The following is a 57671-nucleotide window of genomic DNA, read 5'->3' as shown; positions in this document are numbered from 1 at the left end:
CACAGAACCAAGATTTAACCTGCAGGGTCCAACGAAAGAACTTAAGCCAAGTTGGATTGCCCAACGTCCGGCTTTTCCCTGTCCGCTGTACGGTCAGGGAAAGCACGGTGTAGGATGCGCGCCCCTTGGCAGTCGCCGACCGTAACTTCGTTCCACAGCCTTTGGAACCCGAAATAGCTATGTCATCGCGTAAATTTGGACTCAACCTGGTCGTGGTGCTCGCCATCGCAGCCTTGTTTACCGGCTTCTGGGCGCTGATCAACCGCCCGGTCACCGCCCCCAACTGGCCCGAACAAATCTCCGGGTTCTCCTACTCGCCGTTCCAGCAAGGCCAGTACCCGCAGAAAGAGCAGTATCCGACCGATGATCAAATGCGTCGGGACCTGGAGATCATGAGCAAGCTGACGGACAACATCCGTACTTACTCGGTCGATGGCACCCTGGGCGACATTCCCAAGCTGGCTGAAGAATTCGGCCTGCGGGTCACTCTCGGCATCTGGATCAGCCCGGACCTGGAACGCAACGAGCGCGAGATCACCCGAGCCATCGAAATCGCCAACTCCTCACGCAGCGTGGTTCGCGTGGTGGTAGGCAACGAGGCGATCTTCCGTAAGGAAATTACCGCTGCGGAACTGAGCGTGATCCTTGATCGCGTCCGTGCCGCCGTGAAGGTCCCGGTCACCACGTCCGAGCAATGGCACGTCTGGGAAGAACACCCGGAACTGGCCAAGCACGTCGACCTGATTGCCGCGCACGTTCTGCCTTACTGGGAATACGTGCCGGTGGACAAGGCCGGCCAATTCGTCCTCGACCGCGCCCGCGACCTGAAAAAGATGTTCCCGAAAAAACCGCTGTTGCTTTCGGAGGTTGGCTGGCCGAGCAACGGTCGCATGCGTGGCGGCACCGATGCGAGCCCGGCGGATCAGGCGATCTACCTGCGCACGCTGGTGAACAAGCTCAACCGCCAAGGCTTCAACTACTTCGTGATCGAAGCGTTTGACCAGCCGTGGAAAGCCAGTGACGAAGGTTCGGTGGGCGCGTACTGGGGCGTGTTCAACGCCGCGCGTCAGCAGAAATTCAACTTCGAAGGCCCGGTGGTCGCGATTCCGCAATGGCGCGTGCTGGCCATCGGCTCGGCGGTACTGGCCTTGCTGTCCCTGACCTTGCTGATGATCGACGGCTCGGCCCTGCGTCAACGTGGCCGTACCTTCCTGACCTTTATCGCGTTCCTGTGCGGTTCGGTATTGGTGTGGATCGGTTATGACTACAGCCAGCAATACAGCACCTGGTTCAGCCTGACGGTCGGATTCCTGCTCGCACTCGGCGCGCTCGGGGTCTTTATCGTATTGCTGACCGAGGCCCACGAACTGGCCGAAGCGGTCTGGACCCACAAGCGGCGGCGTGAATTCCTGCCCGTTGTAGGCGATTCGGACTACAGGCCGAAAGTGTCGATTCACGTCCCTTGCTACAACGAGCCGCCGGAGATGGTCAAACAGACCCTCAATGCCCTGGCCAACCTTGATTATCCGGACTTCGAAGTCCTGATCATCGACAACAACACCAAGGACCCGGCGGTCTGGGAACCGGTGCGCGATTACTGCGCAACCCTCGGCCCGCGCTTCAAGTTCTTCCACGTCGCACCGCTGGCCGGTTTCAAGGGCGGCGCGCTGAACTACCTGATTCCGCACACCGCCAAGGATGCGGAAGTGATTGCGGTGATCGACTCCGATTACTGCGTCGACCCGAACTGGCTCAAGCACATGGTGCCGCACTTCGCCGATCCGAAAATCGCTGTGGTGCAGTCGCCGCAGGATTACCGCGACCAGAACGAAAGCACCTTCAAGAAGCTCTGCTATGCGGAATACAAAGGCTTCTTCCACATCGGCATGGTCACCCGTAACGACCGCGACGCGATCATCCAGCACGGCACCATGACCATGACCCGTCGCTCGGTGCTCGAGGAGCTCGGCTGGGCCGACTGGTGCATCTGTGAAGATGCCGAACTGGGTCTGCGCGTGTTCGAGAAAGGTTTGTCGGCGGCGTATTACCACACCAGCTACGGCAAAGGGCTGATGCCCGATACCTTTATCGACTTCAAGAAACAGCGTTTCCGCTGGGCCTACGGTGCGATTCAGATCATCAAACGTCACACCGCGAGTTTGCTGCGCGGCAAGGGCACCGAACTGACCCGTGGCCAGCGTTACCACTTCCTCGCGGGCTGGTTGCCGTGGGTGGCCGATGGCATGAACATCTTCTTCACCGTCGGCGCACTGTTGTGGTCGGCGGCGATGATCATCGTTCCGCAGCGCGTCGATCCACCATTGCTGATTTTCGCGATCCCGCCATTGGCGCTGTTCGTGTTCAAGGTCGGCAAGATCATCTTCCTTTACCGTCGCGCCGTTGGCGTGAACCTGAAGGATGCGTTCTGCGCGGCACTGGCAGGCCTGGCGTTGTCGCACACCATCGCCAAAGCGGTGCTGTACGGCTTCTTCACCAGCAGCATTCCGTTCTTCCGTACGCCGAAAAACGCCGACAACCACGGCTTCTGGGTGGCGATTTCGGAGGCCCGTGAAGAGGTGTTCATCATGTTGCTGTTGTGGGGCGCGGCGCTGGGGATCTTCCTCGTGAACGGGCTGCCGAGCAACGACATGCGCTTCTGGGTGATCATGTTGCTGGTGCAGTCGCTGCCGTACCTGGCGGCGCTGATCATGGCGTTCCTGTCCTCGCTGCCGAAACCGGCGGTCGAGGCCGAAACGGCACCGGCAGTCTAAATCTTTGCAGATGCACTAAACGGCGGCCAATGGCCGCCGTTTTGCTTTAAGATAACCGCCATTTTGCAGGGCTTGGCGTGATATCCATCCCTGTGGGAGCGAGCCCGCTCGCGATGGCAATGTAACAATCACCGTTTATGTTGACTGCCACACCGCCATCGCCAGCAGGCTCGCTCCCACATTCAGTCCGCGCCCACATTCATGATCTCCGGAGTTTTCCATGACGGCCCACGCCGACCTTTCGCCGACCCTTCAACTCGCCATCGACCTGATCCGCCGTCCGTCCGTGACGCCGCTCGACGCCGATTGCCAGAAGCAGATGATGCAGCGCCTGGGCGATGCCGGTTTCACCCTGGAACCGATGCGCATCGAAGATGTGGATAACTTCTGGGCCACCCACGGCAAACACGACGGCCCGGTGCTGTGTTTCGCCGGTCACACCGACGTGGTCCCGACCGGCCCGGTAACGGCCTGGCAGATCGACCCGTTCAACGCGCTGATCGACGAACACGGCATGCTCTGCGGCCGTGGCGCGGCGGACATGAAAGGCAGCCTCGCGTCCATGACCGTGGCCGCCGAGCGCTTCGTCGCCGACTACCCGGATCACAAGGGCAAGGTCGCGTTCCTGATCACCAGCGACGAAGAAGGCCCGGCGCATCACGGCACCAAGGCGGTCGTCGAGCGCCTCGCCGCTCGCAAGGAGCGTCTGGACTGGTGCATCGTCGGTGAACCGTCGAGCACCACGCTGGTGGGTGACGTGGTCAAGAACGGCCGTCGCGGTTCCCTTGGCGCCAAACTGACCGTGCGCGGTGTGCAGGGTCACGTCGCTTATCCACACCTGGCCAAGAACCCGATCCACCTCGCCGCCCCGGCGCTGGCCGAACTGGCCGCGGAACACTGGGACCACGGCAACGATTTCTTCCCGCCGACCAGTTTCCAGATTTCCAACGTGAATTCCGGCACGGGCGCGACCAACGTGATCCCGGGTGATCTGGTGGCGGTGTTCAACTTCCGCTTCTCCACCGAATCCACCGTCGAAGGTCTGCAAAAGCGCGTCGCCGACATCCTCGACAAGCATGGCCTGGACTGGCACATCGACTGGGCGCTGTCCGGCCTGCCGTTCCTCACCGAACCAGGCGCGTTGCTGGATGCCGTGGCATCAAGCATCAAGGACGTCACCGGTCGCGACACCAAGGCGTCCACCAGCGGTGGCACCTCCGACGGCCGCTTCATCGCGACCATGGGTACACAAGTGGTTGAACTGGGCCCGGTCAACGCGACAATCCACCAGGTCAACGAGCGTGTGCTGGCCGCTGATCTCGACGTGCTGACCGAAATCTACTACCAGACCCTGATCAAGTTGCTCGCCTGATGCTCGCCTGCCCGATCTGCAACGAACCGTTGAACGCGGTGGACAATGGTGTGGCCTGCCCCGCCGGGCATCGTTTCGACCGTGCGCGCCAGGGTTATCTGAACCTGTTGCCGGTGCAGCACAAAAACAGCCGCGACCCTGGGGATAACCTGGCGATGGTTGAAGCCCGACGCGACTTCCTGAACGCCGGCCACTACGCGCCGGTGGCCAAGCGCCTCGCTGAACTGGCGGCTGAATACGCGCCGCAGCGCTGGCTCGACATCGGTTGTGGGGAGGGTTACTACACCGCACAAATCGCCGAGGCCTTGCCCAACGCTGACGGTTACGCGCTGGACATTTCCCGGGAAGCGGTCAAACGCGCCTGCAAACGCAACCCGCAGCTGACCTGGTTGATCGCCAGCATGGCGCGGGTGCCGCTGGCCTCTGGCAGCTGTCAGTTTCTCGCCAGCGTCTTCAGCCCGCTGGACTGGGAAGAAGCCAAGCGCTTGCTCAGTCCCGGCGGCGGCTTGATGAAAGTCGGGCCGACCAGCGGCCATCTGATGGAATTGCGCGAACGGCTGTACGATGAAGTGCGTGAGTACACCGACGACAAGCACCTGGCGCTGGTCCCGCAAGGCATGGCTTTGCAGCACAGCGAAACCCTGGAATTCAAACTGACGCTTTCAAGTGGTCAGGATCGCGCCAACCTGTTGGCCATGACACCCCACGGCTGGCGCGCCAGCGCCGAACGCCGGGCGGCGGTCATCGAACAGGCCGAGCCGTTCGAGGTCACCGTGTCGATGCGTTACGATTACTTCGTACTTCAATAATTTTTTGGTCTTGAGCAACGGCTTGAGGCCGGCTAAATCCGCGAATGGATTTTTCAGACCCGCAGTGAGGACATCCATGCGCCAACCCGATATCGAGATTTACCTGAAAGACGCCGACGTCGACTACAAGGCCGTTGCCACCTGGCTCGGTGAAGCGTTGGGCCCGTGTACCGACTGGGTTCAGAAAGGCCAGACCTACAAGTGCAAGGCCGGCAACGTGCCGGTGACCTGGTTGCCGAAAGCCGTAGGAAAATGGAACAGCCTTTACCTGGAAAGCGACCAGACGCCGTGGGAAGACGACATCGCCTGTGCCCGCGCCGCGTTTGCTGCGCTGAACGTAGAAGTACGTTGTGCGCCGGGCAGCTGGGTCGAGGAAGAAGGTGAAGAGACAGCGGATCGCTGGATGCGCATCAGCGCCGACGGTGAAGAAGAGATCACCTGGAAAACGGCTTAAAAAGCAAAAAGATCGCAGCCTTCGGCAGCTCCTACAGGGTGTTCATCCTTCAATGCAGGAGCTGCCGAAGGTTGCGATCTTTTGATCTTAAGGCTTAAAGCCCCACCACATCCTCAGCCTGCAACCCCTTCTCGCCGGTCACTACCGCGTACTCGACCTGCTGACCTTCCGTCAGCGAGCGGTGGCCTTCACCGCGAATCGCACGGTAGTGCACGAACACATCCACCCCGTCCGCGCGCTGAATAAAACCGTAGCCCTTGGCGTCGTTGAACCACTTCACATTGCCGGTTTCACGTGTTGCCATTTGTTCATACCCCTTTTTTATTATTGATCGGGCTTTTCGCAGGAAAGCCTCGGGAACAGTGCTTGCGCGGACCAGGTGCCACTATCTAGCCAGTGCGGGCTCGCCGAGTATATGACAGCTGCCAAAACTCTCAACTCAACTTTACTTAGGCGCTTTTTTGCCGATTTTCGGTGAATCCGGCACACTATCGGCCGCCCGAGCAAACGCTCGGTTTTATTCACTCATGCAGATGCCGTATGACCCGTTCCCCGTTCCGCCGTCTTGTGTTTGGCACCCTGCGCCGATTGCTCTATCTCTGGGTTCGCTCCGAGACGATCAACCAGTCGTCGTTCACCCTCAACCTCGACCGCAGTCGTCCGGTGTTCTACGTCCTGCAAAACCCTTCGCTGACCGACCTCGCCGTGGTCGACACCGAATGCAGCAAGGCCGGCCTGCCTCGCCCGGTGTTACCGGTGTCTGTCGGCAATCTGCTGGAACCCGCCGCGTTCTTTTACCTGACACCGGACCCCGACTGGCTCGGTCGCCAGGACAAGCGCGGTGCGCCGCCGACCCTGACCCGCCTGGTCAGCGCCCTGAGCCAGAATGCCGCCGAAGACGCGCAGATCATCCCGGTCAGCGTGTTCTGGGGGCAATCGCCGGACAGCGAATCGAGTCCGTGGAAACTGTTGTTCGCCGACAGTTGGGCCGTTACCGGACGTCTGCGCCGCTTGCTGAGCATCATCGTGCTCGGACGCAAGACCCGCGTGCAGTTCTCCGCGCCGATCCACCTGCGCGAACTGATCGATCACAACAAAGGTCACGAGCGTACCGTACGCATGGCCCAGCGGATTCTGCGGGTGCACTTCCGCAACCTCAAAGCCGCCGTCATCGGCCCGGACATTTCCCACCGGCGCAATCTGGTCAAGGGCCTGCTGAATCAGCCGCTGGTCAAGCAAGCGATTCTCGACGAAGCCGAGCGGGAAAACATCTCCCCGGAGAAAGCCAAGGCCCAGGCCCTGCGCTACGGCAACGAGATCGCCTCGGACTACACCTACACCGCGATCCGATTTCTGGAAGTGGTGCTGAGCTGGTTCTGGAACAAGATCTACGACGGGATCAAGGTCAACCACATCGAAGGCGTGCAGAAGGTCGCCCAAGGTCACGAAGTGATCTACGTGCCGTGCCACCGCAGCCATATCGACTACTTGCTGCTGTCCTACTTGCTGTTCCGCAACGGCCTGACCCCGCCGCACATCGCCGCCGGGATCAACCTCAACATGCCGGTGATCGGCAGCCTGTTGCGTCGTGGCGGTGCGTTCTTCATGCGTCGCACGTTCAAGGGCAACCCGCTGTACACCTCGGTGTTCAACGAATACCTGCACACCCTGTTCACCAAAGGCTTTCCGGTCGAGTACTTCGTCGAGGGCGGCCGTTCGCGCACCGGGCGCATGCTGCAACCGAAAACCGGGATGCTCGCGATCACCCTGCGCAGCTTCCTGCGCTCGTCGCGCATGCCGATCGTCTTCATCCCCGTGTACATCGGCTACGAACGCGTGCTGGAAGGCCGGACCTACCTCGGCGAACTGCGCGGTGCGAGTAAAAAGAAAGAATCGATCTTCGACATCTTCAAAGTCATTGGCGCGCTCAAACAGCGCTTCGGCCAGGTGGCGGTGAACTTCGGCGAGCCGATCAAACTGGCAGAATTCCTCGACAGCGAGCAGCCAGACTGGCGCCAACAGGAACTCGGCCCGCAGTTCAAACCGGCGTGGCTCAACGAAACCACCAACCGCCTCGGCGAAAAAGTCGCGCAGCACCTGAACGAAGCGGCAGCGATCAACCCGGTCAATCTCGTGGCGTTGGCATTGCTGTCCACCAGCCGTCTGGCACTGGATGATCGGGCCATGGCACGGGTGCTGGATCTGTATCTGGCGCTGTTGCGCAAGGTGCCGTACTCGCCGCACACCACGCTGCCGGAGGGTGACGGGCGCGCACTGATCGAGCATGTGAAAGACATGGATCTGCTGTCCGAACAAAGTGATGCACTGGGCAGGATTCTGTACCTGGACGAGCAGAATGCCGTCCTGATGACCTATTACCGCAACAACGTGCTGCACATTTTCGCGTTGCCGGCGCTGCTGGCGAGCTTCTTCCAGAGCGCTTCGCGCATGAGCCGTGAGCAGATCCTGCGCTACACCCGCGCACTGTATCCGTACCTGCAATCGGAGCTGTTCATTCGCTGGTCGCTGGACGAACTGGATGCCGTGATCGATCAATGGCTGGAAGCGTTCGTCGAGCAGGGCCTGCTGCGTTTTGAAAATGACGTTTACCTGCGCCCGGCGCCGAGTTCGCGGCATTTCGTGTTGCTGACCTTGCTGTCGAAGAGCATCGCCCAGACGCTGCAACGCTTCTACATGACCGTTTCCCTGCTGCTCAACAGTGGCCAGAACAGCATCAGCGCCGAAGAACTGGAGGACCTGTGCACGGTGATGGCCCAGCGCCTGTCAATCCTGCACGGGCTGAATGCCCCGGAGTTCTTCGACAAGAGCCTGTTCCGCCACTTCATCCAGACCCTGCTTGACCTGGACGTGCTCAAGCGTGACGAAGCCGGCAAGTTGAGCTACCACGAACTGCTCGGCGAACTGGCCGAAGGCGCGGCCAAACGGGTGTTGCCGGCAGAAATTCGTTTGTCGATTCGTCAGGTGGCATTGCATCGTAGTGAAGATGCCGCGGATCTGGTCACCACCCAGCCCGAGACTTGACGAAAAAATCTGTGGGAGCGGGCTTGCTCCCACATCAGATTGGAAATATCAGATGAAAAAACTCTCTCTATTGGCCATCGCCGCTTTGCTCGGAGCCTGTCATTCGATGCAGCCCGCCGCCAAAACCAGCCTCGATGGCGAAGTCTTCTACCTGCAACGCATCGCCCTGCCGCCGACCGCCATCCTGAGCGTCAGCTTGCAGGACGTGTCTCTGGCCGACGCCCCCGCCGTGGTGCTCGACGAACAGATAGGCCCCGTCAAAGGTCAGGTGCCACTGCCATTCCATCTGAGTTACGATCCGGCTCAGGTCAAACCCGGCCATCGATATTCCGTCAGCGCGCGCATCGAAGTGGATGGCAAACTGGTGTTCATCACCACCGAACACCATGCCGTGCAACTGGATGGCAGCGATCCGCAGCCACTGAAAATCCGCGTCGACGCTGTCCGCTAAATGTCTTTTTGCTCAATTTTTCCGAACAAGGAAGCCGCCATGTTCCGCCCTACCCTTCGCTTCGCCGGCCTCTGCGCAGGCTTGATGATTTCCGCCAGCGCCATGGCGCTATCGCTCAGTGACCTGTCGCAAAAAGACGCCACCGGCGGCCTCAAGGACGCCCTGACCCAAGGCGCGCAACTGGCCGTCAAACAACTCGGTACACCGGGCGGGTTCAGCAACAACCCCGACGTGAAAATCGAACTGCCAGGCAAACTGGGCAAGGTCGCCAGCAAGATGAAGCAGTTCGGCATGGGCGACCAGGTTGATCAACTGGAAACCAGCATGAACAAAGCGGCAGAAACCGCCGTGACCCAGGCCCAGCCGATCCTCGTGGACGCCGTGAAGAAAATGTCCGTTGAAGACGCCAAGGGCATCCTCAGCGGCGGCAACGATTCGGCCACCCAATACCTGAACAAAACCAGCCGCGAACAAATCCGCGCCAAGTTCCTGCCGATCGTCAAGCAAGCCACCGACCAGGTCGGCCTGGCCAAGCAGTACAACTCGTTCGCCGGCCAAGCCGCGACCATGGGCGTGATCGATACAAAAAATGCCAACATTGAAAGCTACGTCACCGAACAGGCACTGAACGGCTTGTTCGAAATGATCGGCAAACAGGAAGAAACCATTCGCCAGAATCCTGCAGCGGCAGCAACCAGTCTGGCGAAGAAGGTGTTTGGCACCCTCTAAGCCTCAACCCCGATCCTGTGGGACCTAGCCTGCTCGCGAAAGCGGTGTGTCAGTCGAATTTGATATCTACGACACACCGCCATCGCGACCAAGCCCGACGCCTACACAAGCAGATACCCCCCACCCCCCACCAAACCACGAGGTCGAGCGTTAGCTCGCCTTGCGCTCTTGATCTTGATCTACCCGCCCCTTCGGGAGGCTGAGTGGAGGTGTTCATCCGGGGAGTGGCGCGCAGCGCCGTTCGACGCAGTCGAACTCATCGCATGTAGGTGCCAGCGAAGCCAACCGGAGGGCGATGCCCCCGGATGAATGCCGGAGCGAAGGAACGCCGAGCCTTAGCGAGGGGCCGGACGCTCGGGGCGAGACCTTTTGGTTCCTTTTGGGGCGTTTGCCAAAAGGGACTCGCCGTAAGGGCGAAACCGCCAGCAGCCGTTACCGCAAAAAAGGATATGTACCCAGCCAACAAAAGCCTGGTCGGCCCAAAGGCCGCCAAGACCTCAAACCGGTTCTTTCTTGATGCGGAACCAAGCCGCATACAGCGCCGGCAAAAACAGCAGCGTCAACGCCGTCGCCACAATCAGCCCCCCCATGATCGCCACCGCCATCGGCCCGAAGAACACGCTGCGTGACAGCGGGATCATTGCCAGCACCGCAGCGAGCGCGGTCAGGACGATCGGCCGGAAACGACGCACCGTGGCCTCGATGATCGCCTGCCAGGGTTTGAGCCCGGCGGCGATGTCCTGCTCGATCTGGTCCACCAGAATCACCGAGTTGCGCATGATCATCCCGGACAGCGCAATGGTGCCGAGCATGGCCACAAAACCAAACGGCTGGCGGAACACCATCAGGAACAGGGTCACGCCGATCAATCCCAATGGCGCTGTCAGAAACACCATCACCGTGCGTGAGAAACTGCGAAGTTGCAGCATCAGCAACGTCAGCACCACCACAATGAACAGCGGTACACCGGCCTTCACCGAGTTCTGCCCGCGGGCCGAGTCCTCCACAGTCCCGCCGACTTCCAGCAAATACCCATCAGGCAGCTCAGCACGGATCGGATCGAGCGTCGGCATGATCTGCTGCACCAGCGTCGCCGGTTGTTCCTTGCCGTAGATGTCGGCGCGAATCGTCACGTTCGGCAAGCGATTGCGGTGCCAGATGATGCCTTCTTCAAAGCCGTATTCCAGCGTCGCGATTTGCGACAGCGCCACGCTGCGACCGTTGTCGGTCGGCACCGCCAGGCTTGGCAGCAACGACAGTTCAGTGCGTTCATGCAACGTGCCGCGCAAAAGGATCTCGATCAACTCGTTGTCTTCGCGGTACTGGCTGACGCTGGAACCGGTCAGTGAACTTTGCAGGAACTTCGACAGGTTCGCCGTGCTAACGCCCAGCGCTCGGGCGCGGTCCTGATCGACGTTCAGATAAACCACTTTGCTCGGTTCTTCCCAATCCAGATGGACGTTGGCCACGTGGGGATTTTCGCGAACCTTGGCCGCCACTTTGCGGGCCAGGGCGCGGACGTCTTCGATGTGTTCACCGGTAACGCGGAACTGCACCGGATAGCCAACCGGCGGGCCGTTTTCCAGACGCGTCACCCGCGAGCGCAGGGCCGGGAATTGCTCGTTGAGGGTTTCGATCAGCCAGGTGCGCAGGGTTTCGCGATCCTCGATGGTCTTGGCCAGGACGACAAACTGGGCGAAGCTCGCCGCAGGAAGTTGCTGATCCAGCGGCAGGTAGAAGCGCGGCGAACCGGTGCCGACGTAGGCCACGTAGTTATCGATGCCGGCGTGATCCTTCAGTAAACCTTCAAGACGTTTAACCTGGTCGGCGGTGTTGCTCAACGAAGCACCTTCGGCGAGTTTCAGATCGACCATCAATTCCAGTCGCCCGGAGGCCGGGAAGAATTGCTGCGGCACAAAACGGAACAACACAATGGAGGCAATGAACAACAGCACCGTCAGCGCGATTACCGTCTTGCGCCAGCGCACGCACCACTCCACCAGACGTCGGACACGTTCATAAAAAGGCGTGGCGTAAGGATCCGGTTGCCCCGAGCCGTGTTTGGCGGCGTGAATCTTCGCCAGATCCGGCAGGAGCTTTTCCCCCAGATAGGGCACGAAAACCACGGCGGCAATCCATGACGCCAGAAGTGCGATGGTCACGACCTGGAAGATCGAGCGGGTGTACTCGCCAGTGCCCGATTGCGCAGTGGCAATCGGCAGAAAGCCTGCAGCGGTGATCAGCGTGCCGGTAAGCATCGGGAACGCGGTGCTGGTCCAGGCGTAACTCGCGGCTTTGATCCGGTCGAAGCCCTGCTCCATTTTGATCGCCATCATTTCGACGGCGATGATCGCATCGTCCACCAGCAAACCCAGCGCCAGCACCAGCGCACCGAGGGAAATCTTGTGCAGGCCGATGCCGAGGTAATACATGCAGGCGAAGGTCATCGCCAACACCAGCGGAATCGCCAGCGCCACCACCATGCCGGTGCGCACGCCGAGGGAGAAAAAGCTCACCAACAGAACGATGGCCAAGGCTTCCACCAGCACCTGTACAAATTCACCGACCCCGGTTTTCACCGCAGCGGGCTGATCGGAAACCTTGCGCAGTTGCATGCCGGCCGGAAGGTTTTTCTGGATTCGGGCGAACTCGATCTCCAGTGCCTTGCCCAGCACCAGAATGTCGCCACCGTCCTTCATCGCCACGGCCAGACCGATGGCGTCTTCGGCCATGAAGCGCATGCGTGGCGCCGGTGGATCGTTGAAACCACGGTGCACGTCCGCGACATCGGAGATACGGAACGTGCGATCACCGACGCGAATCGGGAAGTTCTTGATCTCTTCGACCGTCTGAAAATTCCCCGAAACCCGTAGCTGCAATCGCTCGCTGGTGGTTTCAAAGAAGCCAGCCGTGGACATCGCGTTCTGCTCTTCAAGCGCCTGCTGCACCGCTGCCAACGGCAAGCCGAGGGTGGCGAGTTTGACGTTGGAAAGCTCGATCCAGATCTTCTCGTCCTGCAACCCGAGCAGGTCGACCTTGCCCACGTCCTTGACCCGTTGCAGCTGAATCTGGATGCGGTCGGCGTAGTCCTTGAGCACCGCGTAATCAAAACCGTCGCCGGTCAGCGCATAGATATTGCCGAACGTAGTACCGAATTCATCGTTGAAAAAAGGCCCCTGAATACCCGGCGGCAGGGTATGACGAATGTCACTGATCTTCTTGCGCACCTGATACCAGAGGTCCGGGATTTGCACCGAGTGCATGGAGTCGCGAGCGACAAACGTCACCTGGGATTCGCCGGGGCGAGAGAACGACACGATGCGCTCGTACTCGCCGGTTTCCATCAGCTTCTTTTCAATGCGTTCGCTGACCTGGCGGGACACTTCCTCGGCGGTGGCCCCCGGCCAGTTGGTGCGGATCACCATCGCCTTGAAGGTGAACGGAGGGTCTTCGCTCTGGCCGAGCTTGGTGTAGGAAAGTGCGCCGACGACCGCCAGCAACAGCATCAGGAACAGTACGATCTGGCGATTACGCAGCGCCCATTCGGAAAGATTGAAACCCATCGGGGATTACTCCTTGTCCGCCAGATTGACCACGCGGTTGGAGCGATCCACCGGGCGCACTTGCTGCCCGTCATGAAGCACATGGACACCGGCGGCCACCACCCAGTCGCTGGCGTTCAGGCCTTCGAGCACCGGCACGGTTTTCTCGCCGAATGCACCGACCCGGACCGGGGCTTTTTTCAGGGTGTTGTTGGCGCCAAGGACCCACACGTAGGTGGCGCCGTTTTCCGCGGTGAGGGCCGACAGTGGCACCGACAGCGACACCACATCGGCGGTCTGGATGAACACCCGGGCGCTCTGGCCGAGTTCGGCCGGGACTTTGCCGGCAGTGAATGCAATGCGGGCGGCGAAGGTGCGGGACTTTGGATCAGCGGCGGGCGACAGCTCACGGATACGTCCGGCGAATCGTTGATCGGGTTGGGTCCAGAGTTCCACCGACACCGGCTGCCCGACCTTGAAACGACCGAAGCTCTGCTCCGGCAGGCTGATCAACACTTCGCGCTCGCCATCGGTGGCGAGGGTGAACACGGTTTGACCGGCGGCGACGACTTGCCCGACTTCCACCGCGCGCTTGGCCACGACGCCATCCTGAGGCGCGCGCAGCACCGCATAGCTGGCCTGATTGGTAGACACGTTGAATTCGGCCTTGATCTGCTTCAGGCGCGCTTCACCGGATCTGTAGAGATTTTCAGAATTGTCGTACTGGGAACGGCTGACCATCTGACGGTCCATCAGGGTCTTGTAGCGATCACGCTCGGCGCGTACGAGATTGAGATTGGCTTCGGCAGCCGCGACCTGAGCGCGGGTCGCTTCCAGTTGCAGACGCACATCCTGGGGGTCGAGCTCCGCCAAGGGCTGGTCAGCCTTGACCCGCTGCCCTTCTTCGACCAGTCGTCGGCTGACTTTGCCGCCGATGCGAAAGGCCAGGTCCGGCTCGTAGCGGGCACGGACTTCACCGGGATAGCTTTCCATCGCCTGGGCCGAGGGCTCTGGCTGCACGACCATGGCCGGCCGAACAGTGACTTGCGGCGCCTCTTCGTGACCACACGCAGACAATAAAAACGCCAGACTGATTGGCAACGCGAGGGGCAAGGCATAGCGGAACATGGCGAAGGACCTTTCGCTAATGGTGCTTGGAATAATTATACTTGCCAGTATGTTATTAATAGCAAACTCACCAGTCCAGTATTAAAAACGAATATGCCGAACAATCTTTCAACACCCAATGGCCCGGGCCGCCCCAAGGATCTGGCCAAGCGCCAGGCGATCCTCGATGCGGCGAAAATCCTGTTTCTGAGCAATGGTTATGCGAGCACCAGCATGGACGCCGTCGCGGCCGAGGCTGGCGTGTCGAAACTGACCGTCTACAGCCATTTCAACGACAAGGAGACGCTGTTCTCCGCCGCCGTGGTCGCCAAGTGCGAAGAGCAACTGCCTACGCTGTTTTTCGAATTGCCCGACGGCGTCTCAGTGGAAACGGTGCTGTTGAACATCGCGCGCGGTTTTCATCACCTGATCAATAGCGATGAATCGGTGAACCTGCACCGGTTGATGATGACGCTGGGCAGCCAGGACCCGAAGCTCTCGCAAATTTTCTTCGAGGCCGGACCGGAGCGCATGCTGCATGGCATGGAGCGCTTGCTGAGCAAGGTGGATCAGAGCGGTGCGTTGAGCATCGACAAGCCTCGCAATGCGGCGGAGCATTTCTTTTGCCTGCTCAAGGGCGCGGGGAATTTTCGCTTGTTGTATGGCTGTGGTGAGCCGCTGACCGGTGATGCGGCCGAGGACCATGTGCGGGAAGTGGTGGGGTTGTTTATGCGGGCTTATCGGCCAGAGGCAGTCTGATAGATCTTGTGTCTGAACCGACGCTATCGCGGGCTTGCCCGCGATTGGAACGCTTCGGACTTAAGGCTTGAGCGCCTTCTTCGGATAAATGTCATACCGACTGGATTTCCCGTCCAGCGCATGACTCGGCTTCGGCCCCGCAATGCACGGCGCCTTGCGCGGGCGCTTCACCACCACCCGATGGCTGGCCAATGCCAACGCCGCCTCCAATAACGCGGGCGCGTCCGGGTCATCCCCCACCAACGGCCGGAACAGGCGCATTTCCTTCTTCACCAGCGCCGTTTTCTCACGATGGGGAAACATCGGGTCGAGGTAGATCACCTGCGGTGGTTCGCCTTCCCAGTTGCGCATGACCTCGATCGAGTTGCCCTTGAGCAAACGCATGCGCGCCACAATCGACGCCACGTCGAAATCTTCCGCGCCCCGCGCCAAACCATCCTCAAGCAACGCACCGATCAACGGCTGGCGTTCGATCAGGCTCATCTCGCAGCCCAGGCTCGCCAGCACGAACGCATCCTTGCCCAGCCCCGCCGTGGCGTCCAGCACCCGCGGGCGCACGCCCTGCGCGATGCCAACAGCCTTGGCGATCATCTGACCGGTGCCACCGCCGAACAACCGGCGATGAGCCGCGCCACCCTCAACGAAGTCCACCCGCACCGGCCCCGGCGCGTCCGGCCCCAGTTGCTGCAACTGCAAACCCTGCTCGCCCACCTGCAAGGCAAACTCGCCATCAGTCACTTGCAAAGGCAGGCCCAGGCGTTCGGCCCATTGCTCGGCCTGTGGCTGAAAAGCCGTGCCCAGGGCCTCGACATGGATGCGGCAAGCCGCCGGTTGCTCAATCATGGGAAAACACGCTCAAAAAATTAATGATCGGCAAAAACGGCCGATAACAAAACTAACGAGCATTTTGCCAGAGCTGAGCGTCGACCGAGAGAAATGTCAGACATTCAACGCACATCGATAGGTTACATCTCGCCCCACGGCGATTTTGGCCTGCGAAATTCCCAGGCACTGAGCGGCGTCAGTCACCTGTGGCAAGATTTTTTTGCCCAGGCCCTGGCCGATCAGTCGGGCGATGTCGTGCCGGCTTCTCTCGATTTTCCAGCGGTCGATCTCGAGAGCCCGGTCGAACCTACGATCGGCAGCGAGCTGCTGGCACACATCGTTTCCCAGCGTGAATGCGATGTGAAGGAAACCCAGGTCAAGCCACCCGAGCCGCTGTTCCTGCCGATTGCCGAGTTCGAAATGGAGCTGGCCGACAAACCGTTCCCGCCGTTCCCGCCGGAAGAAATCTTCGCTCAGCAGAATCAGCAGGACTTCGAAAGCGGCTGGGTTCGCCCGATCGTGCTGACCCACGGCCAACCGCTGCCGGTCCCAGGCGCTGCACCACAACCGCGTCCACTGCACCTGCCGATCGCCGAGTTCGAAATGGACCTGCTGGACAAACCCTTCCCGCCGTTCCCGCCCGAAGAGCTCGCGGAACAACAGAAAAACTTCGATTTCGACATCGGCTGGGCGCGCCCGATCGTTCTGCAGAACCTGCGCATCGCTGCCTGACCGTCAATAACAAGCCCTCAGCGACATACCCACCACGGCCCGACATCCACGTGAAAATGATTGCGATGGGCGGCGTTATAGTCCGGGCTCAACACCACACTGAACACGTCGCAGGCACCGTCGCGGACCTGACGTAAAAACCGTGCGTCCTGATTATCCTTCGGCCAATCCTTGAGCACGCTGATGGAACGCCCGTTGGCCAGGCGAAAACCGGCGATATCCAGCGCATTCGCCGTGGCATGCTGGCTGAGTCTGCCATTCTCACGGCCGTAGACGTTACGGCAGGCAAAGCTCCCAAGATGGTCGACGCGGGTGACTGCTTGCCCATAGACCGCCTGCGCCGCAGGTTGCAGCGCGTGATGCTCGAACAGGGCAAACGACACTGCAAGGCGGCAACTGGCGAGGAAGCTGCTGCTCAATGCGACGTCGCCGCCCTGCACGCGCAAGGCGTCGTTCAACGGACACTTTGCGTCAGGACTGTCGGCTTGAGGGGCGACGCGCAATCCGGAACTGCTCAGGGCTTGCTCGCACAATTGCGGATCATCGCGCAGCCGCATCAGTTTGTAGCGGGTCAACAGGTTAGGTTCGGCCTTCACGTCCAGCGGCGCCCAAGGGTTCCACTGCGGCGGCAGCGAGATCCAGCCGCGCCAGACGCTCACGCCCGCCAAACCGAGCATCAGCACCAACACCAGCAGCACCCGCAAAAACCGCATTGTCAGCCTTTGAACAATTGATTGGCCTGCGCGTACGGCATCGACCGCGACGTAAAGCTGAACGTTCCCGAAGTCTTGATCTCTTGGGCAGCCCGGTAGAACTCGCCAAGCGCTGCCAACGCCAGTGCCGAACCGACACTGATGCGTTTGACGCCCATCTCGCTCAACTGCTCGACAGTCAATTTCAGCCCGCCAGACATCAACACATTCACCGGTTTGGGCGCCACGGCGCGGACCACCGCCAATACGTCTTCAGCGCTGCGCAGACCCGGCGCATACAGCACGTCGGCGCCTGCTTCGGCGAAGGCCTGCAAGCGGCGAATGGTGTCGTCCAGATCGGGATTGCCATGCAGGAAGTTCTCGGCCCGTGCCGTCAACGTGAACGGGAACGGCAAACTGCGAGCGGCGGCGACAGCGGCTTCGATCCGTGCCACAGCATGCTCGAAGCAGTAGATCGGCGCCGCTTCCCGACCCGTGGCATCTTCGATCGAACCACCCACGGCGCCCGCTGCGGCGGCTCGCAAAATACTTTGCGCACACTCGTCCGGATCGTCGGCAAAACCGTTTTCCAGATCGACCGCCACCGGCAGATCGGTCGCCGCGACAATCGCCCGAACATTCGCCAGGGTATCGTCCAGCGTTAGTCCGCCATCGGGACGGCCTTGGGAAAAGGCATAACCGGCACTGGTGGTCGCCAGCGCCTCGAAGCCCAGGCTGGCGAGCATTTTCGCCGAGCCGGCGTCCCACGGGTTGGGAATGACAAAAGCCCCGTCGCGTTCATGCAGCGCTTTGAACGCCTGGGCTCGAAGGGTTTGCGCATCCATTGGCAGGCTCCTGAAAAGGGCGGGGAAAACGCCTCAGAGCAGGCCAAGTTGCTCGGCGGCGGGCTCTCTGTATAGCTCAGGCAGCGGCGGCAATCCAGGCAAACGCAGCATCAGTTGTGCGTGAAAACGTTGCGCCAGCTTCGCGGCCAGCAGGTTGTCGGCGGTGTGCAGGAAAATATAAGGCGTGCGGCCCTCTTCGATCCACAGGGCGATTTTCTCGACCCAGGGCACCAGGAACGGATCGTTGGCTTCCAGTTGCGGATGGCCGATGAACCGCACTTGCGGGAACCGGGTGAACGCCGCCGGACGGGGCGGAACCCTGGGTTTCTTCGATTGAGCGTGAAGGACGGAAGGATCGGTCGAGATACAGCTGAACAGCGCACGCGGATCGAGGCAGATACGTTCGACGCCACGATCGAGCAGCAGACGATTGAGCGAGCGCTCGGCATCACCCTTGGCGAAGAAATCGTCGTGACGCACTTCGATGGCCAGAGGCCGGTCCACGGCGTCGATAAAACCCGCCAGCTCGTGCAGTCGTTGGGGTGTGAAGCTTTTCGACAGCTGCAACCACAATGGCGAGACTCGTTCGCCCAAGGGGCTGAGCAGTTGCAGGAAAGTTTCCGTGGCGGTCAGCTGTTCGCGCAGGTCACCGCCGTGGCTGATGTCGCCGGGAAATTTGGCGGTGAAGCGAAAGTGTTCGGGCATGGTCTCGGCCCAGCGCTGCACGGTGCTGGCAGCCGGGCTCGCGTAGAAGGTCGTGTTGCCTTCCACGGCATTGAATACTTGAGAATACAGATGAAGAAAATCGGAGGGTTTCGCGTCTTGCGGATAGAGGTAATCGCGCCAGGCGTTTTCACTCCAGGACGGGCAGCCGAGGTAGTAAGGCAGTCGCATCAGATGTACAGGTCGAGACCCATCACATCCGAATCCCAATCGACAAAACCGGCGGTGCTGAGGTAGCTGGCCAGCGCCATCGCGACGGTTTTGCTCATGGCGCGGTGGTAAATCATGTCTTGTTGACGCGCGGGAAGATTGCTCAGGCGCTGCGCGGAGGCTTTGGCGGCGCGGGCGGCCAGTTGCTCTTCGGAAGGGAGTTCCAGCTCGCCCTCGATATCGACGGATTCGTCCTCAACCACATGCCCTTTGCGAGGCTTGCGCTTGATGGGGTAGGACTGAGAGGAAAGGCCGTCTATACGCATAAAGTCATGCTCGGTATCGATGATGGCAGTCTAGTGGCACATGACCCACTTCGCAAACCGCCGAGTGATAACTAGAACACAGAAAAGCGAAAAGGTTTAAAAGGCGGGGTTAGAAAACGACGATTGGCAGGCATTGGGATATTCATTGTGGCGAGGGAGCTTGCTCCCGCTGGGTTGCGAAGCGACCCCAAATACGCAGGTACACCGCGTTCCGGTTTACGACTGCTTCGCAGCCGAACGGGAGCAAGCTCCCTCGCCACAGGAACACCGGGAATCAACGGGCTTTCGGCGTCGCAACCTTGTCACGCAGGTAAACCGGCTGCGCCTCATCTGCCACGATCGCTTCACCCCGTGCCCAGGCAAATCGCGCCAGGGTCAGCAGGTCTTCGGCGTGAGGCAACATGCCTGCGTCCTGCCCCTTCAGGCTGACGGCAATGCGCTCGGCATACCCCCAACCGGTGCCCGCGCCAAACCACTCACCGCTGGCATCGGCCGGCAATGCCGCCACTTCCGGCGGCAACACGGCTTCGTTGCCGACCAGTCGCATTTCCCCCGCCGTTTCGCGGTAGCAACCCCAATACACTTCATCCATCCGCGCATCGATGGCCGCCGCGACCTGGCTCACACCGTGTTCGCGATACGCCCGTTGCGCCAGCACTGCCAGGTTCGACACCGGCAACACCGGACGATCCAGCGCGAACGCCAGGCCTTGCACCACGCCAATGGCAATCCGCACGCCGGTGAACGCGCCCGGCCCACGGCCGAAGGCAATCGCATCAACCGCTTGCAGGGTGGTCCCGGCATCGGCGAGCAATTGCTGGATCATCGGTAGAAGCTTCTGCGCATGCAGGCGCGGGATCACCTCGTAATGGCTCGTCACTTTGCCGTCATGCAGCAAGGCAACGGAGCAAGCTTCAGTCGCGGTGTCCAGGGCCAGCAAGGTGCTCATCGATGTTTCCGTAAGAGAGGTCAGAAAAAAGTGCGCCAGTATAAACAACTACGGCCCGCAAGCGGGCCGTAGAAGATAAAGCGTTTTTTCAGCGCAGTGCTTCAAGCACCTTGCCGGTGATCGCTTCAACCGAGCCGACACCTTCGATGTGACTGTACTTCGGTTTGCCCTGAGCAGCAGACAACTGCTGGTAGAACTTCACCAGTGGCTCGGTTTGAGCGTGGTAAACCGAGAGACGGTGACGCACGGTTTCTTCGGTATCGTCCTTGCGTTGCACAAGCTCTTCACCGGTGATGTCGTCTTTACCGGCGGTTTTCGGCGGGTTGTAGACGATGTGGTACACGCGACCGCTGGCCTCGTGAACGCGACGACCGGCGATACGCTGGACGATGTCTTCGTCCTTGACGTCGATTTCCACAACGTGGTCCAGCTCGACGCCGGCCTTCACCAGGGCTTCAGCCTGAGGAATGGTGCGCGGGAAACCGTCGAACAGGAAACCGTTGGCGCAATCCGCCTGGCTGATGCGTTCCTTGACCAGATTGATGATCAGGTCATCGGAAACCAGGCCACCGCTGTCCATCACGCTCTTGGCGATCAGGCCCAGCTCGGTGCCGGCCTTGACCGCGGCACGCAGCATGTCGCCGGTGGAGATTTGCGGGATGCCGAACTTTTCGGTGATGAACTTAGCCTGAGTACCTTTACCGGCCCCGGGAGCTCCCAGCAGAATGACGCGCATCGATGTGCTCCTCAATTTTTTATATAGATAACAACGGATTCGCCTCGTGGGGCCAATCTCAAAAACAGGGTCGTGACCGCCCAAACGGCCAAAGGCTGATCAAGATACACAGCAGGCCCGGACCACACAAGCCGCCGAAAGTCGGAGAAACCCGCGCCTCGCGTGCCCCTGCGACGGAGTACTCCAAGTCGCAACCCCATCATTAACTGTCGCCTGGCAGCACTTTCCAGCCCTGCACAAACCGGCACTCAACGCCCGCGCCGAGTGCCCGAACCCACGACAAAAACCTTAGCCGGTATTTCGCAAACCGGCGGCAATCCCCGCCACAGACACCAGCAACGCCTGTTCTACCGGGCTGCCCTGTGCCACTTCCTGCTGTCGCGAACGCGCCAGCAACTCGGCCTGCAATAGATGAAGGGGGTCGAGGTAGGTGTTGCGCAGGCGGATGAATTCGAGGGTGTCTGGGCTATGTGCCAGTAGCTGCGACTGACCGGTCAACCCCAGGACAACCGCACAGGCCTGCGACAATAGGTCGCGTAAATGCGCACCCAAAGGCAGCAGATCCGGCTCGACCAACCGCTCATCGTAGGAGCGGGCGATGTCGGCGTCGGCCTTGGCGAGGACCATTTCCAGCATGTCGATACGCGTACGGAAGAACGGCCATTGCTCTCGCATCTGCCCCAGCAACGCCCCTTCGCCACGCTCCAGCGCCTTGCTCAGCGCCGCTTCCCAGCCAAGCCAGGCCGGCAGCATCAGACGTGTCTGGGTCCAACCGAAGATCCACGGAATCGCCCGCAGGCTTTCGATCCCGCCGGCGCGACGCTTGGCCGGGCGGCTGCCCAGCGGCAGGCGTCCCAATTCCTGCTCGGGGGTGGACTGGCGGAAATACTCGACGAATTGCGGATTTTCCCGCACCACGGCGCGGTAAGCGCTGACACCGTCTGCCGCCAATTCATCCATCAAGTGGCGCCAGGCAGGCTCCGGTGGCGGCGGCGGAAGCAAAGTCGCCTCCAGCACGGCCGCGAGGTACAGATTGAGGTTTTGCTCGGCGATGTCCGGCAGGCCGAATTTGAAACGAATCATTTCCCCTTGCTCGGTGGTGCGGAAACGCCCCGCCACCGACCCCGGCGGTTGCGACAGAATCGCCGCGTGTGCCGGGCCGCCGCCACGGCCTACGGTGCCACCGCGACCGTGGAACAACAGCAACTCGACTTGCTGCTCGCGGCAAATATCGACCAGTCGTTCCTGCGCCCGGTACTGCGCCCAGGCCGCCGCCGTGGTGCCGGCGTCCTTGGCCGAGTCGGAGTAGCCGATCATCACTTCCTGAGGCCCTTGCAGGCGCGTGCGATAACCCGGCAGCAGCAACAGTTTTTCGATCACCGGACCGGCGTTGTCCAGGTCGGCGAGGGTTTCGAACAGAGGCACCACGCGCATCGGTCGCAATACGCCAGACTCTTTGAGCAGCAACTGCACGGCGAGCACATCGGAAGCGGCGCCGGCCATGGAGATCACGTACGAACCGAGCGAAGCCTCCGGCGCGGCAGCGATTTCCCGGCATGTCGCCAGCACTTCAGCGGTGTCGGCGGAGGGTTTGAAGTACGCCGGCAACAGCGGCCGACGGTTGTTCAGCTCGCGCATCAGGAAGGCAATGCGTTCCTCTTCGTTCCAGTCTTCGTAGCGACCGAGGCCGAGGTAATCGGTGATTTCAGTCATCGCCGCCGAGTGCCGCGACGAGTCCTGCCGCACATCGAGACGCACCAGAAACAGGCCAAACGTCACTGCCCGGCGCAGGCAGTCAAGCAACGGCCCATCGGCGATCACGCCCATGCCGCACTCATGCAGCGACTGGTAGCAGAGCTCCAGCGGATCGAGCAGGTCGCGATTGTTTTGCAACACATCGGCGGGCGCCGGCGTCGCCGTCGTCAAGGCGGCATGCGCCCAGTTACGGGTAGCGCGCAGGCGTTCACGCAACTGTTTAAGGACGGCGCGATACGGTTCGGCACTGTCGCCGGCCTTGGCTTTGAGCGCCTCGCTGGCCTGTTGCATCGACAGTTCGGCGGCCAGGTGATCGATATCGCGCACGTACAAATCAGCAGCCATCCAGCGCGCCAGCAGCAAGACTTCGCGCGTCACGGCAGCGGTCACGTTGGGGTTGCCGTCGCGATCGCCGCCCATCCACGAAGCAAAGCGAATCGGCGCGGCCTCCAGCGGCAAATGCAGGCCAGTGGCGTCATGCAGGGCTTTATCGGCCTTGCGCAAATAGTTCGGGATTGCCTGCCACAGCGAATGCTCTATCACCGCGAAACCCCACTTGGCCTCGTCCACAGGCGTTGGGCGGGTGCGGCGGATTTCTTCGGTGTGCCAGGCTTCGGCGATCAGGCGCTGGAGCTTTGCCTGGATCTGTTCGCGCTCGGCGGTGGTCAGGTCGCGATGGTCCTGTGCCGCGAGTTGCGCGGCGATGGCGTCGTATTTCTGGATCAGCGTACGGCGCGCCACTTCGGTCGGGTGGGCGGTCAGGACCAGCTCGATTTGCAGTCGTCCCAATTGCCGCGCCAGGGATTCGGCACCATGGCCTTCGGCAAGCAGGCGCGCGAGCAATTCGGGCAGCACACGCGCTTCGAACGGCGCGGGCTGCGATTCCTCGCGGCGATGAATCAACTGATACTGCTCGGCGATATTGGCGAGGTTGAGAAACTGGTTGAACGCCCGCGCCACCGGCAACAACTCGTCTTCGCTCAACTGGTTGAGGCTGGCGCTCAGCTCGGCATCCATCGAACCGCGACGGTCCGCCTTGGCGCCCTTGCGGATCTGCTCGATCTTGTCGAGAAAACCGTCCCCGTACTGCTCACGAATGGTATTGCCCAACAGCTCACCCAACAGGTGAACGTCCTCGCGCAAGCGTGCATCAATATCGGTCATCAGCCGTTCTCCAGCGAAAAATCCGGTGTGCTTCGTGCGTTAAAGAGTGCCGCCGTAAAGCACTTCTTACAAGCACACGACGAAGGGACTTTAAACCTTGGGCGCGCAAGCTAGTCTGAAGAGTAAGCCGTACAACGGCTTTCGCCGGCCATGGCCGGACACTCACCCTGCCTGCCACGAGCTGGCGCGCCATGAGGTTTTTATGAAAATCCGCGAGCTTGCCCATCATTGGGAAGAAAACGCCAAGGGTCGCCTGACCGACACCGGCTACTCGATTCATCTGGATGTGGAGGCCGCCGCACGGCTGGCGGCAATCATCGAGATGTACCCCAAACGGCATCCCGAAGAACTGCTCGGCGAACTGATCGGCGCTGCGCTGGAAGAGCTGGAAAAGAGCTTTCCATACGTGAAGGGCTCGACCATCGTGGCCACCGATGAAGAAGGCGATCCACTGTACGAAGACATCGGCCCAACCCCGCGTTTTCTCGCGTTGTCCCGTCGTCATTTGCATGATTTGTCTTCCGGCGAAGACAAGCAGAAGCACTGAATTCACCTCGGTAACTTGTGGGAGCGAGCCTGCTCGCGATAACGGTCTGACATTCAACATTTCTATTGACTGACACTCCGCTATCGCGAGCAGACTCGCTCCCACAGGGGTCGCAGTCCCCTTCAACAATTGCATGTTCCCGCACCTCGAAACAGCCGGGAATACCGCTGCACATCGCCAAAGTTCCCGATTTAGAGCCTTGTCCGTTCGGTCAAAGTTTTTTCCGGCGATAGGCCATCTTCTCTGAACTTTTAAAAATTGCCTCGGGTCGTAACCAGTAACCACGCCTGGGACGGCCGTTTCAAAAGGCTTCGAAATTTGATGGTTGCGGCTCCTTGCCCAGGATGGATTTTTAGTTGTTCAGGAGTTTTTCCAATGGAGTTGAAGACCATGAAAATCAGCACTGCCACGTCCTCGTTCACCCACCTGCGCGGTCTGAAAATGGCTGCCCTGGCGATCGGGACCAGCTTCGTTCTGGCCGGTTGCGCCGGTAACCCGCCGACCGAGCAATACGCCGTGACCCAATCGGCCGTGAACAGCGCCGTCAGCGCGGGCGGTACCGAGTTCGCCGCGGTTGAAATGAAGTCCGCCCAGGACAAGCTCAAACAAGCCGAAATCGCCATGCACGACAAAAAGTATGACGAAGCCCGCATGCTCGCCGAACAGGCCGAGTGGGACGCTCGTGTTGCCGAACGCAAAGCCCAGGCGATGAAAGCCGAACAAGCGGTGAAGGACTCTCAGAAAGGGGTTCAGGAACTGCGTCAGGAAAGCCAGCGCACCGTGCAATAAGCGCCGCTACGACGTACTTCTTTCTCGACTTAAAAGGACGAAACCATGAATCGCAAACAATTGATGATCCCTGCCCTGCTGGCCGCAAGCGTTGCACTGGCTGCCTGCTCGACGCCGCCTAACGCGAACCTTGAACAGGCCCGCACCAACTACAGCGGCCTGCAAGCCAACCCGCAGGCGAGCAAAGTCGCCGCGCTGGAAACCAAGGACGCCAGCGATTACCTGGACAAGGCCGACAAGGCTTATCTGGACAAGCAGGACGAGCATACGGTCGATCAACTGGCCTACCTGACCAATCAGCGGGTTGAAGTGGCGAAGCAGACCATCGCCCTGCGCACCGCTGAAGCCAATCTGAAAAACGCTGCTGCGCAACGTGCCCAGGCGCGTCTCGATGCTCGCGATCAGCAGATCAAACAGCTGCAGGACAGCCTGAACGCCAAGCAGACCGATCGCGGGACGCTGGTCACCTTTGGTGATGTGCTGTTTGCCACTGACCGCGCCGATCTGAAATCCAGCGGCCTGGTGAATATCAACAAACTGGCGCAGTTCCTTCAGGAAAACCCGGACCGCAAGGCGATTGTCGAAGGCTACACCGACAGCACCGGCACGGCTTCGCATAACCAGTCGCTGTCCGAGCGTCGCGCCGGTTCCGTGCGCATGGCGCTGGTGAAGATGGGCGTAGATCCTGCGCGCATTGTTGCCCAGGGTTACGGCATGGAATACCCGGTTGCTGAAAACAGCAGCGTCTCGGGTCGTGCGATGAACCGTCGTGTTGAAGTGACCATTTCCAATGACAACCAGCCGGTGATCCCGCGTTCGGCAGTCAGCTCGAACTAGGCTGAACCCGCTGAAACGCAAAAGCCCCGCCTGATCTGATCAGGCGGGGCTTTTTTACGACTGTCATTTATGACAGTTGTCGAGTTCTCTATTCGCATTTAGTTTGGCTCACGTACTTTTTGAGTGCATAAGGAGCCGAATCATGCGTAAAACAGTGATGTTTTGTATAGCGTCAATCCTTGCAGGCTGCGTGCAGCACGATGGACGTCTGAATGATTTTGCGTATGACGATAGAGACGCCATACCCAACGACATTCCCTTGCCCAAGCCGGGCGTCAATCAGCGACCCGTTGTAGGGGTCAAAAAGGTTCTGGTCAGCGTGGTTAACTGGCAAGGTGAAACCATTCTGGATACGCCTCTAACCCTAAAAGATACCCTTTCTACAGACCCAAATTCATTACGCACCTACATCCTGGCTGCGTCAGGCGGAAAGTTGACCCTGGAAGGCCAGGTAATCTCCTATACCTCTGGTCCTCGGCCGGAAGAATGTCAAAGCGGGGGGCCGTCTTATCCGATGGCATTGTCCATTGCAGAAGGAGAGAAAGCTGCGAGGGCACATGGGCTTGATCCGAAAAATTTCGATTATCTGATCAATGTCATTTCTTGTAGGGGGATGGCAAGTGCTTATGTACCTGGGAGGTACATGGGTGTTTACGGTCAAGGTAGCCCACATTTGTTCAAACATGAGTTCGGACATAACCTGGGATATTCCCATGGGTACACGTACTCCCGATGCCCGACAGACGGCGACACTGTGACAGCCCCAGCCAACTGCACCAGGAATGGGTATGGCGACACGGGAGATACGGTTTCAGGTGGAGCAACACTCTACCCTGCGAACAACCGCTGGTATTCCGGCTGGCTGGATAACAAGCAAGTTGCCGTGATCGAACGTACCGGCCTCTATCGCCTGGGTGTACTGGGTCAGGAAGGCCCGCAGTTGTACCTCATCAATCGTCCGGGGTTGGCGCCAACACAACTGGCTTTTGAATACCGCAAACCGACGCCTTTCGACAACTTTCCACCTTCTGACAATCGAGTCAACGGCGTCTGGGTGAGGTACACCAATATGGGAACGGCTGTTTTGAACACACAACTGGACGCCACACCGGAAACAGCTTCCACAGCTGATCCGACACTGTTAGGAAACAGAATTTTGAAAGATGAGGAGGCAAAAATCTCTGTCGGGTTTTGTTCACGTTCTGATCAAGGAGCGATCTTTGCCGTTGCGGTGAACGGAGAGGCACTGCCTGGTTGCTTCACGGCTTTACCGCCGCCCAACATTCAAAAACCTGTAGCGGGAGCGCCAGCCGCTCAAAACCCCATCGTTTTTTCAGGCACGGGTTCTCCCGGCGCCTGGATGGTCATTGGCTATAGAAAGTCTGGGGAAAGCAAGTGGAACGTGATCAACACCGTTGCAGACGCCACGGGAGTCTGGAGTTCAACACTAGCGCAATTACCAGCCAGCAAGTACGAGGGGCGCGTACAGCAAGTCATGGGCCTCAACCCATCGCCGTACAACTACGTCGACTTTGAAGTCGTCCCCTAGGTTGTTTTGCTCGTACGGGTAAATCAATGAACCAACGGTCCCCTTCAATCACTGTTGACCGAAGGGGAGCCCGTTATGCCGCTGTCTAGGGCTCCAGCTTCTGTGGGGTTTCCTGCCCCATGCAGCGCACGGCTTTTCTCTTGCTGTTGACCAACACACCGGTCAGGCCTTTCTGCTCGGTGTCGAACATGACCAGCACGCCATCGATGCACTGCGCCACTTGCGCCGCCGGCTCCAGGGAAACTTTGTAGTCTTCGCCCGGCACGGTCTTGAGCATTGTGAATTCGCTCAGCAGCAGCGCGTCCTCGGGTTTGGCGAAGTGCAGGTAGCCGTACCACCACAGGGCACCCACGGTGCCGAGGATGCTGCAGATACCGGTGATGATCAGCGGGATGGCGTTACGTTCTTCACTCATTGCGGGCTCTCTGGTGGTTCATCTTCTGAATTCGGGGGTGCCGGGTAATTGGGGATTTCACCCAGGCGGCGCAGACCGTTGAAATGCTGCGGGTCATCGAGGTATCGCAGCATGACCTTGCGCCAGACCGGGTCGGCGAACGTCTGCACATGACCGCCACGGGTCAGCTGCAGCACCCGCGGCGGTGGCGCAGCTTGATACAGACGGATGCCATTGGAAAGAGGCACGATCGGATCGTCGATGCTGTGGTAGATCAGTTTCGGCACGCCATTGAGCTGCTGCATGGAGTGGATCGCGCTGTCACCGTCCGGAACCAGCCACGACAGCGGCACCTGGAACGCCCAGGTCAGCCAGGAATTGCTGAGGGCGAACTGGCCGATGCTGCGATAACTGGCGGGCACCCCGTCGAGGACAAAGGCCTTGAGTTGTTTCTGGCGTTCGGGATGCTGAACCAGGTAGTGCACGGCCATTGAGCCACCGAGGCTTTGCCCGAGCAGGATCAGCGGTTTGCCTTTGACCTCCGGCGCCTGGTCGAGCCATTTGAACGCGGCGTCGATGTCCTGATAGATCGCCGGCAAACTCGGTTCACCTTCGGATAAACCGTAGCCGCGATAATCGATCAGCAGCACTTGATAGCCCTCTTCCGGCAACCACCAACTGCCGCCCAGATGCATGGGCAGATTGCCGCCGTTGCCGTGCAGGTGCAGCACCGTGCCTTTGACCTCGACGCCTTTTTTCGCCGGCAGCCACCAGCCATGCAGCTTGAGGCCGTCGGCGGTGGTGAGGGTCACGTCGCGGTATTCGAGTTTGGCTTTTTCCGGGGTGAACAACTGGCCGGGTTCGGGGTAGAACAGCAAGGAGCTGCAACCGCCGAGGGTCAGGAGAAGGCAAAGGATGCCGAGGATTCTCATCCGTTGAAACCTCGCGAAAATTTGGGTGGAAATACACCTTTCCCCTGTGTGCGAGCCTGCTCGCGATAGCGGTGTACAGGCAACATCAATGTTGAATGTCAGGCCGCTATCGCGAGCAGGCTCGCTCCCACAGTAGATTGCATTATCGTCACAAAATATTGGAGTAATCCGCTTCGATCCGGTCCAGGCTCAAGTGATTCAGGAAGTTGGAGAAGCACATCCACGCCGACAGCGCGTTCATGTCGCGGAACTGTTCCGGCAGATATTTGGGCGGCACCACCAATCCTTCATCGACCAACTGGCGCAAGGTGCGCATGTCCTCCAGCGTGGTCTTGCCGCAAAACAGCAGCGGCACTTGCTCAAGCTTGCCCTTGCGCACGGCCAACTGAATGTAGTTGTAAACCATGATAAAGCCCTTGAGGTAGGACAAGTCTTTGGTAAATGGCAGACCGTTCGGTACCGAACCACGGAAAACCCGACTGGCGTTGCCGTAGCTTTCCGCCATCTCAAAACCCTGTTCGCGGAAGAACTCGAAGATCTGCAGGAAGTCTGCGCCCTCCTCCACCATGTGAATGGCGCGGGTGCGGTTGGTCAGTTTGCGCAGACGGCTCGGGTAGGAGGCGAAGGTGATGATTTCCATCAGGATCGCCAGGCCTTCCTGGGTCACGGTCGACGACGGTGGCCCCTTGGACAGGAAGGTGCAGATCGGTTGGTTCAGACCGTTGAGCGTAGTGCCGACATGCACCAGCCCTTCATGGACTTCGAGGGCGCGTACGTCGCGCTCGTTGAACATCGCGTCAGTGCGGATCTTGATGTAGTCGGCGCCGGCCGCCGCATCGGCAACAATCCCGTCGGACTCGAACACCCGAATGGTTTCCTCGGCCTCGCCAAACACTTTGCTCAGCCGGGTTTGCAGCAAATGCACGGCATCCTTGGCGGTTAGGATCTTCGGTTCATCCTTCAGATCGCCCCGGCCATCGATGTTGTTCAGGTAATCGGAGAGCATCAGGCCCAGGTCGGACAGGGTCGGGTCCCCCGCGTGAAACGCATCGGACGCCGCGCCGTACAACTCTTGGGAAATCAGGCCGAAGTCCTCGGTGCCGCGTGCTTCGAGCATGCGCACCACCATCCGGTATTCCTTGCACATGCGCCGCATGATCTGGCCGACCGGGTTGAACTGGCCGAGCTGGCGGGTGATGTCACGCTCGATGTTCTGGAACTCCAGCTTCACTTTGCTGGAATCGAACGACAGCGGGCGATTGAGGTAGTAATCGCGGTCCACCGCCGGCATTTCCTTGCCCTTGCCCTTGAGGAAACCCTTGCGGATGCTTTCGTCCCACTTCACCGCATCCAGGACGCGAATCGGCGTCTGCGCCAGCACAATGCGATCGGACAACATGCGTATCGTCTGCTGGTAATCGTCCACCCGAAACTCCTGTAAGAAACCGTTATGTGCTGGGTTTATTTGGCTTTGGCCAGGCGCTGATAGCGCACGGCCTCGACGAAGACATCGGAGTTGGCCGGATCATCGAGGTAAGCGAAGACCTGATCCATGTCGGTGTTGATCAGCACGCCGTCGCCATCGTCCGTCTGAAAGCCCTCGCCGCTGAGAGCTTTCTGCCCCAGGGCCTGGTTGATCTGCTCGAGGTCGAGGTTGTAGACCACCAGTTCGTGCTTGTCGGTGAGTTCAAAACCGGCAATGGTGAAATGCCCGCCGAACTGCGCCGGCACTTTCGCCGACAGGTACCAGCGGCTGCCATGGCGCGAGACGGTGAAGGGATAGGCTTCGCGCTCCTTGGGTTTGGCCTTGAAGTAGCTGACCGCCTGATAGCGATTGTCGCCGATACGTGTCAGCTCCAGGTTCATCGGTTCGCCCCAGGCGTTGGTGCTGGTCCATTTGCCGAGTAATCCCTTGGGCGCAGGGTCGCTCGTGGGCAGTGGCTCCTTGAAAGTCACCAGGCAGCCACTGAGCAGCAGGAACGACAAGGCGATCACAACGACGCGCCAGGCTTTCATTCAACACTCCCTTTGAAACATACGCCGGCTTGATGCGGCCACCGAACCTGTGGAAGCGGGCACCACAATGGATCACACCGATGCCAATACCAAATGCATGTACCGCGTCAGGATGCCGAGCATTTCGGCTTCGGCGGCAGGCTCGGCTTCGTTGAGCAGCCCCTGATATTCCATCCGTCCGATAATCGCCGTCAACACTTTGGCATCTTGTTGGGGTTCACGGGAACCCAAAACCTGGAAAAGCTGACACGTGCCCTGCAGCAGAATTTGCTGGTGCGAGCGCACCAACTCCGCCAGGCGGGGGTTGAGCAACGCTTCCTGACGAAACGCTTGCTCGGCCATCAGGTGTTCGCGGCGGTTGATCAGTTGCCGATGGACATAGTCCGCCATCAACCGCGCAATATCATCCGCCAGTTGCGAGCGCGATTCGGCACTGCCGTCGCCGCTGACGACCATCTCGCGCAGAAGGCCTTCATTGTTGACCCACAACTTGGCCATGAACGCCGCGCTGCGCTCCACGTATTGGGCGAAGGTATCGGTGAGCAGGTCATCGATGTCCTTGAAATAGTAGGTGGTGGCCGACAATGGCACACCGGCTTCAGCGGCGACCGCACGGTGACGAACGGCCCGCACGCCATCGCGCACGACAATACGCATGGCGGCATCGAGAATGTCCTGTCGACGCTGCTCACTGCCCTGGCGGCTGGCCTTGCGGCCCTGGTACTGAACACTTTCAGCGACCGCAGTGGCGACACCCGCTGCACCTTCTTGAGCCATTGCGCGATTCACGGCAGGTATTCCTCTCTTACTTCAAAAGTAACCAATTGATACGTTTGTACCAGACAGGCAATAAAAAGCCGCCCATTTCAGGCGGCTTTTTAATTGAAACACTTACGCTTGCGGCCGCATGTGCGGGAACAGGATCACGTCGCGGATCGACGGGGAGTTGGTCAACAGCATCACCAGGCGGTCGATGCCGATCCCTTCACCCGCCGTTGGCGGCATGCCGTACTCCAACGCGCGAACGAAGTCAGCGTCGTAGTGCATGGCTTCGTCGTCGCCGGCGTCCTTGTCGGCCACCTGCGCCATGAAGCGCTCCGCCTGGTCTTCCGCGTCGTTCAACTCGGAGTAGGCGTTGGCGATTTCACGGCCGCCGATGAACAGCTCGAAACGGTCGGTGACGTTCGGGTTGTCATCGTTACGACGGGCCAGCGGCGACACTTCGAACGGGTACTGGGTAATGAAGTGCGGCTGCTCCAGCTTGTGCTCGACCAGCTCTTCGAAAATCATCACCTGCAGCTTGCCCAGGCCTTCGAAGCCCAGCACCTTGGCGCCGGCCTTCTTGGCGATGGCGCGGGCCTTTTCGATGTCGGTCAGGTCGTCAGCGGTCAGCTCAGGGTTGTACTTGAGGATCGAATCGAACACCGACAGACGCACGAACGGTTCGCCGAAGTGGAACACCTTGTCGCCGTACGGCACGTCGGTGCTGCCCAGCACCAGCTGCGCCAGCTCGCGGAACAGTTCTTCGGTCAGGTCCATGTTGTCTTCGTAGTCGGCGTACGCCTGGTAGAACTCCAACATGGTGAATTCAGGGTTGTGACGGGTCGAAACGCCTTCGTTGCGGAAGTTGCGGTTGATCTCGAACACTTTCTCGAAACCGCCAACCACCAGGCGCTTGAGGTACAGCTCAGGCGCGATACGCAGGAACATTTCCATGTCCAGCGCGTTGTGGTGCGTTTCGAACGGCTTGGCGGCCGCGCCACCCGGGATGGTTTGCAGCATCGGCGTTTCGACTTCGAGGAAGTCGCGCTTCATCAGGAAGCTGCGGATGTGCGCAATCACTTGCGAACGCACGCGGAAGGTCTGGCGTACGTCATCGTTGACGATCAGGTCAACGTAACGCTGGCGGTAGCGCTGTTCGGTGTCGGACAGGCCATGGTGCTTGTCGGGCAACGGGCGCAGGGATTTGGTCAGCAGGCGCACGCTGGTCATTTCAACGTACAGGTCGCCCTTGCCGGAACGGGCCAGGGTGCCTTCGGCGGCAATGATGTCGCCCAGGTCCCAGGTTTTCACCGCCGCCAGGGTTTCTTCGGACAGGGTTTTACGGTTGACGTAAACCTGGATGCGACCGGACATGTCCTGGATCACCATGAACGAGCCACGGTTGAGCATGATGCGACCGGCAACCTTGACCGGGATTGCAGCCTCTGCGAGCTCTTCCTTGGTCTTGTCCGCGTACTGTTTCTGCAAGTCTTCGCAGTAGTTGTCGCGGCGGAAGTCGTTCGGGAAGGCATTGCCCTTGGCGCGCTCGGCGGCAAGCTTTTCCTTGCGCAGAGCGATCAGGGAGTTTTCTTCCTGTTGCAGGGCTTGCGGGTCGAGTTCTAGGTCGCTCATGTCTTTAAAAATTCCATCACAGGTTCGTTGCCCCCGCCGATGACGGGGGACTTGAGGTCTTGACTGGCGGTTACAGCCCTTGTTTCAGGCTCGCCACCAGGTATTCGTCGATGTCGCCGTCGAGCACCTTGTCGCAATCGCTGCGTTCGATGTTAGTGCGCAAATCCTTGATTCGCGACGCATCGAGAACGTAGGAGCGGATCTGATGACCCCAGCCGATGTCCGACTTGGTCTCTTCCAGGGCTTGCGAGGCGGCATTGCGTTTCTGCACTTCCTGCTCGTACAAGCGCGCCCGCAACATTTTCATCGCGGTGTCTTTGTTGGCGTGCTGGGAGCGTTCGTTCTGGCAGCTGACCACGGTGTTGGTCGGTACGTGGGTAATCCGTACGGCCGAGTCGGTGGTGTTTACGTGCTGACCACCGGCACCGGAGGAGCGGTAGGTGTCGATGCGCAGGTCCGACGGGTTGATGTCGATTTCGATGTTGTCATCGATTTCCGGCGACACGAACACGGCCGAGAACGAGGTGTGACGGCGGTTGCCCGAGTCGTACGGGCTCTTGCGCACCAGACGGTGCACGCCGATTTCGGTACGCAGCCAGCCAAAGGCGTATTCGCCCTTGATGTGCACGGTGGCGCCCTTGATCCCGGCGACTTCACCGGCCGACAGTTCCATGATGGTCGCGTCGAAACCGCGTTTGTCAGCCCAGCGCAGGTACATGCGCAGCAGGATGTTGGCCCAGTCCTGGGCCTCGGTGCCGCCGGAGCCGGCCTGGATGTCCAGGTAGGCGTTGTTGGCGTCCATTTCACCGCTGAACATGCGACGGAATTCGAGTTTTTCCAGGGACTCGCGCAGACGCTCGACTTCGGCGGCGACGTCATCGACGGCGGCCTGGTCTTCTTCCTCTGCGGACATCAGCAGCAGGTCTTTGGCGTCGGCCAGGCCGGTGTGCATTTCGTCGAGGGTTTCGACGATCTGCGCCAGCAGGGACCGCTCGCGGCCCAGTTCCTGAGCGTACGACGGGTTGTTCCAGACAGACGGATCTTCAAGCTCGCGATTGACTTCAGTCAGACGCTCATGCTTTTGATCGTAGTCAAAGATACCCCCGAATAGTTTCGGAGCGCTCGGACAGGTCCTTGATACTGTTAAGGATCGGGTTGATTTCCATGGCGGGCAGCACTCGTTGGCGAACTTTTGAAAGCCGGCGAGTATAACGTAATCAGACTGTCTCGGCAGCCCGCCTGGCGGCTTTAGCGGCGATTGATTAAAGCGAACACCGAGCAACCTGTGGCGAGGGAGCTCGCTCCCGCTGGACTGCGCAACAGTCCCTTCGGTGAAAAAGGCCGCTGCGCGACCCGGCGGGAGCAAGCTCCCTCGCCACAGGGGGAATTTGCCAGGCGGAGATCCGGTCGCGGGTTACTCGATGCCGACCTGATTACGCCCATTGTTCTTCGCCAGGTACAGCCCCTTGTCCGCCGCCGAGATCAATTGCCGGCAATCGGCGCCCGGTTGTGGGGTCATGGTCGACAGGCCGATGCTGATGGTCAGGCTTGAGCCTTCGGTCGGTGAAATGTGCGGGATCTTCAGCGCGGCCACGGTCTGGCGCAGTTTCTCCGCGACCAGTCGCGCGCCCCCCGGCGTGGTGTTGGGCAGGACCAGCGCAAATTCTTCACCGCCATAACGGGCAGGCAAGTCCGAAGGCCGGGCGCTGGCGTCACGGATGGCTGTGGCGACCTTGCGCAAGGCTTCGTCGCCTTCGAGGTGGCCAAAGTTGTCGTTGTAGGACTTGAAGTAGTCCACATCGATCATCAGCAACGACAATTGGCTCTGATCACGCAACGAACGGCGCCACTCCAGCTCCAGGTACTCGTCGAAGTGACGACGGTTCGACAGCCCGGTCAGGCCGTCCGAGTTCATCAGGCGTTGCAGCACCAGGTTGGTGTCGAGCAATTGCTGCTGGCTGACCCGCAACGCGCGGTACGCCGCATCGCGTTGCAACAGGGTCATGTAGGAGCGCGAGTGATAGCGAATACGCGCCACCAGCTCGATGTTGTCCGGTAGTTTCACCAGATAATCATTGGCCCCGGCCGCGAATGCCGCGCTTTTGATCAGCGGGTCCTCCTTGGTCGACAGCACAATGATCGGAATATCCTTGGTGGCCGGGTGATTGCGGTATTCACGCACCAGGCTCAGGCCGTCGAGGCCGGGCATGACCAGATCCTGCAGGATCACGGTCGGCTTGATCCGGATTGCCTGGGCAATCGCCTGATGCGGATCGGCGCAGAAGTGGAAGTCGATGTTTTCTTCATTCGACAACCCGCGGCGAACCGCCTCGCCGATCATGGCCTGATCGTCCACCAACAACACCATCGCGGCGTTTTCGTCGGTTTTGAAGCCGTCGAGCTGTAAGTCAGTCATGTTCGGTCACCTGAATACTACCTGGACCAGGATTGCTGCTAAGCGTAGTCATTTGGCGAAAATCTCCAGCAATCGTGGCGCTATCTTGTCCAGCGGGCGAATCTCCACAGCCGCGTCGATGGCCGCTGCCGCTTTCGGCATGCCATAGACTGCGCTGCTTTGTTGGTCCTGAGCGATGGTCAGGTAGCCCTGTTGACGCATGAGTTTAAGCCCCTGCGCGCCATCGCGCCCCATCCCGGTCAACAAAACACCCACGGCATCGCCGTTCCAGTAACTGGCCACGCTCTCGAAAAACACATCGATCGAGGGCCGATAGATCTCGTTGACCGGCTCGGCGGTGTACGCCAGCGTGCCGTTTTTCAGCAGGCGAATATGGTGGTTGGTGCCGGCCAGCAACACGGTGCCCGGCTGCGGCGGCTCCCCCTCCTGGGCCAGGCGCACGTTAAGGCCGCTGGCACTGCTGAGCCATTCGGCCATGCCGGCGGCGAACACCTGGTCGACATGCTGGACCAGCACAATGGCCGCCGTAAAATCTCGCGGCAGGCCCTTTAGCAGCACTTCCAGCGCCGCAGGGCCGCCCGCGGACGAACCGATGGCGATCAATTTCTGTCGGGAGCCCGAGTGGCGCAACGGACTCGGCGCGGGTCGCACCTGATTACCCTTGCCGCCGATCAGCCAGCTGATGTTCAGGATCTTGCGCAGTAGCGGCGCCGCGGCTTCCTGGGCATTGCCGGCACCGATCGCGGGCGTATCCACCACATCCAGCGCCCCATGCCCCATGGCCTCGAACACCCGATGCACGTTCTGCTGGCGGTCGACCGTGACAATCACAATGGCGCACGGCGTCTCCGCCATGATCCGTCGGGTCGCCTCGACGCCGTCCATCACCGGCATGATCAGGTCCATCAGGATCAGGTCCGGGGTGTTTTCCACGCAACGTTGCACCGCTTCGGCCCCATTGCCGGCGACCCAGATCACCTCGTGCGCTGGCTCAAACGCCAAAGCGCGGCGCAAAGCCTCTACCGCCATGGGCATGTCGTTGACGATTGCGATTTTCATGCCCGCGCTCCTCCGATGAGCTCAACCACTGCATCAAGCAGGGCGTCGTCATGAAAACTGGCTTTGGCTAGATAATAGTCGGCCCCGGCGTCCAGTCCACGACGACGGTCTTCTTCACGGTCCTTGTAGGACACCACCATAACCGGCAGCGATTGCAATCGATTGTCCCGGCGCAATAAAGACACCAGTTCGATGCCATCCATGCGCGGCATGTCGATATCGGTAATCAGCAGATCGAAATCCTCCGAACGCAGGGCGTTCCAGCCATCCATGCCATCCACCGCCACGGCCACGTCGTAGCCGCGATTGACCAACAATTTGCGCTGCAACTCGCGAACGGTCAGCGAATCGTCGACCACCAGCACCCGTTTGCGCGCCGCTTCGGGCGCCTGATTACTGTGGCGGGCAATACGTTCCAGGCGACCGGTATTGAGCAGTTTATCCACGGACCGCAGCATGTCTTCGACGTCGACAATCAGCACCACCGAACCGTCGTCGAGCAAGGCGCCGGCAGAAATGTCCTGCACCTTGCCCAGACGTTCGTCCAGCGGCAAAACCACCAGCGTGCGCTCGCCGATGAACCGCTCGACCGCGACGCCGTAGATCGCATCGCGCTCGCGGATCACCACGACCTTGAGCGTTTGGTGACTGTTCTGATTTGCCGGGCGCTGGAGCAATTGGCTTGCGGCGACCAATCCGACGTGCCGGCCTTCGTACCAGAAGTGCTGACGGCCTTCGACCTGCACGATGTCCGCCGGTTCCAGATCGCACATGCGCTCGATGTGAGCCAGCGGAAACGCATACGCCTCGTCGCCGACTTCCACCACCAGACTGCGCACCACCGACAGCGTCAGCGGCACTTCGAGGTGGAAACGGCTGCCCTCGCCCGCCGCCTGCTCCAGCACCACCGCGCCGCGCAACTGACGAACCATGTGCTGAACCGCGTCCAGCCCGACGCCGCGCCCAGACACTTCGGTGACCTTGTCCCGCAGACTGAACCCCGGCAGGAACAGAAACGTCAGCAGTTCCTCTTCGCTCAACTGCGCGGCGGTTTCCGGCGGAGACAACTGACGCTCGATGATGCTGCGGCGGACCTTTTCCAGATCGACGCCGTTGCCGTCATCGCTCAATTCCAGTACCAGCAGACCGGCCTGATGGGACGCGCGCAGGCGGATCAAACCTTCTTCAGGTTTGCCGGCCAGCAACCGTTGCCCCGGGGATTCAATGCCGTGATCGACGGCGTTGCGCAGCAGGTGCGTCAGCGGCGCTTCGAGTTTTTCCAGAACGTCGCGGTCGACCTGGGTTTTCTCGCCCTCGATCTCCAGACGTACCTGTTTGCCAAGGCTGCGACCCAGGTCACGGACCATGCGCACCTGGCCGGTCAGCACATCGGCAAACGGCCGCATGCGACAGGCCAGCGCCGTGTCGTACAACACCTGCGCCCGTTGACTGGCCTGCCAGGCGAACTCATCCAGTTCGGCGTTTTTTTCCACCAGCAATTGCTGGGATTCCGCCAGCAACCGCCGAGCATCTTCGAGGGCTTCCCGGGCCTCCAGGCTCAAGGCCTGCTCCTTGAGGTGGACGTTGAGGTTTTCCAGTGCCCGCAGGCCGTTGTTCTGCAGGCGTTTCAAACGCTGCATGGTGGCCAGGTGCGGTTTGAGCCGCAGGGTTTCCACCAGGGATTTACTCGACAGGTCGAGCAGGCTGTTCAAGCGTTCGGCCGTGACCCGCAAGACACGCTCGCCGTTTTCGGTGGTGCGCTTGGTGTTACGCGGTGGGACGGGTTCGGCTGGCACCTCCGGCGCTTCGGGCGCGGCGATGACTGGCTCGATTTCTGGAGTCAACCGTTCGAGGGATGGGACTTCCGGACCGGTCATGAATGGCGCAATCGGCGTGCTGATCGGCGCGGCAAGTGCCAGCGGATCCAGCAGACGCCCCATCAAGCCCACATAACTATCGATGTCCGCCGGCGTTGGCCCGTTGTTCGGCGTAGCGATGCGCATCAACAAATCGGTGCCCTGCAGCAAGGCATCAATGTGCTCGGGGCGCAGATACAATCGGCCTTCCTGGGCACTGACCAGGCAATCTTCCATCACATGGGCAACGCTGACCCCGGCATCGACCCCGACAATCCGCGCCGCGCCCTTGAGCGAGTGGGCCGCACGCATGCACGACTCGAGGTGCACCGCCTGGGTCGGATCGCGTTCAAGCGCCAGCAGACCCGCGCTCAACACCTGGGTCTGGGCTTCGGCTTCCAGGCTGAACAGTTCCAGCAACGAGGCGTCGCGCATTTGCTCGGGGGTCATGTGAGGCTCCGGGTCACGGCGGACAGCAACTGTTCTTCATCCAGCCAGCGCAGGCTGCGACCTTTGAATTGCAACACGCCACGGGTGTATTTGGCGCTCGCCTGGCTACCGGAGAGGGACGCCGCGTCGAGGGTGCGTTCGTCGATGGCATGGATGCCGTCGACTTCATCCACCGGCACCACCACCGGCCCCCCGTGGGCGGCAATGATCAACATGCGCGGCATCACGCGCGCGCCTGAAGCCACGCTGCTGGTGGCGTCCAGCCCCAGCAGCTCCACCAGCGAAAGGCACGCCACCAGCGCGCCGCGCACGTTCGCCACGCCAAGCAAGGCCCGGGAGCGCTGGTGCGGCAGGGAATGGATGGCTTGCAGCGGCGCCACTTCCACCAGGCTGCGGGTGGCCAGGCCCAGCCATTCTTCACCGAGGCGGAACATCAACAGCGAGCGGGTTTTCACATCGCTTTCGACCGCGACCGAGACTTGCCCGCAGTCATCCTGCTGCAACGCGTAGCGGTCAAGCAAACGCGTGGCGGCGGCCGAATACACCGCGCAGTTGCGGCAGTGAATATGGTCGATCAGCAGCGGGCAGGACTTGTCGCCGTGGATACCGATGCGGTTCCAGCAATCGTCGATGGCCTGGGCATCTTCATGGGTGAGGCTAAAGGTGTCGGCGGTCATCGTTTGCGCTCACTGTCTACGCGCTCGCTGCGGGCGGCGCGGTCCTGCAATCGTCGGGCGCCCGCCGTGTCGCCCTGGGATTGCAGCAAGGCCGCCAGGTGCATCAACGCGTCGGGATGTTGCGGTTCGAGGTACAACGCCTTGCGATAGAAACCCTGGGCTTCGAAAGCACTGCCGGCAACATCGCTGAGCAGGCCGAGCCAGTAAAACACCTGGGCCACCGGTTCATGGCTGCGCAAATAGCGTTCGCACGCGGCGCGAGCTTCGGCGCTTTTGCCTTCGTTGGCCAGTGCGGCGATGTTGGCCAGCAACGTGGCGGCGTCCGGGTTGACGGCTTTCACCACCAACGGCAGCGGCGTCACGGTTGCGAAAGGCCGGTTGCGAACGGGCGGCGGCGTCACGCTGCGCACCGGCTGGCGCGCCGGCAGCCGTGTCGGCACAAAGGCTGGAACAGGTTCAGGCGCCGGGGCGCTCTGGCGACTGAACGCGAAAGACTGCGCAATGCCAATCGAGCGCATGCCAAAGCGCCCCAGCAAACTGCCCTCGGCCGGGCCGATAAACAGCACACCATCGACATGGGTCAGGCGCTTGAGCACTTCGAAGACTTGTTGTTGAGTCGGCTGATCGAAATAGATCAGCAGGTTGCGGCAGAACACGTAGTCATACGGTGGTTCGTTGGCCAGCAACTCCGGATCCAGCAGATTGCCGACCTGCAAACGCACCTGTTCCAGGACTCGCTCGCTGAGGCGATAGCCATCGTCCGCAACGCTGAAATGCCGTTCGCGGAAAGCAAGGTCCTGGCCACGAAACGAGTTCTTGCCGTACAGCGCGCGCCTGGCTTTTTCCACCGACAGCGGGCTGACGTCCATGCCTTCGACTTTGAACTGGTGTGGCTTGAATCCGGCATCCAGTAACGCCATGGCAATGGAATAGGGTTCTTCGCCAGTGGAACACGGCAGGCTGAGGATTCGCAGCGCACGCATGTGGTTGATGTCGGCCAGGCGTTTGGTCGCCAGTTTCGCCAGGGTGGCAAAGGATTCCGGGTAACGGAAAAACCAGGTTTCGGGAACGATCACCGCTTCGATCAGCGCTTGCTGCTCATCCAGCGAGCTCTGCAAGGTGTGCCAATACTCATCGGCCGTCTGCGACCGCGATGCAGTGCTGCGCTGGCGCACGGCACGCTCGATGATCGCCGGGCCCACCGAGGTTACGTCGAGGCCGATGCGTTCCTTGAGAAAATCGAAAAACCGCTGGTCGCTGCTCATGGCCGCTCCTCAAACAACGCCGGATCCAGTGGCGGTGACGGAAACAGCAATGCGCGAACCTGTTCATCCAGCAGGTCGGCGACACGCACCCATTGCAGCAAACCTTGCGCATCTTCGCGAACAGGTCCGAGGTAAGGCGCCTGGCGATTGTCGAGGCCATAAGGCTGGAAATCCGCCGGGTTGCAGCGCAGCGTGTCGGTCGCCTGTTCCAGGATCAGCCCGAGCAACTGCGCGTCAACGGTTTCGTCCGGGCGGTAATTGACCAGCACCAGGCGCGTGCTGGTGCGGGCCTGAGCCGGCAAACCGAACGTCAGCGCACTGAGGTCGATGACCGGCACCACCGCGCCGCGATAGGCGAACACTCCGGCGACCCAGTCCGGTGCGCGGGGAATCGGCTTCAACGGCAGACGCGGCAGCACTTCCGCCACCTCGATCGCTTGCAGGGCATAGCGTTCGCTGCCGATGCGAAACAGCAGAAACAACGCCTGCATCGCCGGTTTCACGGCGGTGCGTTTGGCCGTGAGTTCGCTCATCAGACTTTGAATCGCGAAACGCCGCTACGCAGCCCGACGGCCACCTGGCTCAGTTCGTCGATGGCAAAACTGGCCTGGCGCAGGGACTCGACGGTCTGGCTGCTGGCATCGCCCAACTGCACCAGCGCGTGGTTGATCTGTTCGGCACCGGTGGCCTGGGCCTGCATGCCTTCATTGACCATCAACACCCGCGGCGCCAGCGCCTGAACCTGATGGATGATCTGCGACAGCTGTTCGCCGACCTGCTGCACCTCGGACATACCGCGGCGCACTTCTTCGGAAAACTTGTCCATGCCCATGACCCCCGCCGACACCGCCGACTGGATCTCGCGCACCATCTGTTCGATGTCGTAAGTGGCCACGGCGGTCTGGTCCGCCAGACGCCGCACTTCGGTGGCGACCACGGCAAACCCGCGGCCGTATTCACCGGCCTTCTCGGCTTCAATGGCCGCGTTCAAGGAAAGAAGGTTGGTCTGGTCGGCGACCTTGACGATGGTCACCACCACCTGATTGATGTTGCCGGCCTTTTCGTTGAGGATCGCCAGTTTGGCGTTGACCAGATCGGCTGCGCCCATCACCGAATGCATGGTTTCTTCCATCCGCGCCAGGCCCTGCTGTCCGGAACCGGCAGCCACCGAGGCCTGATCGGCAGCGGTGGACACTTCGGTCATGGTGCGTACCAGATCCCGCGAGGTGGCGGCGATTTCACGGGATGTCGCGCCGATTTCCGTGGTGGTGGCGGCGGTTTCCGTAGCGGTGGCTTGTTGTTGCTTGGAGGTGGCGGCGATCTCGGTGACCGACGTGGTGACCTGCACCGACGAGCGTTGAGCCTGGGACACCAGCGACGTCAGCTCGGTCATCATGTCGTTGAAGCCGGTTTCCACGGCGCCGAATTCGTCCTTGCGCTCCAGGTTCAAGCGGCTGCTGAGGTCGCCGGTGCGCATAATTTCGAGGATCTGCACGATGCGGTTCATCGGCGCCATGATCGCGCGCATCAGCAACAGACCGCAGAGGCCGGCGGCCAATATCGCCACCAGCAGGGAGATGCCCATGATGACTTTCGCGGTGATCACGGCATCATCGATGTTCGCAACATCAACATCTGCCACTGCTTTGTTTTCGCGAATGATGTCGTTGAGCTTCATGCGACCTGCGGTCCAGGCCGGGGTCAGCTGCTCGTTGAACATCTTGATGGCTTCGACCTCCTGATTACGCTTGTGCAGGTCGTGCACTGCGGCCAGGACTTTGTGGTAGTTCTCATGGAGCTTTTCGAAGACGGCGTACTCGACCTTGTCTTCATCGGTCGTCACGGTTTCCTGATATCGGGCCATCTGCTCCTGCAGGTGCGCTTGATAGGTTTTGGATTTTTCGGCCTCTTCAGCGCTAAAACCCTGCCCTTCTTTCAAGCCGAGCATTTCCTGGGTTTGCAGGTAAGTGTCTACCCAGGCGCTACGCACCATTGAGCTGTAATACAAACCGGGCAACGCGTCGTCGCGAACGCTGGCTTCGCTCGCTTCAATCTTCAGCAACCGCGAATACGAGACGACGACCATCAGCAGCATGATGGCGATAATCACCGCAAAGCTCGCCAAAATGCGTTGGCGCAACGTCCAGTTCTTCACAGTCAGTCCTCGGGGCCATTTCAAATGCCGGGGAGTATAGCCGAGGGCGGTGTTTCATTTATAAGACGGATGCGTGGCGCTTCTCATCTCGAGGAAAAACGTTGGCGGTGGCTTTGAATGAAGTGACGCGCCTGGTGACGCCATCGCGGGCTAGGTCTGGGCGGCATTCCGACGATGGCGATCTTGAGCCTTAAAGGGCAGCCTGGCGTACCTGCTTTTCCAGCTCGGCCTTCAAACCCGGCTCCAGCTTCAGCTGCCGAGCGAGTTCATCCAGGTAGGACTTCTCCATGAAGTTCTCTTCGTCCACCAGCATCACGCTGGCGATGTACATCTCGGCGGCCATTTCCGGGGTGCTGGCGGCGCGCGCCACATCGGTTGGATCGAGCGGCTTGTTGAGCTCGGCGTGCAGCCAGTGTTGCAGCTCCTGATCGTTGTCGAGCTTGGTGAACTCGCCTTCGATCAACGCGCGCTCGCGCTCATCGACATGACCATCAGCCTTGGCCGCGGCCACCAGCGCCTTGAGGATCGCCTGACTGTGTTGCTCGACCTGGGCGGCCGGAACCCGGTCCACCGTTTGCGGTTCGCCCCGAGGTGCAGCGCCCTGCTGGGCCTGCCAGTTACCGTAAGCCTTGTAGGCAATGACGCCCAGCGCTGCGAGGCCGCCGTAAATGGCGACTTTGCCGCCGACTTTGCGAACCTTTTTGTTGCCGATCAACAGCCCCATGGCGCCCGCCGCCAGTGCACCTCCACCGGCGCCCGAGAGCAAACTGCCAAGGCCGCCCGAGCCACCGCTGCCGCCGAGCAGCCCACCCAGGCCGCCGCTGGAAGCCTTGTTCTGTGCACCACCCGCCTTGTTCTGCAGCAGGTCCTGGCCGGACTTGAGTAGTTGATCGAGCAATCCACGGGTAATCATTTTTGCCACCTCCACGAAAGGGGTTTACCGACACTTAAGGCCACCAGCCTAGATCGAAAGTGCCCACCCCTTCCCGGTGAGAGTGCTTCCAGATGTTGCTCATCTCCTGTAACGCAAAAAAGCCCATCGATTAAAAAGATATACACTCGAGTGAATCTATAAAAACCGCCCACCGGGTAATTCTTCATGATGACCTTGCGTCAGATTCGCCATTTCATCGCCGTGGCCGAGACCGGCTCGATCTCGGCCGCCGCGCAAACTGCGTTCATTTCCCAATCGACACTGACCCTGGCCATCCAGCAACTGGAGCAGGAAATCGGCGTCGGACTGTTCAACCGTCATGCCAAGGGCATGACTCTGACCCACCAAGGACATCAATTCCTACGCCAGGCGCACTTGATTCTGGCGACGGTGGACAACGCCAAGCGCAGCCTGCAACAAAGCACCGACCAGGTCGCCGGGCAATTGATCATCGGCGTGACCAGCCTCGTCGCCGGTTACTATCTCGCGGATTTGCTCACCCGTTTTCAACGCGCCTACCCCAACGTCGAGATCCGCGTGATGGAGGACGAGCGCCCGTACATCGAGCATTTGCTGGTCAGCGGCGAGATCGATGTCGGCGTGCTGATCCTCTCCAACCTCGAGGACCGCCACGCCCTGCAAACGGAAGTGCTGACCCATTCGCCCCATCGATTATGGTTGCCGGCCCAGCATCCGCTGCTGGAACACGACAGCATCAACCTCGCCGACGTCGCCCGTGAGCCACTGATACAGCTGAACGTCGATGAAATGGATCGCAATGCCCAGCGCATGTGGTCGGCGGCGTCGCTTCAACCGCGCATCACCCTCAGGACCGCTTCGACCGAGGCGGTGCGAAGCCTGGTCGCCGCCGGATTGGGCGTGTCGATCCAGCCCGACATGACGTACCGCCCATGGTCATTGGAGGGCGACATCATCGAAGCGCGGCCCATCGCCGATCTCAGCCAGACCCTCGACGTCGGCCTGGCCTGGCGCCGTGGCACGGCGCGCCCGGCGCTGGTGGACCCGTTTCTGACGGTCGCTCGCGAGCAACCCCACGGCGGGCGCAAGCCATCTATTTAATCGAACGCCACCTTCAGTATTTAGTATTTGTCGACCTCGGGTCCGGGCACTAGTCTTGGTGCATCTATAAGACGGCCGGCCCCAGTCACTGGGAGCAGCATGGCCACACAAGAAAAGAGATCCCGAAAAATGGCTGGCACGCAGACCCCGTTGTTCACCGCGTTGTTGATCGATGGCGAACTGGTCGCGGGTCAGGGTTTTGTCGAACCGATCCTCAATCCGGCCACCGGCGAGGTGCTGACGCACATCGCCGAAGCCAGCACCGAGCAAGTCGAAGCCGCGATCCTCGCGGCCCATCGTGCGTTCGCCAGTTGGTCGCGGACCACGCCGCAGCAGCGCTCGAACCTGCTGCTGGACATTGCCAACGCCATCGAAAAACAAGCCGACCTGCTCGCCCGCCTCGAATCCCTGAACTGCGGCAAACCCTTGCACCTGGCCCGTCAGGACGACTTGAGCGCGACGGTCGACGTGTTCCGCTTCTTCGCCGGTGCCGTGCGCTGCCAGACCGGCCAGCTCAGTGGCGAATACTTGCCGGGTTACACCAGCATGGTGCGCCGCGATCCTATTGGGGTGGTTGCGTCCATCGCGCCGTGGAATTACCCGATCATGATGGCCGCGTGGAAAATCGCCCCCGCCCTCGCCGCCGGCAATACGCTGGTGTTCAAACCGTCCGAGCACACGCCGCTGTCGATTCTGGCCCTGGCGCCCGCACTGGCGGAGATCCTGCCGCGCGGCGTGATCAACATCATTTGTGGCGGTGGTGAAGGCGTTGGCAGCCACTTGGTCAGTCACCCGAAAATCCGCATGGTGTCGCTGACCGGCGATATCGTCACCGGGCAAAAAATCCTGCAAGCCGCTGCGAAAACCCTGAAGCGCACGCATCTCGAACTCGGCGGTAAGGCGCCGGTGATCGTCTGCAACGATGCGGACATTCAAGCCGTGGTCGACGGCGTGCGCACCTACGGTTATTACAACGCCGGCCAGGACTGCACCGCCGCCTGCCGGATTTATGCACAGGCCGGGATTCACGACCGACTGGTGGCCGAACTCGGCGCAGCGGTCAGCAGCCTGCGCTTCGCCGGCAAACGCGACGCCGACAACGAAATTGGTCCGTTGATCAGTACCCGCCAGCGCGACCGCGTGGCCAGTTTCGTCGAACGTGCCCTCGGCCAGCCGCACATCGAGCGGGTGACCGGCGCAGCCGTGCATTCCGGCGCCGGCTTCTATTACCAACCGACGTTGCTCGCCGGTTGCAAACAGAGCGATGAAATCGTCCAGCGCGAAGTGTTCGGGCCGGTCGTGACCGTGACCCGTTTCGACCAACTCGAACAAGCCGTGGACTGGGCCAACGACTCGGAATACGGCCTCGCATCGTCGGTCTGGACCCAGAACCTCGACAAAGCCATGCAGGTCGCCGCGCGCCTGCAGTACGGCTGCACCTGGATCAACAGCCATTTCATGCTGGTCAGCGAAATGCCCCATGGTGGCCTGAAACGCTCGGGCTACGGCAAAGACCTCTCCAGCGATTCGCTTCAGGACTACAGCGTGGTGCGGCACATCATGGCGCGCCACGGACAACATCTCTGACTACGCTAATAACAAGCCGCCAACGGCATGCTTCACCACGTTCACAACTGCCCCGACCATAATTAAAGAAGAGGGAATTCCCATGTTCGTGCACAAGACCGCACTGCTCAGTGCAATCACCACGGCGCTGCTGGCGAGCGCCAGCATCCAGGCCGCCGAACCGCTGAAAGCCGTCGGTGCCGGCGAAGGTCAGCTGGATATCGTCGCCTGGCCCGGCTACATCGAACGTGGCGAAAGCGACAAGGCCTACGACTGGGTGACCGATTTCGAGAAGGAAACCGGCTGCAAGGTGAACGTGAAAACGGCCGCCACTTCCGATGAGATGGTCAGCCTGATGTCCAAGGGCGGCTACGACCTGGTGACCGCGTCGGGCGATGCGTCGCTGCGGTTGATCGTCGGCAAGCGAGTACAGCCGATCAACACCGCGTTGATTCCGAACTGGAAGAACCTTGACCCGCGTCTCAAGGATGGCCCGTGGTACGTCGTCAACAAACAAACCTTTGGCACTCCGTACCAGTGGGGGCCGAACGTGCTGATGTACAACACCAACGTGTTCAAGACTGCCCCGGACAGCTGGAGCGTGGTGTTCGAAGAGCAGACCCTGCCGGACGGCAAGTCCAACAAGGGCCGGGTCCAGGCTTACGACGGTCCGATCTACATCGCCGATGCGGCGCTCTACCTCAAGGCGAAACGGCCGGAACTGGGGATCAAGGACCCGTACCAGCTCAACGAAGAACAATACAAAGCCGCGCTGGACCTGCTGCGCAAACAGCAGCCGTTGATCCACCGCTACTGGCATGACGCGACCGTGCAGATGAGTGACGTCAAGAACGAAGGCGTCGTGGCGTCCAGTACCTGGGGCTACATGGTCAACGGTCTGGTGGCGGACAAGCAGCCGGTGGCTTCGGTCATTCCGAAAGAAGGTGCCACGGGTTGGGCCGACACCACCATGCTGCACGCCGACGCCAAACACCCGAACTGTGCCTACAAGTGGATGGACCATTCGCTGCAACCGAAGGTCCAGGGCGACCTGGCCGCCTGGTTCGGTTCGTTGCCGTCGGTTCCCGCGGGCTGCAAAGAGAGTGAATTGCTCGGCGCCGAAGGCTGCAAGACCAACGGTTTCGACCAGTTCGAAAAAATCGCCTTCTGGAAAACCCCGCAGGCTGAAGGCGGCAAGTTCGTGCCATACAGCCGCTGGACCCAGGACTACATCGCGATCATGGGCGGCAGATAACACACCGCCCCCCCGTGGCGAGGGAGCTTGCTCCCGCTGGAGTGCGGAGCACTCCCAAAAGGGCTGATGCGGTCTGCATGACAGGCCGCATGACTGGTTTTGGGGCGGCTTCGCCACCCAGCGGGAGCAAGCTCCCTCGCCACACACGCCAACTGATTCAGATTTTTCAGATGTCCTGGCGGGGCCGCTGTGACGGCCCTCGCCTTTTCGGAGCACCGCACCATGACGCTTGCAGTCCAGTTCACCAACGTTTCCCGTCTATTCGGCGAAGTGAAAGCCGTAGACCGGGTTTCCATCGACATCCAGGACGGCGAGTTCTTTTCCATGCTGGGCCCTTCCGGCTCCGGCAAAACCACGTGCTTGCGCCTGATCGCCGGTTTTGAACAACCGAGCGCAGGCTCGATCCGGATTCATGGTCACGAAGCCGCCGGGCTGCCGCCGTATGAGCGTGACGTCAACACAGTGTTTCAGGACTACGCGCTGTTCCCGCACATGAACGTGCTCGACAACGTGGCCTACGGTTTGAAAGTCAAAGGCGTCGGCAAGGCAGAACGCCGCAAACGCGCCGAAGAAGCCCTCGACATGGTCGCCCTCGGCGGCTACGGCGAGCGCAAGCCGGTGCAGCTCTCCGGCGGTCAACGCCAGCGTGTGGCCCTGGCCCGCGCATTGGTCAATCGCCCACGGGTGTTGCTGCTCGACGAACCCCTCGGCGCCCTCGACTTGAAGCTGCGCGAGCAAATGCAGAGTGAGCTGAAGAAGCTGCAACGCCAGCTCGGCATCACGTTCATTTTCGTCACCCACGATCAGACCGAAGCGCTGTCGATGTCTGACCGCGTGGCCGTGTTCAACAAGGGGCGCATCGAGCAGGTCGACACGCCACGCAATCTCTACATGAAACCGGCGACCACCTTTGTCGCGGAATTCGTCGGCACCTCCAACGTGATTCGCGGCGATCTGGCGCAGCAACTCAGCGGCAATCCGCAGCCGTTTTCGATCCGCCCGGAACACGTGCGTTTCGCCGAAGGCCCGCTGGCCAGTCACGAAATCGAAGTCAGCGGTTTACTCCACGACATTCAGTACCAGGGCAGCGCCACGCGCTATGAACTGAAACTGGAAAACGGCCAGACACTGAACATCAGCCAGGCCAACAACCAGTGGCTGGACGTCAGCGCGCAGCATCAGACCGGGCAACGTCTCAGCGCACGCTGGGCGCGGGAAGCGATGATCCCGCTGCACGACACCGTTGCCGGCGGGGTGTGAGATGACCAGCGTAGTTCTCCCTCAAACGCCGGCCGGCGGCTCGCCGTTGCGCAGGTTTTCCAACCTGCTGTATCGCCGACCGAATTTTTACCTGGCGCTGCTGCTGGTGCCGCCACTGTTGTGGTTCGGCGCGATCTACCTCGGTTCGCTGCTGGTGCTGTTGTGGCAAGGCTTCTACACCTTCGACGACTTCACCATGGCGGTCACGCCGGACCTGACCCTGGCCAATTTCGCCGCGCTGTTCCAGCCCTCGAACTTCGACATCATCCTGCGCACCTTGAGCATGGCAGTCGTGGTGTCGATCGCCAGCGCCATCGTCGCGTTCCCGATTGCCTACTACATGGCGCGCTACACCACGGGCAAAACCAAGGCGTTTTTCTACATCGCGGTGATGATGCCGATGTGGGCCAGTTACATCGTCAAGGCCTATGCCTGGACCTTGCTGCTGGCCAAGGGCGGCGTGGCGCAGTGGTTCGTTCAACACCTTGGACTGGAGCCGGTCTTGCAGTTCGTGCTGGGCATTCCGGGCGTGGGCGGCAGCACCTTGTCGACCTCGCACCTGGGGCGCTTCATGGTGTTCGTCTACATCTGGCTGCCGTTCATGATCCTGCCGATTCAGGCCTCGCTGGAACGTCTGCCGCCCTCGCTGCTGCAAGCCTCCGCCGACCTGGGTGCCAAGCCACGCCAGACCTTCATGCAGGTGATTCTGCCGCTGTCGATTCCGGGCATCGCCGCCGGTTCGATCTTCACGTTTTCGCTGACCCTGGGCGACTTCATCGTGCCGCAACTGGTGGGCCCGCCGGGGTACTTCGTCGGCAGCATGGTCTACGCCCAGCAAGGCGCGATCGGCAACATGCCGATGGCCGCGGCCTTCACGCTGGTGCCGATTGTGCTGATCGCCATTTACCTGACCATCGTCAAACGACTGGGGGCCTTCGATGCACTCTGAGAAAGCTTCTTTAGGCCTGAAAATCGCAGCCTGGGGCGGACTGGTGTTCCTGCACTTCCCGATCCTGATCATCTTCCTCTACGCCTTCAACACCGAAGACGCAGCGTTCAGCTTTCCGCCCAGGGGCTTCACCCTGAAGTGGATCGGCGTGGCGTTCTCACGGCCGGACGTGCTGGAAGCGATCAAACTGTCGCTGCAGATCGCCTCCGTGGCGACGCTGATTGCGCTGGTACTCGGCACGCTGGCATCGGCCGCGTTGTACCGGCGGGATTTCTTCGGCAAGCAGGGCATCTCGCTGATGCTGATTTTGCCCATCGCGTTGCCGGGGATCATCACCGGGATCGCGCTGCTGGCGACGTTCAAGACGCTGGGCATCGAGCCGGGGATGTTCACCATCATCGTCGGCCACGCGACCTTCTGCGTGGTGATCGTCTACAACAACGTCATCGCCCGGTTGCGCCGCACGTCGCACAGTTTGATCGAAGCCTCGATGGACCTCGGCGCCGACGGTTGGCAGACCTTCCGCTACATCGTCCTGCCGAACCTGGGCTCGGCGATGCTCGCCGGCGGCATGCTCGCGTTTGCGCTGTCGTTCGACGAAATCATCGTCACCACCTTCACCGCCGGCCATGAACGCACCCTGCCGCTGTGGCTGCTCAACCAGCTCAGCCGCCCACGGGACGTGCCGGTGACCAACGTCGTCGCGATGCTGGTGATGATGGTGACCATGCTGCCGATTCTCGGCGCCTATTACCTGACCCGTGGTGGTGAGAGCGTGGCGGGCAGTGGCGGGAAATAACTGACAACGACTACTCACTGTAGGGACCCGCGCCCACATTTGGGCCGGTTCCTACAGAAGAAAACAACAGTTCCGAAGAGGACAGAACCATGCAAACCCAACTCTTGATCAACGGCCAACTTCTCGACGGCGAAGGCCCCGCCCAACCGGTGTTCAACCCGGCCCTCGGTCGCGTGCTGGTGGAAATCAACGAAGCCAGCGAAGCCCAGGTCGATGCCGCCGTGCGCGCTGCCGACGCCGCGTTCGACAGCTGGTCGCAGACTCCGCCCAAGGAGCGCTCGCTGCTGCTGCTCAAACTCGCCGACGCCATCGAAGCCCACGGCGAAGAGCTGGCCAAACTCGAATCCGACAACTGCGGCAAACCCTACAGCGCCGCGTTGAACGACGAGATTCCGGCGATTGCCGACGTGTTCCGTTTCTTCGCCGGCGCCAGCCGTTGCATGAGCGGCTCGGCCGGCGGTGAATACCTGGCCGGCCACACCTCGATGATCCGCCGCGATCCGGTGGGCGTGATCGCCTCCATCGCGCCGTGGAACTACCCGCTGATGATGGTCGCCTGGAAAATCGCCCCGGCCCTCGCCGCCGGTAATACCGTGGTGCTCAAGCCGTCGGAGCAAACCCCGCTGACCGCGCTGCGCCTGGCGCAACTGGCGTCGGAAATCTTCCCGGCCGGCGTACTCAACCTGGTGTTCGGCCGTGGTCCTTCCGTCGGCAGCCCATTGGTCACTCACCCGAAAGTGCGCATGGTGTCGCTGACCGGCTCGATCACCACCGGTTCGAACATCATTTCCAGCACTGCCGACAGCGTCAAACGCATGCACATGGAACTGGGCGGCAAGGCCCCGGTAATCATCTTCGACGACGCCGACATCGACGCCGCCGTGGAAGGCATTCGCACCTTCGGTTTCTACAACGCTGGCCAGGACTGCACCGCGGCCTGCCGCATCTATGCGCAGGAAGGCATCTACGACAGATTCGTCGAGAAGCTCGGCGCGGCGGTCAGCAGCATCAAGTACGGCCTGCAGGATGACCCGTCGACCGAACTCGGGCCGCTGATCACCGCGCAGCACCGCGACCGGGTGGCCGGTTTTGTCGAACGTGCCATGGCGCAATCGCACATCCGTTTGATCACCGGCGGCAAGGCGGTTGAAGGCAATGGTTTCTTCTTTGAACCGACGGTGCTGGCCGACGCGCTGCAGGACGACGAAATCGTCCGTCGCGAAGTGTTCGGGCCGGTGGTGTCAGTGACCAAGTTTGCCGATGAAGCGCAGGTGCTGGGCTGGGCCAACGATTCGGACTACGGCCTGGCGTCGTCGGTGTGGACCGCCGACGTCGGTCGTGCGCATCGCCTGTCGGCGCGCTTGCAGTACGGCTGCACCTGGGTGAACACGCACTTCATGCTGGTCAGCGAAATGCCCCATGGCGGTCAGAAATTGTCCGGCTACGGGAAGGACATGTCGATGTACGGGCTGGAGGACTACACCGTTGTGCGGCATGTGATGTTCAAGCACTAAAAGCTTCGCGAGCAAGCCGGCTCCTACAAGGTTTTTGTGCACGACGCGGACCTGTGGGAGCTGGCTTGCCAGCGACGGCGTCAACTCGGTTTCAGGGCCGAAACCGGCAACACGCACCACCAGGTTTCAACGCAGACAACCAAAACAATAACCACCGATCCGGGCAGCGCCGCCAAGGCCCCGCCACGGTTTCGGACATCCGAAATCTGCCGATTTTCCGGAGCTAACACACCATGAACGCCATCCCCGAACTCTCTGCAGCCGCTGCCGACAGCGATGCCGAGCAACTCCTCAAGCTGGGTTACACGTCCAACTTCAACCGCAGCATGAGCCTGTGGGAAAACTTCGCCCTGGGCTTCACTTACCTCTCGCCGGTCGTAGGGGTTTATACCCTCTTCGGCCTGTGCCTGGCCGCCGGTGGGCCACCGATGTTCTGGGCCTATTTGCTGGTCGGTTGCGGCCAGTTGCTGGTGTGCCTGATCTTCGGTGAAGTGGTCTCGCAGTTCCCAATTTCCGGTGGCGTCTACCCATGGGCTCGCCGCTTGGTGGGCAAACGCTGGGCGTGGATGGTCGGCTGGATCTACTCCATCGCCCTGTGCGTCACCATCGCTGCCGTTGCCGTGGGTGCAGGACCTTACCTGGCCGCGATGATGGGTTTTGAACCCAGCGGTAACACCAACATCGTCATCGCTCTGGTGCTGACGCTGTTCGCCACACTGGTCAATCTCAGCGGCACCAAAGTGCTGGCGCGGATCGCCATGTTCGGCTTTCTCTGCGAGCTGGTCGGCGCGGTGATCGTCGGCGTATACCTGCTGATTTTCGAACGCCATCAACCGATCAGCGTGCTGTTCAACACCTTCGACATCAGCATTGATGGTTCCTACCTGCCGGCCTTCCTGACCGCCTCGCTGGCGGGGATGTTCCTGTACTACGGCTTTGAAGCCTGCGGCGACGTGGCTGAAGAAACCCCGAACCCGAGCAAGCAGATCCCGGTGGCCATGCGCATGACCATCTACATCGGCGGCATCGCGGCGATGTTCGCCTGCCTGGCGCTGATCCTCGCCGTGCCGGACATGCAAGCGGTGATCAACGGCACCGACAAAGACCCGGTCACCACCATCCTCAACAACGCCTTCGGCCCGATCGGTTCGAAAGTGGTGATGGGCGTGGTGATGATTTCCTTCATCTCCTGCGTCATCAGCCTGCAAGCGGCGGCGAGTCGTCTGCTGTATTCCTACGCCCGGGATGAAATGGTCATCGGCAGCTCACTGTTGAAGAAGATTTCCCCTACAACCCAGGTTCCGGTTGCCGCGTTGTTCGTCTCCGGCGTCCTGCCGGCGCTGATCATCATTCTCGGCTTCTTCCTGCAAGACGCGGTGGCCACCATCGTCAGCTTCGCCGCCATCGGCATCTACCTGGCGTTCCAGATGATCGTCCTCGCCGCGCTGTATGCACGCCTGAAGGGCTGGAAACCGAGCGGCAAATTCACCCTCGGCGCATGGGGTTGGCCGGTGAACATCGGCGCGCTGGTTTATGGTGTCGGCGCCATCATCAACATGGCCTGGCCACGTACACCGGATGCGGCGTGGTACATCAACTATGCGATGGTGTTGAGTACGGCGATCGTGATTGGGTTGGGGCTGCTTTATATGTGGATTGCCAAGCCGTATGACCATGGCGCGGCGCCTGCGGGGGATGCATGGAAGGTTAGTCGCTAAGAACGATTGCCCCGGGATTCTGTGGGTTCCCGGGGCAAGCTTGGCGCCTCAGACTCCAGTTTTACGCTTCGTGCAAAAACAGGAAAATCCTACAGACCAAGCCTTCTCGCAAAGGCTCTAATTCCTACGACACGCGTCGCCAGAGTAGACTTGGCGCCGCGAGCGCCTGACCGATAGGCTTTACCCCGTCGCTGCAAAATCAGCGATCCGGGGTCGAAGCCGGAAACTCCTCAACATGGCGCATCTGCGCTCCCATATGAACTGGGGCATTTTTTGCCTTTCAGTTTCACTTTATGGCGGGCCGTGTGACGCGGGCCTCTTGGCTTACATGTTGATCGAGAATGTCCCGACTTCGAACGCCACACGGTCCGCCACCCAAATCTGTCGAAGGATTAGTGGCGGCTCCTTTTTCAACATGGAGTCGAAGAAATGCACACGCTAAATCCGTCTGAAGTCCATCCTCATTTCATCCCCACCGTTTTCCCCCGCCACAACCGATTCCTCCACGCGATCACGCAAGCAAACCAAGCCTGGTTCTGCGTTCATGACCTGGGACGTTTGATGGGCCGCCCGCTGGACCAACGACTCACACAAAAACTCGACCCTGATCAACGCCGATACATCTGGCTGCTGAAAAACGGCAAAACCGTCGAATCACTCATGGTCAGCGAGTCTGGAATGTACGCATTGCTGGTCCACCATTTTGTCCCGGAAAACCGCAACCTGCGCCAATGGCTGAGTAACGAAGTCATACCTGCGCTGCGTGAGTCGAACGCGGCACCTGTGGAAAACATGCCTAGCCTGAGTTCGTTGCAATGGGGCGGGCTCTCGGTGCCACTGCTGCACTGGCAACAGTCGGCCTGGATCAAGTGGCGGGACATGCCAGATCTGGTCCAGGCACAGCGGCCGTTTCCAATCATGGGCACTTGCAGCTGAAGCACAGCCAATGAAAAGGGGCAGACTTCACAGTCCGCCCCTTCAGTTTGGGTACATCTATTAAATGGCTTTCACGGTAACCACCTCGACTCAAAACCGCGAAACACTGCGCATCGCATCCACCAGATACCGCATCGCGATCCGGTCACTCTCCGACAACTCGCGATACCGCTCCACCAGTTTCAACTCCTCGGAATTAAGCCGACGCCTTCGCCGCCCGATACCCAGGCAAGGGAAGATCCCCAACATTTCGGTAATGCCTTGTACTTTCGACATGGACGATGTCCCTCTTTAAGTCAAAGAAAACTTCAGATACCGCATCGCCCTTCTCTTTTTCAGCCGCGTCCTTGTACAACTGAATCCCACCGGCCTGAGGGCAGAAACCGGTCATGCCCATAGAATAGGAAGTAAATTGGCGCTGAAAAGCGGTTTTTAGAGTAATTAGTCGAAAAAAGCAGAAATGCCCTGTAAATCAGAAATCTCTGTGGGAAACGTCAACCGAAACGTCTTGTTTCATTGCGATGCTATCGTCACGCCATCAATCATTTTTGCTCTGCCACCGAACGGTTTAAGCTATTTGGCATCTGTTTAAAGTCCGTTGCGTTTGGCCGAAGGCATGTCCGAACCTCCATTTCTGATCCAGCACGTGCCAGGAACGGCGCGGGATTGTTCACGACAGGTTGTACTTATGCACCGCAGGAATTTGCTCAAAGCGTCCATGGCCATCGCTGCCTACACTGGTTTGTCCGCCACTGGCCTGCTCGCTGCCCGCGCCTGGGCCGGGAATGAAACGGCGGATGGCAAGGCTCAGGCCTTCGACTTCGAAACCCTGAAAATCCAGGCCAAGCAACTTGCCGGCAACCGCTATCAGGACACCAAGCAGGTGCTGCCGCCGACGCTGGCGACCATGACCCCGCAAAATTTCAACGCGATCCGCTACGACGCCAATCATTCCTTGTGGAAGGATTTGAAAGGTCAGCTGGACGTGCAGTTTTTCCACGTCGGCATGGGTTTCAAGCAGCCGGTGCGCATGTACAGCGTCGACCCCAAGACGCGTCAATCGCGCGAGGTGCATTTCCGCCCTTCGCTGTTCAACTATGAAAAAACCACCGTCGATACCAAGCAGCTCACGGGTGACCTGGGTTTTTCCGGTTTCAAGCTGTTCAAAGCGCCTGAGCTGGACCGGCATGACGTGTTGTCGTTCCTCGGCGCCAGTTATTTCCGCGCGGTAGATGCTACGGGCCAGTACGGTCTGTCGGCCCGTGGTCTGGCGGTCGATACCTACGCGAAGAAACGTGAGGAATTCCCGGACTTCACCAAGTTCTGGTTCGAGACCCCGGACAAGGACAGCACCCGTTTCGTGGTGTACGCCCTGCTGGACTCGCCGAGCGCGACCGGTGCCTACCGGTTCGACATCGATTGCCAGGCCGAACGCGTGGTGATGGAGGTTGACGCTCACATCAATGCACGCACCGCCATCGAACAACTGGGCATCGCACCGATGACCAGCATGTTCAGCTGCGGCACCCACGAGCGGCGCATGTGCGACACCATTCACCCGCAGATCCATGATTCGGATCGCCTGGCGATGTGGCGTGGCAATGGCGAGTGGATCTGCCGTCCACTGAACAATCCGGCCACCCTGCAATTCAACGCCTTCGCCGATACCGATCCGAAAGGTTTCGGGTTGGTACAGACTGATCACGAATTCGCCAACTATCAGGACACGGTCGACTGGTACAGCAAACGCCCGAGCCTGTGGGTAGAACCTACAACCGCGTGGGGCGAAGGCTCTATCGATCTACTGGAAATTCCTACAACCGGCGAAACCCTCGATAACATCGTCGCGTTCTGGACCCCGAAAAAACCGGTCGCCGCCGGCGATTCCCTGAATTACGGCTACAAGCTGCACTGGAGCGCGCTGCCGCCGGTCGGTACGCCACTGGCGCGGGTCGCCGCGACCCGTTCGGGCATGGGCGGCTTCACTGAGGGCTGGGCACCGGGCGAACATTATCCGGAGGTCTGGGCACGCCGGTTTGCGGTGGACTTCACTGGCGGCGGTCTGGACCGCTTGCCTGAAGGCACAGGCATTGAGCCGGTAGTGACGTGCTCCAACGGCGAAGTCAAAGACTTCAACGTGCTGGTGCTGGATGACATCAAGGGCTACCGGATTACGTTTGACTGGTTCCCGACCAATGACAGTGTGGCCCCGGTGGAGCTGCGGTTGTTCATTCGCACCAATGACCGGACGCTGAGCGAGACCTGGTTGTATCAGTACTTCCCGCCGGCGCCGGAGAAGCGTAAGTACACCTGAAGCAAGAGGGTTGTCTGGGCAGGTCTTTTCGCGAGCCTGCTCGCGAAGACTGCAGCACAGTCAATGAATACCCCCCA

The 57671-nt window shown here is 60.5% G+C and carries 50 protein-coding genes; 23 read left to right on the top strand and 27 right to left on the bottom strand.

Annotation, left to right across the window (positions count from 1 at the left end; all coding sequences use genetic code 11):
• Positions 1-179: 179 nt before the first annotated feature.
• The 4 genes from ACM6I5_RS24520 to ACM6I5_RS24505 all read left to right on the top strand — a co-directional run bounded on the left by ACM6I5_RS24520 (position 180) and on the right by ACM6I5_RS24505 (position 5406).
• Positions 180-2771 carry a glycosyltransferase gene (locus ACM6I5_RS24520; protein ID WP_414884865.1) on the top strand — a complete coding sequence of 864 codons (2592 nt, stop codon included), beginning with the start codon at positions 180-182 and terminating at the stop codon, positions 2769-2771.
• 220 nt (positions 2772-2991) lie between these two features.
• Positions 2992-4143 carry a succinyl-diaminopimelate desuccinylase gene (gene dapE / locus ACM6I5_RS24515; protein ID WP_414884864.1) on the top strand — a complete coding sequence of 384 codons (1152 nt, stop codon included), beginning with the start codon at positions 2992-2994 and terminating at the stop codon, positions 4141-4143.
• The gene (locus ACM6I5_RS24510) at positions 4143-4952 is read left to right on the top strand and encodes a putative RNA methyltransferase (RefSeq protein ID WP_414879495.1); all 810 of its coding nucleotides are present in this window, start codon (positions 4143-4145) and stop codon (positions 4950-4952) included. The genes dapE and ACM6I5_RS24510 overlap by 1 nt, the downstream gene beginning before the upstream one ends.
• A 76-nt stretch (positions 4953-5028) precedes the next feature.
• The gene (locus ACM6I5_RS24505) at positions 5029-5406 is read left to right on the top strand and encodes a hypothetical protein (protein ID WP_017336687.1); all 378 of its coding nucleotides are present in this window, start codon (positions 5029-5031) and stop codon (positions 5404-5406) included.
• A 94-nt stretch (positions 5407-5500) separates the two neighbouring features.
• Here the strand turns inward: ACM6I5_RS24505 and ACM6I5_RS24500 are convergent, their stop codons facing one another.
• The gene (locus tag ACM6I5_RS24500) at positions 5501-5710 is read right to left on the bottom strand and encodes a cold-shock protein (RefSeq protein ID WP_017336686.1); all 210 of its coding nucleotides are present in this window, start codon (positions 5708-5710) and stop codon (positions 5501-5503) included.
• 236 nt (positions 5711-5946) lie between these two features.
• Here ACM6I5_RS24500 and plsB point away from each other — a divergent pair, with 236 nt between their 5' ends.
• From plsB to ACM6I5_RS24485, 3 genes are read left to right on the top strand one after another with little or no spacing between them, the layout of a single operon-like run.
• Entirely contained in the window at positions 5947-8448 is a 2502-nt protein-coding gene (plsB, locus tag ACM6I5_RS24495) for a glycerol-3-phosphate 1-O-acyltransferase PlsB (protein WP_414884863.1), read from the top strand.
• Between the two features lie 52 nt (positions 8449-8500).
• Complete coding sequence (locus ACM6I5_RS24490) at positions 8501-8899, top strand: YbaY family lipoprotein (protein WP_414879493.1); 399 nt, start codon at positions 8501-8503, stop codon at positions 8897-8899.
• A gap of 39 nt (positions 8900-8938) precedes the next feature.
• The gene (locus ACM6I5_RS24485) at positions 8939-9628 is read left to right on the top strand and encodes a DUF4197 domain-containing protein (protein ID WP_017336683.1); all 690 of its coding nucleotides are present in this window, start codon (positions 8939-8941) and stop codon (positions 9626-9628) included.
• A gap of 497 nt (positions 9629-10125) precedes the next feature.
• Here the strand turns inward: ACM6I5_RS24485 and ACM6I5_RS24480 are convergent, their stop codons facing one another.
• Both ACM6I5_RS24480 and ACM6I5_RS24475 read right to left on the bottom strand, forming a co-directional pair.
• Complete coding sequence (locus tag ACM6I5_RS24480) at positions 10126-13191, bottom strand: efflux RND transporter permease subunit (RefSeq protein WP_414884862.1); 3066 nt, start codon at positions 13189-13191, stop codon at positions 10126-10128.
• Between the two features lie 6 nt (positions 13192-13197).
• The gene (locus ACM6I5_RS24475; protein WP_017336681.1) at positions 13198-14298 is read right to left on the bottom strand and encodes an efflux RND transporter periplasmic adaptor subunit; all 1101 of its coding nucleotides are present in this window, start codon (positions 14296-14298) and stop codon (positions 13198-13200) included.
• A 93-nt stretch (positions 14299-14391) separates the two neighbouring features.
• Between ACM6I5_RS24475 and ACM6I5_RS24470 the strand changes: the two genes are divergently transcribed.
• On the top strand, positions 14392-15036 hold the full coding sequence (locus ACM6I5_RS24470; protein ID WP_017336680.1) for a TetR/AcrR family transcriptional regulator: 645 nt from the start codon (positions 14392-14394) through the stop codon (positions 15034-15036).
• 60 nt (positions 15037-15096) lie between these two features.
• Here ACM6I5_RS24470 and ACM6I5_RS24465 read toward each other — a convergent pair whose 3' ends face one another.
• Complete coding sequence (locus tag ACM6I5_RS24465; protein ID WP_017336679.1) at positions 15097-15879, bottom strand: class I SAM-dependent methyltransferase; 783 nt, start codon at positions 15877-15879, stop codon at positions 15097-15099.
• A 93-nt stretch (positions 15880-15972) separates the two neighbouring features.
• Between ACM6I5_RS24465 and ACM6I5_RS24460 the strand changes: the two genes are divergently transcribed.
• Positions 15973-16593, top strand: a complete 621-nt coding sequence (locus ACM6I5_RS24460; protein ID WP_414884861.1) for an energy transducer TonB — start codon at positions 15973-15975, stop codon at positions 16591-16593.
• Between the two features lie 17 nt (positions 16594-16610).
• On the opposite strand, the gene ACM6I5_RS24455 is transcribed toward ACM6I5_RS24460, so the two are convergent.
• The 7 genes from ACM6I5_RS24455 to ppc form a co-directional block, all read right to left on the bottom strand.
• Complete coding sequence (locus ACM6I5_RS24455; RefSeq protein WP_414884860.1) at positions 16611-17306, bottom strand: extensin family protein; 696 nt, start codon at positions 17304-17306, stop codon at positions 16611-16613.
• A 2-nt stretch (positions 17307-17308) separates the two neighbouring features.
• Positions 17309-18130, bottom strand: coding sequence for an isocitrate lyase/PEP mutase family protein (locus tag ACM6I5_RS24450; protein ID WP_414884859.1), 822 nt, complete (start codon positions 18128-18130; stop codon positions 17309-17311).
• Positions 18131-18163: 33 nt separating this feature from the next.
• Positions 18164-19024 carry a DUF72 domain-containing protein gene (locus ACM6I5_RS24445; protein ID WP_017336675.1) on the bottom strand — a complete coding sequence of 287 codons (861 nt, stop codon included), beginning with the start codon at positions 19022-19024 and terminating at the stop codon, positions 18164-18166.
• Positions 19024-19329 (bottom strand): hypothetical protein, encoded by a 306-nt coding sequence (locus tag ACM6I5_RS24440; RefSeq protein WP_017336674.1) that lies wholly within the window; start codon positions 19327-19329, stop codon positions 19024-19026. The genes ACM6I5_RS24445 and ACM6I5_RS24440 overlap by 1 nt, the downstream gene beginning before the upstream one ends.
• 274 nt (positions 19330-19603) lie before the next feature.
• On the bottom strand, positions 19604-20278 hold the full coding sequence (gene tsaB, locus ACM6I5_RS24435) for a tRNA (adenosine(37)-N6)-threonylcarbamoyltransferase complex dimerization subunit type 1 TsaB (protein WP_414884858.1): 675 nt from the start codon (positions 20276-20278) through the stop codon (positions 19604-19606).
• An 88-nt stretch (positions 20279-20366) separates the two neighbouring features.
• Entirely contained in the window at positions 20367-21014 is a 648-nt protein-coding gene (gene adk / locus ACM6I5_RS24430) for an adenylate kinase (RefSeq protein ID WP_017336672.1), read from the bottom strand.
• 288 nt (positions 21015-21302) lie between these two features.
• Complete coding sequence (ppc, locus tag ACM6I5_RS24425; RefSeq protein ID WP_414884857.1) at positions 21303-23933, bottom strand: phosphoenolpyruvate carboxylase; 2631 nt, start codon at positions 23931-23933, stop codon at positions 21303-21305.
• Positions 23934-24135: 202 nt separating this feature from the next.
• Between ppc and ACM6I5_RS24420 the strand changes: the two genes are divergently transcribed.
• The 4 genes from ACM6I5_RS24420 (at position 24136) to ACM6I5_RS24405 (ending at position 27655) form a co-directional block, all read left to right on the top strand.
• Positions 24136-24480: a hypothetical protein gene (locus ACM6I5_RS24420; RefSeq protein WP_008024664.1), complete on the top strand. Its 345-nt coding sequence runs from the start codon at positions 24136-24138 to the stop codon at positions 24478-24480.
• A gap of 375 nt (positions 24481-24855) precedes the next feature.
• Positions 24856-25269 carry a DUF4398 domain-containing protein gene (locus ACM6I5_RS24415; RefSeq protein ID WP_017336670.1) on the top strand — a complete coding sequence of 138 codons (414 nt, stop codon included), beginning with the start codon at positions 24856-24858 and terminating at the stop codon, positions 25267-25269.
• A 45-nt stretch (positions 25270-25314) separates the two neighbouring features.
• Complete coding sequence (locus ACM6I5_RS24410; protein ID WP_414884856.1) at positions 25315-26106, top strand: OmpA family protein; 792 nt, start codon at positions 25315-25317, stop codon at positions 26104-26106.
• A 142-nt stretch (positions 26107-26248) separates the two neighbouring features.
• Positions 26249-27655, top strand: coding sequence for a transposase (locus tag ACM6I5_RS24405; protein WP_414879486.1), 1407 nt, complete (start codon positions 26249-26251; stop codon positions 27653-27655).
• Positions 27656-27740: 85 nt separating this feature from the next.
• Here the strand turns inward: ACM6I5_RS24405 and ACM6I5_RS24400 are convergent, their stop codons facing one another.
• The 15 genes from ACM6I5_RS24400 to ACM6I5_RS24330 form a co-directional block, all read right to left on the bottom strand.
• Positions 27741-28070, bottom strand: a complete 330-nt coding sequence (locus ACM6I5_RS24400; protein ID WP_414884855.1) for a hypothetical protein — start codon at positions 28068-28070, stop codon at positions 27741-27743.
• Positions 28067-28981: an alpha/beta hydrolase gene (locus ACM6I5_RS24395; protein ID WP_414884854.1), complete on the bottom strand. Its 915-nt coding sequence runs from the start codon at positions 28979-28981 to the stop codon at positions 28067-28069. The genes ACM6I5_RS24400 and ACM6I5_RS24395 overlap by 4 nt, the downstream gene beginning before the upstream one ends.
• A 148-nt stretch (positions 28982-29129) precedes the next feature.
• Complete coding sequence (locus tag ACM6I5_RS24390; protein WP_193393018.1) at positions 29130-30380, bottom strand: flavohemoglobin expression-modulating QEGLA motif protein; 1251 nt, start codon at positions 30378-30380, stop codon at positions 29130-29132.
• Positions 30381-30442: 62 nt separating this feature from the next.
• Positions 30443-30997, bottom strand: coding sequence for a hypothetical protein (locus tag ACM6I5_RS24385; RefSeq protein ID WP_017336664.1), 555 nt, complete (start codon positions 30995-30997; stop codon positions 30443-30445).
• A 72-nt stretch (positions 30998-31069) separates the two neighbouring features.
• On the bottom strand, positions 31070-31786 hold the full coding sequence (locus ACM6I5_RS24380) for a TetR/AcrR family transcriptional regulator (RefSeq protein WP_031318424.1): 717 nt from the start codon (positions 31784-31786) through the stop codon (positions 31070-31072).
• A 102-nt stretch (positions 31787-31888) separates the two neighbouring features.
• Positions 31889-33391 carry a lysine--tRNA ligase gene (lysS, locus tag ACM6I5_RS24375; RefSeq protein ID WP_017336662.1) on the bottom strand — a complete coding sequence of 501 codons (1503 nt, stop codon included), beginning with the start codon at positions 33389-33391 and terminating at the stop codon, positions 31889-31891.
• Between the two features lie 70 nt (positions 33392-33461).
• Positions 33462-34557, bottom strand: a protein-coding gene (gene prfB, locus ACM6I5_RS24370) for a peptide chain release factor 2 (RefSeq protein WP_139272976.1) whose coding sequence is annotated in 2 segments (ribosomal slippage) — positions 33462-34484 and positions 34486-34557 — 1095 coding nt in all. Because the reading frame shifts where the segments join, the coding sequence is not laid out codon by codon here.
• A 248-nt stretch (positions 34558-34805) separates the two neighbouring features.
• Positions 34806-35807 carry a response regulator gene (locus tag ACM6I5_RS24365; protein WP_017336659.1) on the bottom strand — a complete coding sequence of 334 codons (1002 nt, stop codon included), beginning with the start codon at positions 35805-35807 and terminating at the stop codon, positions 34806-34808.
• Positions 35808-35855: 48 nt separating this feature from the next.
• Positions 35856-36866 (bottom strand): chemotaxis response regulator protein-glutamate methylesterase, encoded by a 1011-nt coding sequence (locus tag ACM6I5_RS24360; RefSeq protein ID WP_017336658.1) that lies wholly within the window; start codon positions 36864-36866, stop codon positions 35856-35858.
• Positions 36863-39172, bottom strand: coding sequence for a hybrid sensor histidine kinase/response regulator (locus tag ACM6I5_RS24355; RefSeq protein ID WP_414884853.1), 2310 nt, complete (start codon positions 39170-39172; stop codon positions 36863-36865). Before ACM6I5_RS24355 ends, ACM6I5_RS24360 begins: the two co-directional genes overlap by 4 nt.
• Positions 39169-39849: a chemotaxis protein CheW gene (locus tag ACM6I5_RS24350; protein WP_017336656.1), complete on the bottom strand. Its 681-nt coding sequence runs from the start codon at positions 39847-39849 to the stop codon at positions 39169-39171. The genes ACM6I5_RS24355 and ACM6I5_RS24350 overlap by 4 nt, the downstream gene beginning before the upstream one ends.
• A complete protein-coding gene (locus ACM6I5_RS24345) occupies positions 39846-41114 on the bottom strand; it encodes a CheR family methyltransferase (protein WP_414884852.1) in 1269 nt (422 codons plus the stop codon). Before ACM6I5_RS24345 ends, ACM6I5_RS24350 begins: the two co-directional genes overlap by 4 nt.
• Entirely contained in the window at positions 41111-41647 is a 537-nt protein-coding gene (locus tag ACM6I5_RS24340; RefSeq protein WP_017336654.1) for a chemotaxis protein CheW, read from the bottom strand. Before ACM6I5_RS24340 ends, ACM6I5_RS24345 begins: the two co-directional genes overlap by 4 nt.
• On the bottom strand, positions 41647-43269 hold the full coding sequence (locus ACM6I5_RS24335; protein WP_017336653.1) for a methyl-accepting chemotaxis protein: 1623 nt from the start codon (positions 43267-43269) through the stop codon (positions 41647-41649). The genes ACM6I5_RS24340 and ACM6I5_RS24335 overlap by 1 nt, the downstream gene beginning before the upstream one ends.
• Before the next feature lie 190 nt (positions 43270-43459).
• On the bottom strand, positions 43460-44182 hold the full coding sequence (locus tag ACM6I5_RS24330; protein WP_017336652.1) for a tellurite resistance TerB family protein: 723 nt from the start codon (positions 44180-44182) through the stop codon (positions 43460-43462).
• Between the two features lie 186 nt (positions 44183-44368).
• Here ACM6I5_RS24330 and ACM6I5_RS24325 point away from each other — a divergent pair, with 186 nt between their 5' ends.
• The 9 genes from ACM6I5_RS24325 (at position 44369) to ACM6I5_RS24285 (ending at position 55280) form a co-directional block, all read left to right on the top strand.
• Positions 44369-45283, top strand: a complete 915-nt coding sequence (locus ACM6I5_RS24325; protein ID WP_008072897.1) for a LysR family transcriptional regulator — start codon at positions 44369-44371, stop codon at positions 45281-45283.
• 129 nt (positions 45284-45412) lie between these two features.
• Positions 45413-46870 (top strand): gamma-aminobutyraldehyde dehydrogenase, encoded by a 1458-nt coding sequence (locus ACM6I5_RS24320; protein ID WP_017336651.1) that lies wholly within the window; start codon positions 45413-45415, stop codon positions 46868-46870.
• An 82-nt stretch (positions 46871-46952) separates the two neighbouring features.
• Positions 46953-48104: a putative ABC transporter substrate-binding protein YdcS gene (gene ydcS, locus ACM6I5_RS24315; RefSeq protein ID WP_017336650.1), complete on the top strand. Its 1152-nt coding sequence runs from the start codon at positions 46953-46955 to the stop codon at positions 48102-48104.
• Between the two features lie 222 nt (positions 48105-48326).
• On the top strand, positions 48327-49364 hold the full coding sequence (locus ACM6I5_RS24310; protein WP_017336649.1) for an ABC transporter ATP-binding protein: 1038 nt from the start codon (positions 48327-48329) through the stop codon (positions 49362-49364).
• Position 49365: 1 nt separating this feature from the next.
• A complete protein-coding gene (locus ACM6I5_RS24305) occupies positions 49366-50313 on the top strand; it encodes an ABC transporter permease (RefSeq protein ID WP_414884851.1) in 948 nt (315 codons plus the stop codon).
• Positions 50303-51112, top strand: a complete 810-nt coding sequence (locus ACM6I5_RS24300) for an ABC transporter permease (RefSeq protein WP_017336647.1) — start codon at positions 50303-50305, stop codon at positions 51110-51112. Before ACM6I5_RS24305 ends, ACM6I5_RS24300 begins: the two co-directional genes overlap by 11 nt.
• A gap of 89 nt (positions 51113-51201) precedes the next feature.
• A complete protein-coding gene (locus ACM6I5_RS24295) occupies positions 51202-52626 on the top strand; it encodes a gamma-aminobutyraldehyde dehydrogenase (protein WP_414884850.1) in 1425 nt (474 codons plus the stop codon).
• A gap of 233 nt (positions 52627-52859) precedes the next feature.
• Complete coding sequence (locus ACM6I5_RS24290) at positions 52860-54344, top strand: APC family permease (protein ID WP_414884849.1); 1485 nt, start codon at positions 52860-52862, stop codon at positions 54342-54344.
• 429 nt (positions 54345-54773) lie between these two features.
• Positions 54774-55280 (top strand): Bro-N domain-containing protein, encoded by a 507-nt coding sequence (locus ACM6I5_RS24285; RefSeq protein WP_414884848.1) that lies wholly within the window; start codon positions 54774-54776, stop codon positions 55278-55280.
• A 90-nt stretch (positions 55281-55370) separates the two neighbouring features.
• Here the strand turns inward: ACM6I5_RS24285 and ACM6I5_RS24280 are convergent, their stop codons facing one another.
• A complete protein-coding gene (locus ACM6I5_RS24280; protein WP_017340256.1) occupies positions 55371-55556 on the bottom strand; it encodes a hypothetical protein in 186 nt (61 codons plus the stop codon).
• A gap of 412 nt (positions 55557-55968) precedes the next feature.
• On the opposite strand from ACM6I5_RS24280, the gene ACM6I5_RS24275 reads away from it, so the two are divergent.
• A complete protein-coding gene (locus ACM6I5_RS24275) occupies positions 55969-57594 on the top strand; it encodes a glucan biosynthesis protein D (protein ID WP_414884847.1) in 1626 nt (541 codons plus the stop codon).
• Positions 57595-57671: the final 77 nt, after the last annotated feature.

Origin of the sequence: Pseudomonas sp. IT-P171 (assembly GCF_949767765.1) — a bacterium.
In the GTDB taxonomy this organism is placed as follows: Bacteria; Pseudomonadota; Gammaproteobacteria; order Pseudomonadales; family Pseudomonadaceae; genus Aquipseudomonas; species Aquipseudomonas fluorescens_B.
The sequence above is the reverse complement of the archived record's forward strand: the minus strand, read 5'-3'. Positions and strand labels throughout refer to the sequence as shown.

Coding starts and splice junctions, on each gene's coding strand:
- ACM6I5_RS24520 (WP_414884865.1), top strand. CDS start 180: ATGTCATCGCGTAAATTTGGACTCAACCTGGTCGTGGTGCTCGCCATC.
- dapE (WP_414884864.1), top strand. CDS start 2,992: ATGACGGCCCACGCCGACCTTTCGCCGACCCTTCAACTCGCCATCGAC.
- ACM6I5_RS24510 (WP_414879495.1), top strand. CDS start 4,143: ATGCTCGCCTGCCCGATCTGCAACGAACCGTTGAACGCGGTGGACAAT.
- ACM6I5_RS24505 (WP_017336687.1), top strand. CDS start 5,029: ATGCGCCAACCCGATATCGAGATTTACCTGAAAGACGCCGACGTCGAC.
- ACM6I5_RS24500 (WP_017336686.1), bottom strand. CDS start 5,710: ATGGCAACACGTGAAACCGGCAATGTGAAGTGGTTCAACGACGCCAAG.
- plsB (WP_414884863.1), top strand. CDS start 5,947: ATGACCCGTTCCCCGTTCCGCCGTCTTGTGTTTGGCACCCTGCGCCGA.
- ACM6I5_RS24490 (WP_414879493.1), top strand. CDS start 8,501: ATGAAAAAACTCTCTCTATTGGCCATCGCCGCTTTGCTCGGAGCCTGT.
- ACM6I5_RS24485 (WP_017336683.1), top strand. CDS start 8,939: ATGTTCCGCCCTACCCTTCGCTTCGCCGGCCTCTGCGCAGGCTTGATG.
- ACM6I5_RS24480 (WP_414884862.1), bottom strand. CDS start 13,191: ATGGGTTTCAATCTTTCCGAATGGGCGCTGCGTAATCGCCAGATCGTA.
- ACM6I5_RS24475 (WP_017336681.1), bottom strand. CDS start 14,298: ATGTTCCGCTATGCCTTGCCCCTCGCGTTGCCAATCAGTCTGGCGTTT.
- ACM6I5_RS24470 (WP_017336680.1), top strand. CDS start 14,392: ATGCCGAACAATCTTTCAACACCCAATGGCCCGGGCCGCCCCAAGGAT.
- ACM6I5_RS24465 (WP_017336679.1), bottom strand. CDS start 15,879: ATGATTGAGCAACCGGCGGCTTGCCGCATCCATGTCGAGGCCCTGGGC.
- ACM6I5_RS24460 (WP_414884861.1), top strand. CDS start 15,973: ATGTCAGACATTCAACGCACATCGATAGGTTACATCTCGCCCCACGGC.
- ACM6I5_RS24455 (WP_414884860.1), bottom strand. CDS start 17,306: ATGCGGTTTTTGCGGGTGCTGCTGGTGTTGGTGCTGATGCTCGGTTTG.
- ACM6I5_RS24450 (WP_414884859.1), bottom strand. CDS start 18,130: ATGGATGCGCAAACCCTTCGAGCCCAGGCGTTCAAAGCGCTGCATGAA.
- ACM6I5_RS24445 (WP_017336675.1), bottom strand. CDS start 19,024: ATGCGACTGCCTTACTACCTCGGCTGCCCGTCCTGGAGTGAAAACGCC.
- ACM6I5_RS24440 (WP_017336674.1), bottom strand. CDS start 19,329: ATGCGTATAGACGGCCTTTCCTCTCAGTCCTACCCCATCAAGCGCAAG.
- tsaB (WP_414884858.1), bottom strand. CDS start 20,278: ATGAGCACCTTGCTGGCCCTGGACACCGCGACTGAAGCTTGCTCCGTT.
- adk (WP_017336672.1), bottom strand. CDS start 21,014: ATGCGCGTCATTCTGCTGGGAGCTCCCGGGGCCGGTAAAGGTACTCAG.
- ppc (WP_414884857.1), bottom strand. CDS start 23,933: ATGACCGATATTGATGCACGCTTGCGCGAGGACGTTCACCTGTTGGGT.
- ACM6I5_RS24420 (WP_008024664.1), top strand. CDS start 24,136: ATGAAAATCCGCGAGCTTGCCCATCATTGGGAAGAAAACGCCAAGGGT.
- ACM6I5_RS24415 (WP_017336670.1), top strand. CDS start 24,856: ATGGAGTTGAAGACCATGAAAATCAGCACTGCCACGTCCTCGTTCACC.
- ACM6I5_RS24410 (WP_414884856.1), top strand. CDS start 25,315: ATGAATCGCAAACAATTGATGATCCCTGCCCTGCTGGCCGCAAGCGTT.
- ACM6I5_RS24405 (WP_414879486.1), top strand. CDS start 26,249: ATGCGTAAAACAGTGATGTTTTGTATAGCGTCAATCCTTGCAGGCTGC.
- ACM6I5_RS24400 (WP_414884855.1), bottom strand. CDS start 28,070: ATGAGTGAAGAACGTAACGCCATCCCGCTGATCATCACCGGTATCTGC.
- ACM6I5_RS24395 (WP_414884854.1), bottom strand. CDS start 28,981: ATGAGAATCCTCGGCATCCTTTGCCTTCTCCTGACCCTCGGCGGTTGC.
- ACM6I5_RS24390 (WP_193393018.1), bottom strand. CDS start 30,380: ATGTTGTCCGATCGCATTGTGCTGGCGCAGACGCCGATTCGCGTCCTG.
- ACM6I5_RS24385 (WP_017336664.1), bottom strand. CDS start 30,997: ATGAAAGCCTGGCGCGTCGTTGTGATCGCCTTGTCGTTCCTGCTGCTC.
- lysS (WP_017336662.1), bottom strand. CDS start 33,391: ATGAGCGACCTAGAACTCGACCCGCAAGCCCTGCAACAGGAAGAAAAC.
- ACM6I5_RS24365 (WP_017336659.1), bottom strand. CDS start 35,807: ATGACTGACTTACAGCTCGACGGCTTCAAAACCGACGAAAACGCCGCG.
- ACM6I5_RS24360 (WP_017336658.1), bottom strand. CDS start 36,866: ATGAAAATCGCAATCGTCAACGACATGCCCATGGCGGTAGAGGCTTTG.
- ACM6I5_RS24355 (WP_414884853.1), bottom strand. CDS start 39,172: ATGACCCCCGAGCAAATGCGCGACGCCTCGTTGCTGGAACTGTTCAGC.
- ACM6I5_RS24350 (WP_017336656.1), bottom strand. CDS start 39,849: ATGACCGCCGACACCTTTAGCCTCACCCATGAAGATGCCCAGGCCATC.
- ACM6I5_RS24345 (WP_414884852.1), bottom strand. CDS start 41,114: ATGAGCAGCGACCAGCGGTTTTTCGATTTTCTCAAGGAACGCATCGGC.
- ACM6I5_RS24340 (WP_017336654.1), bottom strand. CDS start 41,647: ATGAGCGAACTCACGGCCAAACGCACCGCCGTGAAACCGGCGATGCAG.
- ACM6I5_RS24330 (WP_017336652.1), bottom strand. CDS start 44,182: ATGATTACCCGTGGATTGCTCGATCAACTACTCAAGTCCGGCCAGGAC.
- ACM6I5_RS24325 (WP_008072897.1), top strand. CDS start 44,369: ATGATGACCTTGCGTCAGATTCGCCATTTCATCGCCGTGGCCGAGACC.
- ACM6I5_RS24320 (WP_017336651.1), top strand. CDS start 45,413: ATGGCTGGCACGCAGACCCCGTTGTTCACCGCGTTGTTGATCGATGGC.
- ydcS (WP_017336650.1), top strand. CDS start 46,953: ATGTTCGTGCACAAGACCGCACTGCTCAGTGCAATCACCACGGCGCTG.
- ACM6I5_RS24310 (WP_017336649.1), top strand. CDS start 48,327: ATGACGCTTGCAGTCCAGTTCACCAACGTTTCCCGTCTATTCGGCGAA.
- ACM6I5_RS24305 (WP_414884851.1), top strand. CDS start 49,366: ATGACCAGCGTAGTTCTCCCTCAAACGCCGGCCGGCGGCTCGCCGTTG.
- ACM6I5_RS24300 (WP_017336647.1), top strand. CDS start 50,303: ATGCACTCTGAGAAAGCTTCTTTAGGCCTGAAAATCGCAGCCTGGGGC.
- ACM6I5_RS24295 (WP_414884850.1), top strand. CDS start 51,202: ATGCAAACCCAACTCTTGATCAACGGCCAACTTCTCGACGGCGAAGGC.
- ACM6I5_RS24290 (WP_414884849.1), top strand. CDS start 52,860: ATGAACGCCATCCCCGAACTCTCTGCAGCCGCTGCCGACAGCGATGCC.
- ACM6I5_RS24285 (WP_414884848.1), top strand. CDS start 54,774: ATGCACACGCTAAATCCGTCTGAAGTCCATCCTCATTTCATCCCCACC.
- ACM6I5_RS24280 (WP_017340256.1), bottom strand. CDS start 55,556: ATGTCGAAAGTACAAGGCATTACCGAAATGTTGGGGATCTTCCCTTGC.
- ACM6I5_RS24275 (WP_414884847.1), top strand. CDS start 55,969: ATGCACCGCAGGAATTTGCTCAAAGCGTCCATGGCCATCGCTGCCTAC.